This window comes from Laedolimicola ammoniilytica (genome assembly GCF_025567165.1).
GTDB lineage: Bacteria > Bacillota > Clostridia > Lachnospirales > Lachnospiraceae > Laedolimicola > Laedolimicola ammoniilytica.
In genome coordinates this window covers 1-46201 of the sequence record NZ_JAOQKC010000027.1, presented here as the reverse complement: position 1 = coordinate 46201, position 46201 = coordinate 1, and the positions used below count along the sequence as shown (strand labels likewise).

51 protein-coding genes and 1 pseudogene are annotated in these 46201 nt (G+C 47.4%); 47 read left to right on the top strand and 5 right to left on the bottom strand.

Annotated features, from left to right (window positions below; translation table 11 throughout):
• Positions 1 to 167: 167 nt before the first annotated feature.
• Positions 168 to 1059, bottom strand: a pseudogene (locus OCV63_RS15285) (transposase); the annotation flags it as partial.
• A 122-nt stretch (positions 1060 to 1181) separates the two neighbouring features.
• Here OCV63_RS15285 and OCV63_RS15280 point away from each other — a divergent pair.
• From OCV63_RS15280 to OCV63_RS15245, 8 genes are all read left to right on the top strand, one after another.
• A complete protein-coding gene (locus OCV63_RS15280; protein WP_117914316.1) occupies positions 1182 to 1391 on the top strand; it encodes a helix-turn-helix domain-containing protein in 210 nt (69 codons plus the stop codon).
• 33 nt (positions 1392 to 1424) lie between these two features.
• Entirely contained in the window at positions 1425 to 2435 is a 1011-nt protein-coding gene (locus OCV63_RS15275; protein WP_158365166.1) for a PDDEXK nuclease domain-containing protein, read from the top strand.
• A 37-nt stretch (positions 2436 to 2472) separates the two neighbouring features.
• Positions 2473 to 3078, top strand: coding sequence for a hypothetical protein (locus OCV63_RS15270; protein WP_158365165.1), 606 nt, complete (start codon positions 2473 to 2475; stop codon positions 3076 to 3078).
• Positions 3078 to 3263 (top strand): hypothetical protein, encoded by a 186-nt coding sequence (locus OCV63_RS15265; RefSeq protein ID WP_158365164.1) that lies wholly within the window; start codon positions 3078 to 3080, stop codon positions 3261 to 3263. The genes OCV63_RS15270 and OCV63_RS15265 overlap by 1 nt, the downstream gene beginning before the upstream one ends.
• A gap of 60 nt (positions 3264 to 3323) precedes the next feature.
• Positions 3324 to 3944 (top strand): GIY-YIG nuclease family protein, encoded by a 621-nt coding sequence (locus OCV63_RS15260; RefSeq protein WP_158365163.1) that lies wholly within the window; start codon positions 3324 to 3326, stop codon positions 3942 to 3944.
• A 17-nt stretch (positions 3945 to 3961) separates the two neighbouring features.
• Positions 3962 to 4333, top strand: coding sequence for a hypothetical protein (locus tag OCV63_RS15255; RefSeq protein ID WP_158365162.1), 372 nt, complete (start codon positions 3962 to 3964; stop codon positions 4331 to 4333).
• Between the two features lie 132 nt (positions 4334 to 4465).
• Positions 4466 to 4705: a hypothetical protein gene (locus OCV63_RS15250; RefSeq protein WP_262670906.1), complete on the top strand. Its 240-nt coding sequence runs from the start codon at positions 4466 to 4468 to the stop codon at positions 4703 to 4705.
• A gap of 63 nt (positions 4706 to 4768) precedes the next feature.
• The gene (locus OCV63_RS15245; protein WP_158365161.1) at positions 4769 to 5077 is read left to right on the top strand and encodes a helix-turn-helix domain-containing protein; all 309 of its coding nucleotides are present in this window, start codon (positions 4769 to 4771) and stop codon (positions 5075 to 5077) included.
• Position 5078: 1 nt separating this feature from the next.
• Here OCV63_RS15245 and OCV63_RS15240 read toward each other — a convergent pair whose 3' ends face one another.
• Positions 5079 to 5951, bottom strand: a complete 873-nt coding sequence (locus OCV63_RS15240; RefSeq protein WP_262670908.1) for a DMT family transporter — start codon at positions 5949 to 5951, stop codon at positions 5079 to 5081.
• A 166-nt stretch (positions 5952 to 6117) separates the two neighbouring features.
• Between OCV63_RS15240 and OCV63_RS15235 the strand changes: the two genes are divergently transcribed.
• From OCV63_RS15235 to OCV63_RS15220, 4 genes are read left to right on the top strand one after another with little or no spacing between them, the layout of a single operon-like run.
• A complete protein-coding gene (locus tag OCV63_RS15235; RefSeq protein WP_158365159.1) occupies positions 6118 to 7053 on the top strand; it encodes an AraC family transcriptional regulator in 936 nt (311 codons plus the stop codon).
• Positions 7022 to 7591, top strand: coding sequence for an LOG family protein (locus OCV63_RS15230; RefSeq protein WP_158365158.1), 570 nt, complete (start codon positions 7022 to 7024; stop codon positions 7589 to 7591). The genes OCV63_RS15235 and OCV63_RS15230 overlap by 32 nt, the downstream gene beginning before the upstream one ends.
• A gap of 38 nt (positions 7592 to 7629) precedes the next feature.
• Positions 7630 to 8412: an AAC(3) family N-acetyltransferase gene (locus OCV63_RS15225; RefSeq protein ID WP_158365157.1), complete on the top strand. Its 783-nt coding sequence runs from the start codon at positions 7630 to 7632 to the stop codon at positions 8410 to 8412.
• Between the two features lie 34 nt (positions 8413 to 8446).
• Positions 8447 to 8854, top strand: coding sequence for a hypothetical protein (locus OCV63_RS15220; protein ID WP_158365156.1), 408 nt, complete (start codon positions 8447 to 8449; stop codon positions 8852 to 8854).
• 66 nt (positions 8855 to 8920) lie between these two features.
• On the opposite strand, the gene OCV63_RS15215 is transcribed toward OCV63_RS15220, so the two are convergent.
• Positions 8921 to 10321 carry an MATE family efflux transporter gene (locus OCV63_RS15215; protein ID WP_158365155.1) on the bottom strand — a complete coding sequence of 467 codons (1401 nt, stop codon included), beginning with the start codon at positions 10319 to 10321 and terminating at the stop codon, positions 8921 to 8923.
• Between the two features lie 767 nt (positions 10322 to 11088).
• On the opposite strand from OCV63_RS15215, the gene OCV63_RS15210 reads away from it, so the two are divergent.
• The 25 genes from OCV63_RS15210 to OCV63_RS15090 all read left to right on the top strand — a co-directional run bounded on the left by OCV63_RS15210 (position 11089) and on the right by OCV63_RS15090 (position 33426).
• The gene (locus tag OCV63_RS15210) at positions 11089 to 12369 is read left to right on the top strand and encodes an O-acetylhomoserine aminocarboxypropyltransferase/cysteine synthase family protein (RefSeq protein WP_158365154.1); all 1281 of its coding nucleotides are present in this window, start codon (positions 11089 to 11091) and stop codon (positions 12367 to 12369) included.
• 153 nt (positions 12370 to 12522) lie between these two features.
• Positions 12523 to 12951: a MarR family winged helix-turn-helix transcriptional regulator gene (locus OCV63_RS15205; protein ID WP_331485574.1), complete on the top strand. Its 429-nt coding sequence runs from the start codon at positions 12523 to 12525 to the stop codon at positions 12949 to 12951.
• Position 12952: 1 nt separating this feature from the next.
• Complete coding sequence (locus tag OCV63_RS15200; RefSeq protein WP_158365152.1) at positions 12953 to 13729, top strand: sulfite exporter TauE/SafE family protein; 777 nt, start codon at positions 12953 to 12955, stop codon at positions 13727 to 13729.
• A gap of 79 nt (positions 13730 to 13808) precedes the next feature.
• Complete coding sequence (locus OCV63_RS15195; RefSeq protein WP_158365151.1) at positions 13809 to 14291, top strand: GNAT family N-acetyltransferase; 483 nt, start codon at positions 13809 to 13811, stop codon at positions 14289 to 14291.
• Between the two features lie 156 nt (positions 14292 to 14447).
• A complete protein-coding gene (locus tag OCV63_RS15190) occupies positions 14448 to 14654 on the top strand; it encodes an alpha/beta-type small acid-soluble spore protein (RefSeq protein ID WP_158365150.1) in 207 nt (68 codons plus the stop codon).
• A 313-nt stretch (positions 14655 to 14967) separates the two neighbouring features.
• Positions 14968 to 15609 (top strand): histidine phosphatase family protein, encoded by a 642-nt coding sequence (locus tag OCV63_RS15185; protein WP_158365149.1) that lies wholly within the window; start codon positions 14968 to 14970, stop codon positions 15607 to 15609.
• Entirely contained in the window at positions 15575 to 16312 is a 738-nt protein-coding gene (locus OCV63_RS15180; protein WP_158365148.1) for a DNA alkylation repair protein, read from the top strand. Before OCV63_RS15185 ends, OCV63_RS15180 begins: the two co-directional genes overlap by 35 nt.
• Before the next feature lie 221 nt (positions 16313 to 16533).
• Positions 16534 to 17316, top strand: coding sequence for a ZIP family metal transporter (locus OCV63_RS15175; RefSeq protein WP_158365147.1), 783 nt, complete (start codon positions 16534 to 16536; stop codon positions 17314 to 17316).
• 184 nt (positions 17317 to 17500) lie between these two features.
• A complete protein-coding gene (miaB, locus tag OCV63_RS15170) occupies positions 17501 to 18931 on the top strand; it encodes a tRNA (N6-isopentenyl adenosine(37)-C2)-methylthiotransferase MiaB (RefSeq protein ID WP_262670905.1) in 1431 nt (476 codons plus the stop codon).
• 18 nt (positions 18932 to 18949) lie between these two features.
• Complete coding sequence (locus OCV63_RS15165) at positions 18950 to 19654, top strand: cysteine peptidase family C39 domain-containing protein (RefSeq protein WP_158365145.1); 705 nt, start codon at positions 18950 to 18952, stop codon at positions 19652 to 19654.
• Entirely contained in the window at positions 19647 to 20237 is a 591-nt protein-coding gene (gene yfbR / locus OCV63_RS15160) for a 5'-deoxynucleotidase (protein WP_158365144.1), read from the top strand. The genes OCV63_RS15165 and yfbR overlap by 8 nt, the downstream gene beginning before the upstream one ends.
• Positions 20234 to 21214, top strand: a complete 981-nt coding sequence (locus tag OCV63_RS15155) for a hypothetical protein (RefSeq protein WP_158365143.1) — start codon at positions 20234 to 20236, stop codon at positions 21212 to 21214. Before yfbR ends, OCV63_RS15155 begins: the two co-directional genes overlap by 4 nt.
• Before the next feature lie 10 nt (positions 21215 to 21224).
• On the top strand, positions 21225 to 22055 hold the full coding sequence (locus tag OCV63_RS15150) for a deoxyribonuclease IV (protein WP_158365142.1): 831 nt from the start codon (positions 21225 to 21227) through the stop codon (positions 22053 to 22055).
• Positions 22056 to 22151: 96 nt separating this feature from the next.
• Positions 22152 to 23756, top strand: a complete 1605-nt coding sequence (locus tag OCV63_RS15145; RefSeq protein WP_158365141.1) for an MBL fold metallo-hydrolase RNA specificity domain-containing protein — start codon at positions 22152 to 22154, stop codon at positions 23754 to 23756.
• Positions 23757 to 23772: 16 nt separating this feature from the next.
• On the top strand, positions 23773 to 24531 hold the full coding sequence (locus OCV63_RS15140; protein ID WP_158365140.1) for an N-acetylmuramoyl-L-alanine amidase: 759 nt from the start codon (positions 23773 to 23775) through the stop codon (positions 24529 to 24531).
• Between the two features lie 179 nt (positions 24532 to 24710).
• The gene (locus tag OCV63_RS15135; protein ID WP_262670904.1) at positions 24711 to 25235 is read left to right on the top strand and encodes a shikimate kinase; all 525 of its coding nucleotides are present in this window, start codon (positions 24711 to 24713) and stop codon (positions 25233 to 25235) included.
• Complete coding sequence (locus OCV63_RS15130) at positions 25229 to 25813, top strand: nitroreductase family protein (RefSeq protein ID WP_158365139.1); 585 nt, start codon at positions 25229 to 25231, stop codon at positions 25811 to 25813. The genes OCV63_RS15135 and OCV63_RS15130 overlap by 7 nt, the downstream gene beginning before the upstream one ends.
• Complete coding sequence (locus OCV63_RS15125) at positions 25810 to 26409, top strand: TetR/AcrR family transcriptional regulator (protein ID WP_158365138.1); 600 nt, start codon at positions 25810 to 25812, stop codon at positions 26407 to 26409. Before OCV63_RS15130 ends, OCV63_RS15125 begins: the two co-directional genes overlap by 4 nt.
• Before the next feature lie 166 nt (positions 26410 to 26575).
• Entirely contained in the window at positions 26576 to 27748 is a 1173-nt protein-coding gene (locus tag OCV63_RS15120) for a hypothetical protein (protein ID WP_158365137.1), read from the top strand.
• A gap of 22 nt (positions 27749 to 27770) precedes the next feature.
• Entirely contained in the window at positions 27771 to 28943 is a 1173-nt protein-coding gene (locus OCV63_RS15115) for a M20 metallopeptidase family protein (RefSeq protein ID WP_158365136.1), read from the top strand.
• A gap of 124 nt (positions 28944 to 29067) precedes the next feature.
• Positions 29068 to 30453: an MATE family efflux transporter gene (locus OCV63_RS15110; protein WP_416862064.1), complete on the top strand. Its 1386-nt coding sequence runs from the start codon at positions 29068 to 29070 to the stop codon at positions 30451 to 30453.
• Position 30454: 1 nt separating this feature from the next.
• Positions 30455 to 30949, top strand: coding sequence for an HNH endonuclease family protein (locus OCV63_RS15105; protein WP_262670903.1), 495 nt, complete (start codon positions 30455 to 30457; stop codon positions 30947 to 30949).
• 23 nt (positions 30950 to 30972) lie between these two features.
• Complete coding sequence (locus OCV63_RS15100; protein WP_262670902.1) at positions 30973 to 31422, top strand: hypothetical protein; 450 nt, start codon at positions 30973 to 30975, stop codon at positions 31420 to 31422.
• A 63-nt stretch (positions 31423 to 31485) separates the two neighbouring features.
• Positions 31486 to 32322, top strand: coding sequence for a YecA family protein (locus tag OCV63_RS15095; protein WP_262670901.1), 837 nt, complete (start codon positions 31486 to 31488; stop codon positions 32320 to 32322).
• A gap of 57 nt (positions 32323 to 32379) precedes the next feature.
• Entirely contained in the window at positions 32380 to 33426 is a 1047-nt protein-coding gene (locus tag OCV63_RS15090) for a virulence RhuM family protein (protein ID WP_158365134.1), read from the top strand.
• Between the two features lie 130 nt (positions 33427 to 33556).
• On the opposite strand, the gene hcp is transcribed toward OCV63_RS15090, so the two are convergent.
• Entirely contained in the window at positions 33557 to 35161 is a 1605-nt protein-coding gene (gene hcp, locus OCV63_RS15085) for a hydroxylamine reductase (RefSeq protein WP_158365133.1), read from the bottom strand.
• 120 nt (positions 35162 to 35281) lie between these two features.
• On the opposite strand from hcp, the gene OCV63_RS15080 reads away from it, so the two are divergent.
• From OCV63_RS15080 to carB, 7 genes are all read left to right on the top strand, one after another.
• A complete protein-coding gene (locus tag OCV63_RS15080) occupies positions 35282 to 35974 on the top strand; it encodes a Crp/Fnr family transcriptional regulator (protein WP_158365132.1) in 693 nt (230 codons plus the stop codon).
• A gap of 69 nt (positions 35975 to 36043) precedes the next feature.
• Complete coding sequence (locus OCV63_RS15075; RefSeq protein ID WP_158365131.1) at positions 36044 to 36529, top strand: HD domain-containing protein; 486 nt, start codon at positions 36044 to 36046, stop codon at positions 36527 to 36529.
• Positions 36530 to 36717: 188 nt separating this feature from the next.
• Positions 36718 to 37179 (top strand): Hsp20/alpha crystallin family protein, encoded by a 462-nt coding sequence (locus tag OCV63_RS15070; protein WP_158365130.1) that lies wholly within the window; start codon positions 36718 to 36720, stop codon positions 37177 to 37179.
• Between the two features lie 144 nt (positions 37180 to 37323).
• A complete protein-coding gene (locus OCV63_RS15065; protein ID WP_158365129.1) occupies positions 37324 to 37845 on the top strand; it encodes a nitroreductase in 522 nt (173 codons plus the stop codon).
• A gap of 71 nt (positions 37846 to 37916) precedes the next feature.
• Positions 37917 to 38555, top strand: a complete 639-nt coding sequence (locus OCV63_RS15060; RefSeq protein WP_158365128.1) for a cytidylate kinase-like family protein — start codon at positions 37917 to 37919, stop codon at positions 38553 to 38555.
• Positions 38556 to 38570: 15 nt separating this feature from the next.
• Complete coding sequence (gene dtd, locus OCV63_RS15055; protein WP_158365127.1) at positions 38571 to 39008, top strand: D-aminoacyl-tRNA deacylase; 438 nt, start codon at positions 38571 to 38573, stop codon at positions 39006 to 39008.
• 38 nt (positions 39009 to 39046) lie between these two features.
• Positions 39047 to 42268 (top strand): carbamoyl-phosphate synthase large subunit, encoded by a 3222-nt coding sequence (carB, locus tag OCV63_RS15050; RefSeq protein WP_158365126.1) that lies wholly within the window; start codon positions 39047 to 39049, stop codon positions 42266 to 42268.
• A 60-nt stretch (positions 42269 to 42328) separates the two neighbouring features.
• On the opposite strand, the gene OCV63_RS15045 is transcribed toward carB, so the two are convergent.
• On the bottom strand, positions 42329 to 43075 hold the full coding sequence (locus OCV63_RS15045) for a tRNA lysidine(34) synthetase (protein ID WP_158365125.1): 747 nt from the start codon (positions 43073 to 43075) through the stop codon (positions 42329 to 42331).
• 176 nt (positions 43076 to 43251) lie between these two features.
• Here OCV63_RS15045 and cysK point away from each other — a divergent pair, with 176 nt between their 5' ends.
• The 3 genes from cysK to OCV63_RS15030 all read left to right on the top strand — a co-directional run bounded on the left by cysK (position 43252) and on the right by OCV63_RS15030 (position 46060).
• On the top strand, positions 43252 to 44184 hold the full coding sequence (gene cysK / locus OCV63_RS15040; RefSeq protein WP_158365124.1) for a cysteine synthase A: 933 nt from the start codon (positions 43252 to 43254) through the stop codon (positions 44182 to 44184).
• Positions 44185 to 44241: 57 nt separating this feature from the next.
• Positions 44242 to 45549 (top strand): O-acetylhomoserine aminocarboxypropyltransferase/cysteine synthase family protein, encoded by a 1308-nt coding sequence (locus OCV63_RS15035; RefSeq protein ID WP_158365123.1) that lies wholly within the window; start codon positions 44242 to 44244, stop codon positions 45547 to 45549.
• Between the two features lie 64 nt (positions 45550 to 45613).
• Positions 45614 to 46060 carry an RrF2 family transcriptional regulator gene (locus OCV63_RS15030; RefSeq protein WP_158365122.1) on the top strand — a complete coding sequence of 149 codons (447 nt, stop codon included), beginning with the start codon at positions 45614 to 45616 and terminating at the stop codon, positions 46058 to 46060.
• Positions 46061 to 46201: the final 141 nt, after the last annotated feature.

Here is a 46201-nt window from a genome sequence, read left to right as displayed (position 1 = left end):
CCCATGCGTCCGGTGGAATTTAGTCACGCACACTGAACTCCAGCGGTCTCTTTTTCATGCCCTGAAACTGAGTATTTTTTGAAAAGACAGATTCATTATAGCAGAAATCCTTTGTTTTATCACTATAAGTGGTTTTAAAAATTAGAATTTTAAATATGGGATGGAATTTACTGCTGCACTGGAATTTCGGATTTCAAGTCAGCTCTTTTCCTACGAGCTTTGGACATGGCTTTCTCGTACATTTCTTCGAGGGAGACGCGCTTATGGTTGTAGTAAAGTTCAAGGACGGACATAGTAGAGCCGCAGTCAGGACATTTTAAAGGGTCATATCCAAATGAAAGAGAGATAGCCTGACGCCAGCGGTTAAAACTACGATAAATGTGATGTTTTTCGCGAGAAATAGCACGATGAAGGTTTTTGTCAATCTTACGGTGTCTGGCATAAAGACCACCATAGCGGATCATTTTGAAATGCTTTTCCGGTATATGTTGAATTAACCGTTCAATAAAGGTAATGGCGGGAACGGTTTCGACGATATATTTATTATCTTCATGACGGTTGTAGTGAAAGGTAACCAAATCACCGTCATAAGAATCAATGCGGGAAGTAGCGATAACAGGTATGCCAAGGTAACGACCGATGTAATTAAGAACGGTTTTGGAATCGCAACTGTTGGGCTTGGCATAAACATAGAAACCATTGGGATGATCTTCATAACGTTTGGCCTTTATTTTTTTGAATGAATTTCCAAGCTTATGTTGCATCTCGTTGAGTAGGGCGGAAAGGAAAGAATTTCGGAGGAAAGAAGACAATGAAGCAAGGAACGATCGTCTAAGAAGAAAGGGCGAAGATTTTCATCAATGGTAAAAACACAATGACGGTGAGTAACGTGAATGAGTTTAAAAGCCATGGAAGTAGTACGTTCCATAGAGTACTTATTACCACAGGTAGGGCAAAGCGGCTGTGACAGCGGAAAGGGACAAACTTGAGATTGCCGCAATGCTTACAGCCATACATGGCACCGCCGAAGGCGGGGTCACCACAATGGATCATTTTGTCCTGCATAGAAAATTTACAGAGCAAAACCGTGCCGGGATTGTATTTTTGTGAATTGTGTGTTATAATAAATTATCTTATCTGTGTTAGAACTAACAAGGATTGTGAATGGGAGCGGCAAATATATGATTAAAAACAATATTGAAGTAGATGTAAAAGTAAAGTGCATAGAGAATGGAACAACCCAAGCACGGATTGCGGAAACAATCGGAACTACAGGTCAGTATGTTAATCGCATCATCAAAAAGCAGGACAGTGTTGTGAATAAGACCTTCGTGCAGATGTTGGAGGCTTTGGGTTATGATATTGAACTGACTTATGTGAAACGAGATTAAAATCAAAAATAACTATTTGGAAAGGAACACATTATGAGTGATTTGATACCTTATGGTGAACAATTTAAAAAAATTGTTGATATTATTGAGTCTGCTAAAGAACGTGCATACCGCAAAGTGAATGAGGAACTGATTTTAATGTACCGTGATATAGGCGAATATATTAGCGTGCAGTCGGAAAATGCTGAATATGGTGATGCATTTGTGCAGAAACTGGCTGATTTCTTTGCAACGAATTATCCTGAACTGAAAGGATTTAATCGTCGTGGACTTTACAGAATGAAGCAGTTTTATGAACTTTACAAAGACAATGAAAAAGTGTCACCACTGGTGACACAATTGAGCTGGACGAATCATCTCAAAATCATGTCTGCGTGTAAGAGTATGGACGAACGTATTTTTTACATGAATATGTGTATTAAAGAGCGTCTTTCAAAAAGAGAATTGGAACGTCAGATTGACAGTGGATACTATGAAAGATATATGTTGTCACAAAAACCACTGACCCCTGCCATTGAAGAATCCAGAAGAGCAACAGGCAATGTTTTTCTTGATAATTATGTGCTTGATTTTCTTGATGTGCCGGAAACAGTATCTGAACGGGATTTGCAGAAGTCTATTATTCGAAACCTAAAGGATTTCATTCTTGAGATTGGCAAGGACTTCACTTTCATCGGTGAGGAGTATCGTGTACAGGTCGGAAAACACGATTATTATATCGATTTGCTGTTCTACCACAGAGGTCTTTCATGCCTTGTGGCTTTTGAACTGAAAATTGGAGAATTCAAACCAGAGTATATTGGCAAGATAAATCTTTATCTTGAAGCTCTTGACCGTGAAGTCAAAAAAGACAATGAAAATCCGAGCGTTGGTGTTATTCTCTGTGCAAGCAAGGACGATGAGGTTGTAGAATTTGCTCTCAGTCGTAGTTTATCACCAACGATGGTTTCTGAATATAATCTGAAATTGATTGACAAGAAACTGTTGCAGAAAAAATTGAAGGAATACATCGAATTAGCCGGAACGGTTTCTGAAGAAGAATAAAGTGGCACTCACTAATTAAATCAAGGAGCATATGAGCATGGAATATACAAGTAATGAAAAACAAATTCTCTCACTCATGGAGAGAACAGATTTTAAGAATATATCAAAAAGTGATGTGATTAGTTTTGCATCAAAACTCGGAGAATTGCGTCCCGAAGTGGCAAAGGAAGTTCTCGCACAGTTTCCTGAATTTGTTGGGTTGATGAAAACAACATTAACAGAATACAAAGGAATGCTTGACTCAATTGTTGAAAGTGATGATGATAGCATCAAGGAGTACTATGGTGTTGCTAATAAGGAAATGGATAGTGCAGCAGATAGTAGAAAGCAGTTTTATGATTTTGTTAAGCAAGTACAAGCTGACTGTAGCAAACTCTTAGATAATCCTAACCTTTCACCAGAAATGATTATGGAAATTTTAAACAGAGAGTCTGAATTAGTAAAGATGGCTAATGAGAAAGATAGTGAAATCAGAGAACAAGAAAAAGAAATCGAAGATAAGGTAAACAAAAAAGATACCGAAAAAGGAGAATTTAACTGGAAACTTGTGGGTGGAATCAGCATGGCTGTTTTAACCGTGGCAGGAATCAGTGCAAGTGTTCTTGGAGGTAAATTTGATTTTAATTTACCAAAGAAGGGTTGATGGAAGGTGTTTTAATGGACTTGTTATTAAATGACATTCTTCATTTATCACAAGAAGAAATTAAGAATAGTAAAATAGAATTTAATATGCAAGTTGGAAGTGGAGGACAACCATTTCTCGATAGATGGTTGAAACACTCGGAAGGAGAAAAAGCAAACGGTACATGCAAGGATTGTTCATATTAGGGTTGGTATGGAAAGCAGAGAAACGTCTATCCTGGACAATGGGTTTTTAGTTTTGCAAGAATGCCGGAAGATGAATGGTTGCTTATTTCGGCTGCACAGATAATAGATACTCCAGCTGATGATTGGGCTGATATTCAAGTGCTTGATAGATTTGTTTCATTATTCGGAAGGCTCATCATCAAATGCAAGAAAGGCAATACCTTCTCAAGATATGTATTTAATTTGAGCAAATATCTTGATCAGGCAATTGTTCGAGAGGTTCTTCCATGTGTTTATAGTGGTGAGAAGTTTGAAGGATATGACCATGTACATCTACCGTATCATAGATTATCTGACATTTTCAATGGTCGAATTCTTCCAATTTATTATGAAGCCTTGAAAAAGATTACAGGGGTGTATTGTCTTACGGATACCCATACTGGAAAACTATATATTGGATCGGCCACAGGAGAAGAGGGCGTAGCTCAAAGATGGGGTAATTATTTGGATTCAAAGCATGGTAGTAATAAAAAACTTATTGCACTTTATGAACAGAAAGGTGCAGAGTATTTTGAAAAGTATTTTACATATACCCTACTTGAATATTTTGGACTCTCGTATGATCCGATAAAGATTTTAGAAAGAGAACAATATTGGAAACGGTGCTTTGATACCATCAAGAATGGATATAATGATAATTAGTGAAGGGATAGCACTGAATGGAAAGAAAAGATGTTTATAGTTTTGCCGTGAAGTGGAACGAGAAATTTCGTGATTCAGACATTGATTATATAGAGTTGGTTGATCGCTACTTGGCAGATGATTGTTCAGCACTTGGATTTGAGATGGATTGTGGCCATGCTTTTGAAGAAAAATTTGAAAAAGCTGTATATGATGCAAGAGCCTTAGATACCATCACTGAAAATGTAAATGATATTTCTTTACTTGGAGCGGCTATATATTCCAGATGGAGATATTTCAATCATTGGGCATACGATGCAGCAGAGATACTTTCTATGCCTAACAGGAGCTGGTTCATTATTGCTCTTAATAGACTGGCTGAATTATGTAAAGATGAACAAGAAAAATAAGAGAATCCGTATATTGTCATGTTCGATAAATATGGCAACATCAAGGTTTTAATCGGTTCAACATACCGATTTTCAAGGGAAAATGCCTGTTCCACGATTGCCCTATACAGTAGGGAGTGACTAGGTTACTCGTTGAACAACCGAGCCAGCACGTTCCTGGCCGGGCATTTTAAAAGCATTTTTGAAACAAAATATCTGGAACCAGTGCTGCAGAATAAAAAGCTGGATATTCTGGAATTACGGGGGACGAATGAAAATCAGCAGAAAATATTAGTAAAGCTGCGGGCGGCTGCCAGGCTCCAGAATGAGCTGGATACGGAATTTCAGACCAGAAATCTGTTTTCGGAAATCTGGCTTTTGTTGGGAAAGTAGATTGCGCTTTTCAATTATGGAGAAAGGTCGGTTCAGACCATCCGTCAGGAGCGTCTGGTGCAGATGCTGGCCTTTATACACCATCATTATCCGAAAAAGCTGAGCCTGGACGAAATTGCCGGCGCCGCGTCAGTGGGAAAACGGGAGGCGCTGCGCTGTTTTCAAGCCTGCATGCAGAAGACGCCCTTCGAGTATCTGATGGAATACCGGATTGAGATGAGTAAAAAGCTTCTGAAGGATTCAGAGGAGACGGTAATGGAGATTGCCATGGCGACCGGATTCTCCAGCGCAGCTTATTACGGAAAGGTTTTTCGGGAAGCCTGCAAAATGACGCCGGGGGCTTATCGGAAAGAAAGCAGAAGAGAACGGTAAATCATAACTGCTTTTCGGATCCCGTTACAGATAAAAATACCGTCAGAATAATAAAACAGAATCCGCTAAGCTCCGGCAGGGAAAAGCGAGTTCCCAGAAACAGGGCGGAAAGTGCCGTGGCGGAGGCAGGTTCCAGACAGCCGATGAGGGTTGCCTTTACGGGGCCGATGAGCTTGACGCCCTCCAGAAAAATGGAGAAGCCAAGGGCTGTTCCGATGAGGACAATGGATGCCACAAGGAGCCAGGCCGTAGCGTCCAGGCCGGAGGGAAGCTGCCAGGCTTTTATGGCCAGAAAAAGTGTCAGGCCGCCGATGAGCATTCCCCAGCCGGTAACCATGAGATTTCCCCAGACTGCCACAACAGGCCGTGATAAAAGGGTGTAGGTAATAACGCCTATTGCGGCCAGAAGGCCGAAGATCAAGCCCGCCCCTGAGAGATTCATGTTGGCAGGATTGCCCCCGGCAGCGATGAGAAAAGTGCCGACCAATGCCAGAAAAACGGCAAGCAGCTGGCGACTTCCCATTCTCTTCCGATTCCGGATTGCCATGATGACAGCCATCAGAATCACGTTAAGACTCTGAAGCACTGTGGCCGTGGCGGAGTTGGAATACCGGATAGCGCAGAGAAAGGTGTACTGGCACATCAGAAGTCCCAGCAGGGCAAAGGCCAGAAGCTGTATCACATCTTTGGGTCTCGTCCAGATACGGAAAACATGGGCTTTATCTTTTGGAAGGGTAATCAGAAGCAGAAGAATACCGGAGCAGACCATACGGACGGCAGTCAGCCAGGGAGCCTCCAGCTGATAATGCATAAAAAGTGACTGGCTGCAGACGCCGGAGATTCCCCAGCTTAAGCTTCCCAGGGCTGCGTACAGAACCCCTTTGTGTGGTTGGAATGATTCATTTGCAGTAACTCCTTTTTGGGTTGATAGTGATATTATATTGCGGCGAAGAAATTCTTTATAGACTTATATTCGCGTAAATTTATAAAAATATTGCGCTTATAAAGAGTGTGTGCTATGCTTGCAGCAGGAGGATGCCATGAGAGCGAAAGAGATCAACCTAGATTCCGGGAAGCAGGAAATTATGAAAAATATCCCCGGATTTCCCATATCCTGTCATTTCAGCCGCTTTAGCTCAGATACCTATGACTTGATTGACTGGCACTGGCATGTGGATTTCCAGCTGTGTCTGACTGTGCAGGGGACGGTTCTGTGGAGTACCGAATCCTGTCGGAGCACAGTCCCGGAAGGAGAAGCGGTTTTTATCAATTCCCAGAGGACGCACAGGGCAGGAGCGCAGGGAGAAGAAGCGGCTTTCTTCTGCGTAAATTTCCCGCCGGATTTGATCTGCCCGGTCCGGGAGGGAAGCCTGTATGAAAACAGCGTGCTTCCGGTGCTGCAAAGTCCGGCCCTGAACCGGAAAGTGATAGATCGCCATACAGTACAGGGAAAAGAGATTCTGGCTCTTCTTACGGAAATGGCCGGAAGCTTTGAGGCAAAGGAAGAAGGTTATGAGCTTGAACTCATGGGAAATGTTTTTAAAATCTGGAAGCGGATGCGGGCACTTTTAGAGGAGGAACTGATCTGTCAGCCACAGAGGGCGGATATCCGGTTTCAGAAAATGCTCGGTTATCTGCAGAAGCATTATGCAGCGGAAATCGGTCTCGATGATGTGGCGGATCAGATTGGTCTTAGCCGGAGTGAATGCTGCCGGTATTTTAAGAAGCAGTCGGGACAGACCATTTCCGATTATCTGCTACGGTACCGGATTCACAAAAGCATGTATCTACTGGAAGAAACGGACAGCACCATTGCCCGGGTAGCGCAAAGCTGCGGCTTTTCCAGCCAGAGCTATTATACCCGAAGGTTCCGGGAGCTGACGGGAATGACGCCGAAGGAATATCGGCAGAAAGAGAATAAGAAAAGACAGGAGACAAAAGACCATGAATGTTACCATATATCTGGGGGCAAATGAAGGAAATGATCCGGCTTTAAAAACGGCTGTACAGGAGCTGGGAAGCTGGATTGGGGAAAGCGGCAATACGCTGGTATATGGCGGATCCAGAACCGGCCTGATGGGCGAACTGGCAGACAGTACGCTCACAGCAGGTGGAAGAGTGATCGGAATTGAAGCCCAGTGCTTTGTGGACGAGGACGTGCAGCATGAAGGCCTGACGGAGCTTCATGTGACGCCCACCATGGCGGAGCGGAAGGCGAAAATGATAGAGCTTGGAGATGCCTTTCTCGCCTTTCCGGGCGGCACCGGAACACTGGAGGAGATTGCGGAGGTCATGTCAAAGGTGTCTCTGAAGCAGCTTGACGCGCCCTGTATTCTCTACAACCTGAACGGGTACTATGACAGCCTGAAGGCGCTGCTGGAACATATGATTGCGAAGGGGCTTTCTTCCGGGGAACGGCAGCAGGGCATTTATTTTGCGGGGAATCTGTCAGAGATTCAAGAGATTCTGGGAACCACGTTTAAGCTGACGGTGAACGGGCGGAAGGTTTTGTAGGGGATAGCGTTGATTTTAAGATATGGAGGGGGATTGGAATGCAGGTTATCCTGAAAGATGAAATAACCCAAAAATTAAAGGAAGTTGGTTTGAAAAACGGAGATACCGTAATGGTTCATACTTCCCTGGGAAAGATGGGGTATGTCTGCGGCGGCGCACAGGCTGTGATTGAGGCGCTAATGGAAGTGGTTGGTGATTCCGGAACAATCATGATGCCCACACAGTCATGGAAAAATCTGGATCCAGAGACGGGGGTTCATTGGGAGGCAGATCAAAAGGACTGGCAGCTCATTCGGGACAACTGGCCGGCTTATGATAAAAATCTGACCCCGACCAATACGATGGGTGCTGTTGCGGAAATGTTCCGGCAGGTACCCGGCAGTGTCCGGAGCGACCACCCGGCTCGGTCTGTGTGCGCGTGGGGCAGATATGCGGAGTATCTGACGAAGGATCACGATCTGTCTAATATCTTTGGAGATGGTTCTCCGATTGGAAGGCTTTATGAGCTGGACGGAAAGGTTCTGCTGATTGGTACGGGGTATGATAAGAATACGTCTCTTCATCTGGCAAACGTGCGCGCGGAATATCCGGGCAAGCATACCTGTGTGGAACACAGCGCAGTGTCAGAAGCGGGGAAAGGAGTCTGGAAAGCCTACGAAACCCTGTTTGTGGATGGCAACGATTTTGAAAAAATCGGAGAGGATTTTGAGAAAGCGTATGCGGTTCCTGGGGTCCGGATTGGAAATGCCCTTGTCAGGCTGATGTATCAGAGAGAGCTTGTGGATTTTGCGGTGAAATGGATGGAGACAAACAGGGCGTGAAAACGTGTATCAGTCAACTAAGGAGGAGTTATTCATGGAGGTATATAAGAAAAGCTACACCGGGTTTGTGGTCTGGCTCATTGGATTCTGCGTGGTTGTGGTGGGCGCGTGCTTCCTGCCAAATCTTGGCACACAGCTTACGCTGGCTGTCGTAGATAATGCATCGACCATCGGCATTTTTATCCTGACTCTTTTGATTTATCAGACAGAGTCTGTCTATTGGTACAATGGCACCAGTTATGAGGATGCCAAAGCCGTAGGAAGTGAGAGGAGAAAAGCGTTCGCTCTGGCACATATGAAGCGGTTCGGATACCTTGCGCTGATATTTCTGGCGTATAGCGTGGTGTCACTTATGGTTGGAATTCCCTATGGATTTGACGTGGCGATTGCCTGTGCAGGAATTCTGATTGTGGCGCTCAGCACGATAAAATTGAAATTATAAAACAGGCCAGGGCATAACAAAAAACGGGAGTGAAACTCAGAAAAACAGAGTTCACTCCCATTTTTGTTAGCTTCGTACTTCCTGCTTTAATTCCTGATAGGTTTTTACAATGATGACAGCCGAGATGAGAAAGGTCAGGATATCTGAAACCGGCATGGAATACAGCACACCGTCCAGACCGAAAAATACCGGCAGCAGCAGGGCGAAGCCTACGCCGAATACCACTTCCCGGAACATGGACAGCAGCGTGGACGCCAGCGCCTTGCCTATCGCCTGCAGGAAAATGAAGCAGGCTTTGTTGATACATGCCAGAATCATCATGCAGAGATAGGTACGGAAGGCTTTGATGGCAAAATCCGTGTAGTAGCTGCTTTCATTGGCTGCGCCGAAAATGTCGATAAGCTGCTGGGGAAATCCCTCGGCCAGTACAAGTGCCACCGCGCCCACCAGCGCCTCGGCAATCAGCAGTCTGGTAAACAGCTCCCGTACACGCAGCTTCTTTCCTGCGCCCATGTTGTAGCCGACGATGGGGATACAGCCTGCGGCCATACCGACTACAATGGAGATAACGATCTGGAAAAATTTCATGACAATGCCCACTACGGCCATGGGAATCTGGGCATACTGCTCCTGTCCGAACACAGCGTCCAGTGAGCCGTATTTTCGCAGCATATTGTTGATGGCAGCCATTGCTGCCACGAGACTGATCTGGGAAAGAAAACTGGTAATGCCAAGGGTCAGCATGCGTCTGCAAATATTGCCCTGCAGGGAATAGTCGCCGGATGCAGGACGGATAATTTTCATATGTAAGAGATACCAGACGGCGAGAACTGCGGTTGCTACCTGACCAATCACCGTTGCCACGGCTGCGCCCATCATACCCCATTTACAGCCAAAGATGAAAATAGGATCCAGTATGATATTGATAACGGCGCCCGCCAGGGTGGAGACCATGGCAAATTTCGGGCTTCCATCTGCGCGGATAACAGGATTCATGGCCTGACCGAACATATAGAACGGAACGCCCAGGCTGATATAAAAGAAATACTCCTGGGAGTGATGGAAGGTTTCCTTATTGACAGTACCGCCAAACATGGCGATAATGCTGTCCGCAAAAATGAGGTATATGGCCGTCAAAGCAAGACTGCTGACAAGGATCAATACTACTGCATTGCCAACGCTGCGCTTTGCCCTGGCAGTTTCATTTCTGCCCAGTGCCATACTGACGAAGGCGCAGCAGCCGTCTCCGATCATGACGGCGATGGCAAGGGCAACCACGGTCAGCGGGAAAACCACGGTGTTGGCTGCATTGCCGTAAGAGCCCAGATAGCTGGCATTGGCAATAAAGATCTGATCGACGATGTTGTAGAGCGCGCCAACCAGCAGTGAGATGATACAGGGAATGGCATACTGCCGCATGAGCCTGTCGATATGCTCTGTTCCTAAAAACTGATTTCCGGTATTCATAATAATCTCCTTCTTTTTGATAAAAATAGAATTCTGCGAAGCAGGATTCTCCGCCTGTGGCGGGTCGCATTGGCGACATGATTCCATTCCGCCGCAGTGCGATAACATTTTTATGTAACAGGGGATTCCATCGGAATTTTTCCTGTTACATAAAAAATGCGTAAGCCCTGAGAATCTGGACTTACGCATTTCTGCTACTCGATGCAGGTTTTTCCTGCCATTGGATTATTATAACAGAGGAAAATGAAAATTTCAAAGGTTTTTTTGCAGGGGAATGAAAACGCAAGATTAAAGATAAGTTTTTCTCCCGGAGGGAATTGGTTTTCTCCCAAAACAGATATATAATTGGGAGAAAGAAGGGAACCTATGAGAAACTTTGACTATCACAAACTGGCAGAGAGAACGTGGGATAATGAAATCCTCTCTTATGTTGCTCAAATACATGAACATAAAGGCCGGCAGGAATTACTTCTTATGATGTTGTACGAGAATATGCGATGAATCACATCGGTACCTTTACGAAACAGAATACTCTGGAAGGATGCCCCAGTTTAGGCAGTTCCTCTGTCGAAGCAGCATTGAAAAAATTAGTTCAGGATGGGACGATTACGCGTCTTGGCTCCGGGCGCAAAACACATTATGTTAGAAGTGATGCATTGGAATAGCATCTCTTTCCAATAAATGGCTTTTCTCCATCTTTACAGATAGAAAAAATAGGTGTAACATAAAAGCAGTTTTACATTTTTACGAAAAGGCGGAGAACATACATGGATTATTCATTCAACACAAAATGCGTACAGGCCGGTTATACACCGGGAAACGGAGAACCGAGACAGATTCCGATTATCCAGTCCACCACATTTAAGTATGATACCAGCGAGGATATGGGAAAGCTGTTTGATCTGGAGGCAGAGGGCTATTTTTATTCCCGTCTGCAGAACCCCACCAATGATTATGTGGCGGCAAAGATCACAGCACTGGAGGGAGGAGCCGCAGGTATGCTGACCTCCTCCGGACAGGCCGCGAATTTCTTTGCCCTGTTTAATATCTGCGAGGCAGGCAGCCACATTGTGGCTTCTTCCAGCATTTACGGCGGAACCTATAACCTGATTTCTGTAACCATGAAGAAAATGGGCGTAGATGTAACCTTCGTGGATCCGGACTGTGCCGAGGAGGAGCTGAACGCGGCATTTCAGGAGAACACGAAAGCCGTATTCGGGGAATCTATCGCCAATCCGGCGCTGACGGTGCTGGACATCGAGAAGTTCGCAAAGGCGGCCCATGCCCACGGCGTGCCTCTGATTGTGGATAATACCTTTCCTACCCCGGTAAATCTGCGGCCGATTGAATGGGGAGCAGATATTGTGACCCATTCCACCACCAAATATATGGACGGACACGGAGCGGCTCTGGGCGGAGCGATTATTGACGGCGGCAAGTTCGACTGGATGGCCCACAAGGACAAGTTTCCGGGACTCTGTACGCCGGACGAGTCTTATCACGGAATTACGTATGCGGAAAAATTTGGAAAAGAAGGCGCGTTTATTACAAAGTGTACCTCTCAGCTGATGCGGGATCTGGGCTGTATGCAGTCTCCCCAGAGCGCTTTTATCCTGAATCTGGGACTGGAATCTCTGCACGTGCGGATGCCCCGTCATGTGGAGAACGGACAGGCGGTCGCGGAATTCCTGGAGCAGCATGAAAAAGTTGCGTTTGTAAATTATCCGACCTTGCCCTCCAATCCGTATTATGGGCTGGCGCAGAAATATCTGCCGAAGGGCGGCTGCGGCGTAGTTTCCTTTGAACTGAAGGGCGGAAGGGAAGCAGCGGAAAAGTTCATGAAAAACCTGAAGCTGGCGGCCATTGAGACCCATGTGGCCGACGCGCGGACCTGCTGCCTGAATCCGGCCAGCTCCACCCACCGCCAGATGAACGACGAGCAGCTTGCCGCGGCAGGAATCCCGGCGGGACTGATTCGGATTTCCTGCGGCCTGGAGGATAAAGCGGATCTGATCGCGGATATCGCGCAGGCTCTGGACGCTATCTGAATGGAAGAAAGATGAAAATGAGAACCGATCCTCCGGGAAAAGGAGGATTGGTTCTTATTTTTTTCTTGCATTTTCATCGTTGTGTGTTATAATACTTCAAAAATGAATTATTCAAAAATGAACTACTAAAAAGAAAGGAAAGAAGCTATGGTTATGGAAATTGAATTTCCCAGAAAGCTTCAACTGGCTTATCATGCCGTGTGCAGGCCCTTATGTAAAAGGCTTGACCTGCCGCAGACCGCCTTTGATATTCTGATGTTTTTCGGCAATAATCCGAAATACAGGACGGCGCGGGACGTGGTGGAGATCCGGAACATCAAGGCAAACCTGGTATCGGTCAATGTAGAGCGGCTGGTGCGGGAGGGGTATCTGGAACGACATTCCGTAGCCGGGGATCGGCGGAAAATGGAGCTGCTCTGTACAGAAAAGGCAAAGCCTGTCATTCTGGAAGGCCGCGCGGTGCAGCAGGATTTCAGGGAAAAGCTGCTGGACGGAATGGAGGAAGAAACGCAGAGAATTTTCCAGAGGGCTCTGAAGGACATGGAACACAACATAGAAGAGATTTTGAAGGGAGCACAATAACATGAAACTCTTAATCACACTACTGGTTACATTTTTTGCCGGCATGGGAGCCGGCCTCGGAACCGGCTTTGCCGGTATGAGCGCAGCGGCTGTGATCAGTCCCATGCTGATCACCTTTCTGGGTATGGATCCCTACATGGCGGTAGGTATCGCCTTATCCTCGGACGTGCTGGCCAGCGCAGTTTCCGCTTACACCTACAAGAAGAACGGAAATCTGGACGTGAAAAACGGCCTGATTATGATGGCTACCGTGCTGACCTTTACGGTGGTGGGAAGTTATCTGTCCAGTCTGGTTCCCTCCACGACGATGGGAAGTTTTTCCGTATTCATGACTTTTTTACTGGGCATTAAATTCATTGTACGGCCTGTAATGACCACAAAAGAGGCCATGCAGGGAGTATCGCCAAGGAAGCGCGCGGTGCAGTCCGTGATTTGCGGAATTCTGATTGGGTTTATCTGCGGCTTTGTCGGAGCAGGCGGCGGTATGATGATGCTTCTGATTCTGACCTCTGTACTGGGCTACGAGCTGAAGACAGCTGTGGGAACCAGCGTGTTTATCATGGCTTTTACAGCTTTTACAGGGGCAGCCTCCCATTTCGTCATCGGCGGCACGCCGGACTGGACAGTCTTTACGCTCTGCGTGATCTTCACGCTGCTCTGGGCGCGGATTGCCGCGGTATTTGCCAACAGGGCTACGCCGAAGACCCTGAACCGGGCAACCGGCGTAATCCTGGTAATTCTGGGGATTGTGGTGATGGCGTTTTCTATGTTATCCTAAAAGCAGAATATGAGTTACCGGCGAGTAAGCCAAAATTATGGAAAAAGTCATCCGGACAAAGGAAAGAGGAGAAACGAGCATGCTCATAAGAACAGCGACGATGAAAGATCTGGAAGCGGTAGCCGCCGTGGAAGCCGAGTGCTTTCCGCCTGCGGAAGCAGCTACAAAGGAAGCCTTTGCAAAACGCCTGGAATATTATGGAAATCATTTCTGGCTGATGTATGACGGCGACAAACTGATTTCTTTTGTGGACGGTTTTGTAACAGACGAGGCCGATCTGACAGATGAAATGTATGAAAAAGCAGAGCTTCACAAGGAACACGGAGCCTGGCAGATGATTTTTGGCGTCAATACGGTTCCGTCCTACCGGAAGAGAGGCTGCGCGGGCGAGCTCATCAAACGGGCCATTGCGGACGCAAAAGCCCAGGGACGGAAAGGGCTGGTGCTGACCTGCAAGGATCGTCTGATTCCCTATTACGCGAAATTCGGTTTTGTGAATGAAGGCGTGTCGGAGTCCGTTCATGGAAACGCGGTCTGGAATCAGATGCGCCTGACCTTTTAAAATTGATATAAAACCAGATTTTATCAGGAAAGCAAACAACTCCCAGTGTAATGCAGCGAAGATTCCGCATAATAACTCCTGTAACAACCAATCACGAACCGCAGACAAATGGAATTTCGATAAAAGATTCCCGTCTGCAGTAAGGAGGAGTTTCTTATGGCAAACAAATCTTCAAATACCGCAGCAGTACCGGAAGCAAAAGGCGCTCTGGACAAGTTCAAGTATGAGGTAGCCAGCGAGCTGGGCGTACCCCTGACCGACGGATACAACGGCAACCTGACTTCCAAGCAGAACGGAAGCGTCGGCGGCTATATGGTGAAGAAGATGATCGAGGAACAGGAAAAGCAGATGGCAGCTAAATAAGGCCGTCCTGTTCGAAAGAGTTTTTCAAAAAGAAACCTGAGTTACAGGAGACTCCGCGGCTTCGGATGGGAATCTGAGGCTGCGGTTCTTTTTTGATCTATAGGAAATACCATGTTACATCAATGCGTGAAAGTTACGCTTCCTATAGAGCAAAAAGTCATCCGGGCAGGTGTTGCTTTATATAAAGAAAATTTATTTGAAAAGAAAATTTAGTGGGTGACAAGCTTTCAGCAAGATGATATAATAATCGAAAAACGAATATAAGTTCGAATTTTTGATTGTGGAATTGATTTAACAGCGGGAGGAAACATACATGGTTATCTATGTGATCCGTCACGGCGAGACGGACTGGAATACAAAGCACTGGTTACAGGGAACAACGGACATTCCTTTGAATCAAAACGGGATCGAGGTGGCGGAGATTACGGCAGAGGCGTTGAAAGAAGTTCCTTTTGACGTGATCTTTTCCAGTCCGCTACAGCGTGCCTATCAGACGGCGGAAATCCTGCGGCGGGATCGAAAGATTCCTCTGATTGTGGACGAGCGCCTGCGGGAAGTCAGCTTTGGCAGCTTCGAGGGGCTGTGCTGCATGGGCGACGGGTACAATATTCCTGATCCAGATTTTCGGAATTTCTTCGAGGACCCGGCTCATTACACCCCACCGGAGGATGGAGAATCTATTGCGGAGCTCTGTGTCCGGGGAACCGATTTTCTGACCTGGCTTATCGACCAGCTGGAGTATCAGGACAAGACGGTGCTGATATCCGGTCACGGTGCGTTGGTAAAGGCGCTTTTATCCAGCCTTCTGATCACCGATTTAAAAGATTTTTGGAAGGGCGGCGTTCATAAGAACTGCGCAGTGTCCATCATTGATGTAGCAGATGGAAAGGCTTCTGTACGGCAGGAGAACGTGATTTATTATGACAAAGCAAGAAGTGTCAACTATACGGACTGACGGACTCGCGGCTGCGGAGGTAAAGGAACGTCTGCGGGAACTTGCAGAGCCGGGGTATCAGGCCTTTCAGGCAAAGCTGCTGCCCGGTACGGAAAATGTCCTGGGCGTGCGGACGCCGAAGCTCCGCACCCTGGCAAAGGAAATTTTAAAGGGCGACTGGAGAACCTTTCTTCTGGAAAATGACCGGGAATGGTATGAAAATGATCTTCTGCAGGCTCTGGTGATTGCAGGGGCGAAGATGGAGACGGAGGAGCGCCTGACCTATATCCGGGAATTTCTTCTCCGCATTGAGAACTGGGCGGTCTGCGATCTGTTCTGCAGTTCTCTTAAGGATGCGGATCGGTATCCTGAAGTCTACTGGGAGTTGGTGAAACCTTATCTGGATTCAAAGGAACCCTATGAGATCCGTTTTGCGGTTGTCATGCTGTTGAGTCATTTTGTGAGCGCAGAATATCTGGAGGCGGCTTTCACAGCTTTTGACCGGATTCAATGTGACCACTATTATGTGCGGATGGGCGTGGCTTGGGCGGTATCGATCTATTATGTGTATTTCCCGGAGGAGACGGAAAAGTATCTGAACCGCTGTAAGCTGGATGAGTGGACTTATAATAAGTCCTTGCAGAAAATTATCGAATCTTACCGGGTGTCGGAGGAGACGAAGGCCCGGATTCGAAGTATGAAGCGGAAAAAGAAAAATAAATAGCATTTTACGAAGGACAAACCAGCCAATGAAGTTTGGCATATGATTACAATTCATTTTTACAATAACACTTTTTATGAAATTGTGTCTGTACATAGAATTGCAACGGTTTGTCCTTCATTTATTCTCAACAACCCATCCTTCTATAGACATGGAAGAACCCTGCTGCATATAATAATCATAAAATAGTTAGCTCAGGCTAATCCGAGAAAGGGGATCATTTTATGACAACAGAAACAATCCGTGGAATCCTGATTCCATTTGCAGGCACCTCCCTTGGAGCGGCCATGGTCTTTTTTATGAAAACAAGCTTGAATGAACAGGTCAGCCGGGCGCTGACCGGCTTTGCGGCGGGCGTCATGGTGGCGGCTTCCATCTGGAGCCTGCTGATTCCGTCCATGGAGCAGTCAGCCCATATGGGAACCTGGGCCTTTGTACCGGCTGTAGTGGGTTTTTGGGTTGGGATTCTGTTTTTGCTGCTTCTCGATCACATCATCCCTCATCTGCACCGAAACAGTGAGGAGGCGGAGGGCCCCAGAAGCCGTCTGAAGCGAACCACAATGCTGGTGCTGGCTGTAACCCTGCACAATATTCCCGAGGGTATGGCCGTAGGTGTCGTCTACGCGGGCTGGCTTTCCGGCAACACCTATATTACTGTGACCGGCGCGCTGGCATTGTCCATCGGTATCGCCATCCAGAACTTTCCCGAGGGCGCGATTATCTCCCTGCCCCTGCGGGCGGAGGGCGCAGGAAAAGGAAAATCCTTCCTGTACGGGGTTCTGTCCGGTATCGTGGAGCCCATCGGAGCCTTCCTGACGATTCTGGCCGCCACCCTGATTCTTCCGGCGCTGCCATATCTCTTAAGCTTCGCGGCAGGAGCCATGATGTACGTGGTCATCGAGGAACTGATTCCGGAGATGTCCGTGGGAAAACATTCCGATATCGGAACCGTGTTTTTCGCCGTGGGCTTTACGCTTATGATGGCACTGGACGTGGCTCTGGGATAAGCTTTGCGCCTCTTTTCACTTTAAGCAGCGTAAAAACTGATGAAAACCGGAAATACGATACAAATATGATACAAACAAAAACAAACAGTTGCAGGAATCCTGTAAAAAAGGTAATATTATAGAGAATGGGACGTCGAATCATGGCAACCCGTACAGAATGATGGGATATTACAGGAGAATGAACATGAATTTAAACAGTGAAATCTGGGCGGCAGCTCCGGAGACCGAGCCGGAGCGCCAGTATTATTTTATAGAGGTCTGTAAAAAACAGGTGGCAGAGGAGAGAGAAAAACTTGGCCGTCCCCTGACCTTCTGCGTCACAACCTTCGGCTGTCAGATGAACGCCAGAGACTCTGAAAAGCTCACCGGTATTCTGGAGCAGATCGGATATCAGCCCACCGAGGAGGATACTGCCGATTTCGTCATTTACAATACCTGTACCGTTCGAGAAAATGCCAACCTGAAGGTATACGGCCATCTTGGCCTCTTAAAGCACCGGAAAAAAGAGAATCCTCATATGAAGATCGCCCTCTGCGGTTGCATGATGCAGGAGCCGGAGGTGGTGGCTAAACTGAAACAGAGCTACCGCTTCGTGGATCTGGTCTTCGGTACCCACAACATCTTCAAATTCGCGGAGCTGCTGGCGGAAAGCATGGAGAACGGCAGCATGATCGTCGATATCTGGAAGGATACCCAGGAGATCGTGGAAGAGCTTCCCATTGAGCGGAAATACTCCTTCAAGTCTGGGGTCAACATTATGTTCGGTTGCAACAATTTCTGCAGCTACTGCATTGTGCCCTATGTGCGGGGCCGGGAACGGAGCCGGAAGCCCGAGGATATTATCAAGGAAATCGAGAAGCTGGCGGCGGACGGTGTCACAGAGGTCATGCTGTTGGGCCAGAACGTCAATTCCTACGGAAAGAATCTGGAAACCCCGATGACCTTTGCGGAGTTACTTCGTGAAGTAGAAAAGATCGACGGCATCCGCAGAATCCGTTTCATGACATCCCACCCGAAGGATTTGTCCGACGAACTGATTCAGGTAATGAAGGAATCCAGGAAGATTTGCCGTCACCTACATCTGCCCTTACAGTCCGGCAGCAGCCGCATCTTAAAAGCCATGAACCGCAGGTACACGAAGGAACAGTATCTGGAACTGGCGGAAAAGATCCGCCGGGAAATCCCGGACATTTCCCTGACCACGGATATTATTGTGGGCTTTCCGGGGGAGACCGACGAGGACTTTGAGGAGACCCTGGATGTGGTGCGGAAGGTTCATTATGACAACGCCTACACCTTCATCTATTCCAGGCGTACCGGAACTCCTGCCGCTTCTATGGAAAATCAGGTATCAGAAGCCGACAATAAAGTCCGCTTTGACAAGCTTCTGAAACTGGTACAGGATTGCGCCAGAGAGCAGACAGCCCGTTATACCGGAACCGTCCAAGAGGTTCTGATTGAAGAGGTCAACGACCACAGACCCGGCTACGTGACAGGCCGCATGAGCAATAACCTGCTGGTTCATTTTCCGGGTGAAGCGTCCCAGATCGGCCAGTATGTAAACGTCAGCCTGGACGAGTGCAAGGGCTTTTATTTCATGGGAACCATTGTTTAAGAGACTAGGAGAACTTCTATGGAGAACAGACGCTGTTGTCTAAGGCATACCTATCTTGCGGTTAAGACGCAGGATGGGAAATCCTTCGGAGGAAATCAGAACTGGGCTGCAGGCTGCATGATGCGCAGATATGGCTGCGGTGTGGTGGCCCTTGGCGATGTGCTGGCTTATCTGGGCATTCACCAGTTGTCCTGCAATACGGATCTGCTGTACGGAATCCTCCGGGAGGACGGCTGCCTTTCCTATCCCCGCTATGAGCGTTATCTTAGAAAAATCAACAAGCGTTATCTGGGCGTGATTCCGGGTTTTGGCGTGCCGAATTTTCAGATTCCGCGGGCCATGAACCGATATTTTCGTCATTACCGGATCGATCTGCGGGCCAGATGGTGCTTAAGCTCCGGAAAAATGCTGGAGCGGATTCAGGACAGTCTGTCCCGGGACTACCCGGTGATTTTGGCAGTGGGCCAGAATATTCCCTTCTGGAAGAAGAAAAAGCTGACCTTTTACCGCCAGGAGAACGGCGTGTATCTGCCAAATACAGAGACGAAAGCGCACTACGTGGTGGTCACCGGTATGGAGAACGGCTACCTGCAGATTTCCTCCTGGGGAAAAGAGTACTTTATCTCCTGGCAGGAATATCTGGATTATGCGAAGCGGTACAGCAGCTTCTGGGTCAGCAATATCTGCCTGATTCAGGAGAAAAAGAGGAAGAATCATGAATAATTATTTTGCCATGATGTCCCGGATGAAATATATCGACCGTTGGGCGCTGATGCGCAATACCCGGGCGGAGAACTTAAGTGAGCACAGTCTGGAGGTTTCTATGATTGCCCATGCGCTGGCCATCCTTGGCAATACGTATCTGGGAAAGGAGCTGAACGCAGAACGAGCGGCGGTACTTGGCCTTTATCACGATGCGACGGAGATCATCACCGGAGATATGCCGACGCCTATCAAGTATTATAATCCGGAGATTCGGCATACCTACCAGGATATAGAGGAAAAGGCGGGACAGACCCTGCTTTCCATGCTCCCGGAGGAAATGCGCGTCTCCTATGAACGCCTTTTTACCAGGCAGGATGAGGACGCCTATCTCTGGAAGCTTGTAAAGGCGGCGGACAAGCTGTCAGCCTATATTAAGTGCATTGAGGAAGAGGGAACAGGTAACCGGGAATTTGTCCGTGCCAGGGAGACCACATTAAAGCAGCTTCATGCACTGGATGTGGAAGAGGCGGAATTATTTTTTACTTATTTTATTGATGCTTACGGTAAAAATCTGGATGAACTGACAGGAGAAGAACAATGAGTGAAAACAGAGATTTTGATTTTTGCCCGCGCTGCGGAGCTCTGATGCAGGACGGCGTCTGTAGAAGCTGCGGTTACAGTGGATGCTTTGGCGGCGGACAGGCATCCTATTCCGGCAATGGAATGGGATATGGAACCAGAAACACGCCCAGAAAAAAGAAGACCAGGGGCTGGGTAATTGCGTTAAGTATTCTCGGCGCGGTATTGCTGCTTGCGGCACTGCTCATTGTGACGCTCAATGTGAATCGGCTTATTCTGAATACAGCCCAGGATACCCTGGGTAATTCAGGCAGTTCAGATTACAGTGATGACTACGGCGATTATTACGATGATTCCGATGACTATGAACCGTCGGCAGATGATCCTTACTATAAGGAGATCGTGGATACCATCGATCCGGATGTGTCTTATACCATCGACTGGCTGACTGAATCCCGGTTTGCCACTGCAACTGAGGATAATACCAGTTATAATGTGACTTATCCAGAGCTGCGGGATAAAGAGGACGGCAGAAGCTACGATGTCATCAATGCGGCGATTAAGCGGGCAGCGGAGCAGTATAAGGATTCTTACCGGAGTTATCCGGATGGTGTGACCTCCAGTGGCTATGTGACCTACATGGATGAGGAGAAAATCAGCGTGGTATTTCAGCACCGCCTGTCTGAGGAAAACGGTACCCTGCCCAGAATGACAGCTGTGAATTTCCGGATTGAGACCGGCGAGCAACTGGCACCGTCAGAAATGGCAGAGATCGATGAGGAACTGGTGATGCGGTTCCGGGCGCAGGATCAGACCCAGAACGGCGGCGTAGATTTCGTGACCAACAGCAGCGATGAGGAGCTGTTAAAGCTTTTGTCCGATCCGGAGGAAGCTGCATACTTTTATTCTCCAGTGGGGTTGGAAGCAGGCTTCAATTATGAGAGCGAAGACTATGGAAAGGGCTGGGTCAGTGTAACATTGAAAGACTATACCCTGTAAAGGAGAGCATATGCTGCAGATAGGAAGTCATATCTCATCGGCCAAGGGCTATGAGGCCATGGGAAAGCAGGCCCTGAAGCTGGGAGCTAATACTTTTGCGTTTTTCACCCGCAATCCACGGGGCGGCAGCGCCAAGGCCATCGTGCCGGAGGACGTGGAGCGGTTTCGGATACTTTGGCAGGAGCGGGGCTATGGAAAAATCGTAGCCCATGCGCCCTATACTTTGAATGCCTGCTCGAATAAAGCAGATACCCGCCGCTTCGCCGGAGAAGCCTTTCGGGACGATTTGAAGCGTATGGAATATACGCCCGGCAATGATTACAATTTTCATCCCGGTAGTCATGTGGGACAGGGCGCGGAAGAGGGCATCCGGCTCATTTCTGAGATGCTGAACGCATCTCTTTATCCGGACATGACCACGACGGTGCTTCTGGAGACCATGGCGGGAAAAGGCAGCGAGGTGGGCCGAAGCTTTGAGGAGCTGCGGGAGATTCTGGACCGAACAGAGCTTTCACAGAAAATGGGCGTCTGCCTGGATACCTGCCATGTATGGGACGCAGGCTACGATATCGTCGGAAATCTGGACGGAGTTCTTACAGAATTTGACAAATCCATCGGCCTTGGCCGCCTGAAAGCCATCCATCTGAACGACAGTCTGAACGATCGCGGTAGTCACAAGGACCGCCATGCCCGCATCGGCGAGGGATACATCGGCTGGGAGGCCTTCACCCGGATTATCAATCATCCAGTCCTGAAGAATCTGCCCTTTATCCTGGAGACGCCCAATGACGACGCAGGCTGGGCGAAAGAGATCGCAGAGCTTCAAAACCTGGCTGTTTAATCCTTAAAATTTTCGAAAGAGCATTGTTTTTTTATATACCAAACGGTATAATGAAGATAACAAAAAACGGTATCTATATTTTAGGGAGATGAGACTATGAAGCTTACATTTCTTGGCGCGGATCACGAGGTGACGGGAAGCTGTCATATGCTTGAGGCCTGTAAAAAGGTGATACTTGTAGACTGCGGTATGGAACAGGGACCGGATATCTACGAAAATCAGGAAATTCCGGTGAATCCTGCGGATATCGACTATGTGTTGCTGACCCATGCGCACATTGATCATTCGGGACTGCTGCCGTTGCTTTATAAGCGTGGCTTTAAGGGAACGATCTTTTCCACCTATGCCACCAGTGATCTCTGCGAGATCATGCTTCGGGACAGTGCCCACATCCAGGAGTTTGAGGCCGAATGGCGGAATCGGAAGGCAAAGCGCGCCGGAAAGCCCGAATATGTACCGCTATATACCATTGCGGATGCGGACGGCGCTTCAAAACTCTTCTGTGGCTGCCCCTATGGAGAACGGATTCATCTGACAGACGGTATCGATATCCGTTTTACGGATGTGGGACATCTGCTGGGATCAGCCTGTATCGAGGTTTGGCTCCAGGAAAACGGTGTCGAGAAGAAGCTGGTATTCTCCGGAGATGTGGGCAACCTGCATCAGCCAATTTTAAAGGATCCGGCTCATGTGAATACGGCAGATTATGTGCTGATTGAATCCACCTATGGAGATCGCAGCCATGGGCCCAAGCCGGATTATGTAAAAGAGCTGACCCGGATTATTCAGGAGACCTTTGACCGGGGCGGCAATGTGGTGATTCCGTCCTTTGCAGTGGGGCGAACCCAGGAAATGCTGTATTTTCTGAGGGAAATCAAGGCAAAGAAGCTGATTCACGGTCATGACGGTTTCAAGGTCTACGTGGACAGCCCGCTGGCAGTGCAGGCGACCACCATTTTCAATAAAAATATGTACGAGTGCTTCGACGAGGAAACACTGGCGCTGGTGAAAACGGGCGTCAATCCCATCAGCTTTCCGGGCTTAAGCCTGTCGATTACCAGTGACGAGTCGAAGATGATCAATTTCGACGATGAACCGAAAGTTATCCTCTCTGCGTCTGGTATGTGCGAGGCGGGACGTATCCGCCACCATCTGAAGCACAACCTGTGGCGGCCGGAGAGCACGGTGCTCTTCGTGGGCTATCAGGCCATCGGCACCCTGGGACGTTCTCTGGTGGAGGGCGCTTCGGAGGTGAAGCTTTTTGGCGAACCTGTGGAGGTCAGGGCCCATATTGAGGTGCTGGCCGGTATTAGCGGCCATGCGGACAAGGAAGGTCTGATTGCCTGGATGCAGGGCTTCCGAACCAAGCCCCAGCGGGTTTTCGTGGTACACGGCGAGGATCAGGTCTGCGATACCTTTGCGGCCTGCCTGCATGACGACTACGGCTTTACGACCACTGCACCCTATACCGGAGAGGTCTGGGATCTGGCCACCAACAGCCGGATCGCCGAGGGCAATCGTGAACGCATTGTGAAAGAGCAGCGCAAGAGCGCCAAGGCCGGTACGACCGTCTACGATCGTCTGGTGGAGGCAGGCAGGCGCCTGACGCGTCTCATCGACCAGTGTAAGGGCTGGACAAATAAGGATATTGCGAAGCTGGCGGATCAGATCCAGGCTCTTTGCGATAAATGGGAAAAATAACAGGGGGACTAATCGGATGGACACAAACGACAAGCACGAAATGAGCCCGGCGGAGCGTCGGCACAGAGCGGCAGCCAGGCGACGGCGGCAGGAAGAACTGAAACGCAGAAAGCGTCGCCGGGCACTTCTTATCGTGGCAATGATATTGGTGGCTGTGGCTATCGTGGGCGGCATTCTATTTGCGGTTTCGAAGCTGATGGGTGGTAAAAGCAGCGCCACGATCCCGGCGCAGGGAAGTAACTATGTAATCGTGTTGGATCCTGGCCACGGCGGCGAGGATACCGGTATGAGCAGCGCGGCCATCGAAGAGAAAGAGGTGGATTTGAACATCTGCGCGAAGTTGAAAGTGATGCTGGAGAGCCAGGGTTATCAGGTGGTGATGACCCGGGAGGATGATTCCCATGTATCCAAGGAGGAGCGTGTGGCGATTGCCAATGGTTCCGGCGCGGATCTGCTGGTCAGCGTACACTGCAATTACGCGGAGGATGACAGCACCGTAAGCGGCGTGCGGGTCAATTACGCGGACGGCGACAAAGAAAGTAAATCTCTGGCGGAGAATATCGACGCGGCTCTGGTAAAGGAGACCGGCGCGAAGGATCAGGGAAGCCGTTCCTGTGATTTCTCCATCGTAAATGATACGGATATGCCGGCCGTTCTGGTGGAAGCCGGTTATCTGAGCAACGAGAGCGAGGGTAGCAGCCTGGCGGACGACGTCTATGAGAACAGTGTAGCCAAGGGCATTGCCAAGGGCGTGCTTGCCACTTTGAACCGTTAATTTTATGATGAGCATGTTAAAGATAGAGAGTATCTATGAAACCATAGATACTCTCTATCTGATTTCCCGGATAGAAATGTCCATCTTGGATTCTCGATGAAAGCCCAAATAGAAATTCAGTTTGACGGAAAAGTACAGATGTACTAAAATAAAACAGAGTTTACAGGGAGGATAAAACATTGAATATATTTCTGATAGGATTTATGGGAACCGGAAAGAGCACCATTTCCGCGGCTCTGGGCAGGCGGCTGTCCCGGGAAGTAGTGGAGATGGACGAGCTGATTGTAAAGCGGGAGGGCATGCCCATATCGGAGATTTTCGAGAAAAAAGGCGAGCCTTATTTCCGAGAGCTGGAGACGGGCCTTTTGGTGGAGCTGCAGCAGAAAAATGATGTCATCGTCTCCTGCGGCGGAGGCACCCCCATGCGGGAGTGCAACGTGGAGGAAATGAAGAAAAGCGGCGTCATCGTTCTGTTGACCGCGGAACCGGAAACCATTTTAGAGCGGGTAAAACACAGCCATGACCGTCCACTTCTGGAGAATCACAAGACTGCAGCGTATATCGCGGAGCTTCTGGACAAACGCCGGGACAAGTACGAAGCGGCGGCTGATTTGACCATTGCAACCGACGGCAAGAACACGGCAGCCATCTGCAGTGAACTGATAGAAAACGTACAGAGATGGGAGGAGCATACAGCATGTTAAAAGAGTTAGTTATAAAAAACCGCAGTTACCGCGGCTATGATCCCAAGGTGCGTCTTACCAGAGATGATCTTCTGGATCTGGTTGACCTGACACGTTACACAGCATCCAGCGTCAACGAACAGCCTCTGCGATACTATATTGCCTGGGAAAAGGAAGAGGTGGAGCAGATTCTGCTCCTGACCATGTGGGCCAAGGCGCTGAAGGACATGCAGCTACCTCATCCGGGCAAGGAGCCTGCTGCCTTCATTATCATTTGTCAGGATATGAACATCAGCTCTAACACTACTCGGTTCCAACGGGATGTGGGCGTGGTGGCCCAGACTATGCTGTTGGCCGCAGTAGAAAAAGGCTTTGGCGGCTGTATGATTGGAAGCTTCTATAAGCCTCAGCTGAAGGAACTGCTGAATCTGCCGGAGGGCGTGGAGCCGAACCTGATTGTGGCGCTTGGTAAGCCTGCGGAAAAAGTAGTATTGATTGATGTGGGAGAAGATGGAAGTACAGAATATTACCGGGACGCGGAGGACACCCATTATGTTCCTAAGCGGAGTCTGAAAGACCTGGTATTGGAGGCAAAATGAACCGAATGATAGAAAAAGAACTGTCACCGCGTCAGAAGAAAAGTCTGGAGACACGAAAACGGATTTTTGATGCCACTTATCAGCTGGTTAACCAGTATGGGGATGCCTATACGGTACAGGATGTCTGTCATCTGGCTTCGGTGTCTGTGGGATCCTTTTACCATTTTTATAAAAGTAAAGAGGAAGTAACCTCCGATCTGTATCTTTTTTTTGATACACATATGGAAAAAGAATTATTAATAATGCCGGAAGAACCAGTTGCGCGTCTGAAATCTATTACAAGGGAAATGATGCGCTACAGTCTGGAATGGGGACTCCCATTTCTGCGGCTCTCCTGCGCTCAGACTAGCGGTGAAAAAGAAATCAATCTGGTGCACGAGCGGAGCGTTAGCTTTCAGGAGCTTGTGCTGACACTGAAGTCCGGGATAGAACAGGGAGTGTTTGACTGTCCCAGAGGAGAAGAATATTATGCGCGGTTTCTGATTACCATCTTCCGTGGCACTCTGCACTGGTGGACAGTGCAGCATGGCAATTTCGATGGTATGAAACGCATGGAGCAATACACAGAAGATTTTATGAAAATTATAACAAAATAAGCAAAGAGCACGACAGAGTAAAAAGCTTTGTACGTGCTTTTTTTGAACATTTATATTTTTAAAATTACTCTTGCACATTACTATGATAAAGTGTATAATACAGAATAAAAATAGAATATATTCTAGTTATTATTCTAGAATATGACATGCGAAGGAGATGGATGTTATGACACAAATGTTATCACTATTGTTCATTCTTGCAATCATGGGATTTGCCGAAATTGTATCTAAGCTGACAAAGGGTAAGATTCCGTCGGCTTTGATTCTGGCGCTGGGTTATATTGTCGGATTTTGGACAATTCTGCCCAAGGACATTGTACAGAACAGCGGTATTGCTACCATGTATACGATCTGTACTTTCTATTGCATCACCAATATGGCAACCAGTATTCCGGTGGCAGAGATGAAGCGTCAATGGAAAACAATTCTGATCGCCTGTATTGGTGTTATCGGAATTTGTCTGACCAGCTTTACCATTGGTATGTTGTTATTTGGAAAAGAATTGGTACTTTCCACGGTATCCAGCTTTGCAGGTGGTTCCGGAGCGTTAATTGTGATTCAGCAGGCGGCTGAGGAACTGAATCTTCCAAATGTGGCGGTGGCAGCGCTGATTGCCGGAACGACACAGATCCTGATTGGCTATCCGCTTACAGGCGTGGTACTCCGGCGAGAAGCAAAAAGACTGGGCGTACAGTATAAGTCCGGCAATCTGACTGCGCATACCATGGCAGAGGACGGCGATAAATTTAAATTTAAGCCTTTCGTAAAACTGCAGAAATTTTCAAGCCCGACGGTGATTCTTCTGAAACTGACGGCCATTGCCGTAGTTTCCATCTGGATTCAGAATATAACAGGATTGAATCGTCTGGTTGCCTGCCTGATCTTAGGTTTTCTGGCTTCTGCGACTGGATTTCTGGAGGCAGACGCGCTTGGCAAGGCCAAAGCTAACGGTATCTGCATGACTTTTATGTTGGCGTATCTCTTTGGCTGCTTTTCTGCGGCAACCCCAGATGTATTTTTCTCTCTGTTCTTTAAAATCCTGGGACTGGCAGTAATTTCTACCATTGGTATGTTTATCATGGCATTTGTGGCAAGTAAGGTTTTCAAAGATATTACTTTTGACATGTGTATGGGTATTATTCTAACCTGTTATCACGGATTCCCGGTAAATGTCATGTTGACAGAAGAAGCTATCGATAATGTTATAGAGGATAAGGAGGAGCGTAAGGTTATTGCAAGCCGAATGGTTCCGATGATGCTGGTGGGCGGCTTTACCAGCGTTACCTTTGTATCTGTGTTGCTGGCAAGTATTTGCGCAGGTATGTTAGCAGCTATGTAATCAAGAAAAAAGGAGAAGAAGAATGGATATAAAAAAAGATGCGCTGGAGTTGCAGCCCTTTCTGACAGAATTCCGGCATGACTTACATATGCATCCGGAGCTCAGTATGCAGGAATTCCGCACTACAGAGCAGTTTGCGAGGAAACTGGAGGAATGGGGGATTGCCTTTCAGAGATTTGAGCCCACGGGTTTGATGACAGAGCTTGTGGGAAAGGAGGACGGTCCTCTGATACTGCTTCGTGCGGATATTGATGCCCTGCCGATTCAGGAGACGACGGGACTTTCTTATGCGTCACAGACCGAAGGCATCATGCACGCCTGCGGACATGATACACATGGAACGATGCTGTTGGGAGCACTGAAAATTTTGAATAAATATAAAGAAGAACTCCCCGGTCGTGTTCGTTTTGTGTTCCAGCCTGGAGAAGAAAATGGCAAGGGCGCGCAGACAGTGATTTCCCAAGGCGCCGCGAAAGATGCGGATATGTGCTTTGGCATTCACAGTGCCCCAGATTATCAGGTAGGCAGTATCGGCTGCTGTCCGGGGCCGGCTCTGGCAGCAACGACATGGTTTGGTATTACCGTGCATGGAAAGGCTGCTCATGGCGCAACCCCGCAGGAATCATGCGATGCATTGACTGCCATGTGCCAGGTGGTTTCTAACTTGCAGAGTATCGTATCCCGCCGTATTCCGGCTCAGTGGCCGCTGGTGGTTTCTGTTGGAAAGATAAGCGGTGGTACTGCCTTCAATATCATCCCAGATACCTGCTGCATTGAAGGCACCTGCCGTTATTTTGAGAGGAAACTGAATGAGAAGATACCGGTGCTTTTAAAGGAAGTGGCAGAAAATGTAGCTGCGGCTTACGGCTGTACCGCAGAGGTACAGTTTAAGATTCACACACAGCCGGTTATCAACGATGCGAAAGTCATGGAAATTGTAGCGGAAAGCGCCGCGAAGATTCTGGATTCGCCGGATTTGCTGTTTGATTATCCACAAATCATGGCCGGAGACGATTTTGGTGATTTCGGAAATGTGGCTCCTAGCGCTTATTATTTTTTAGGCGGCGGCGGACATGGTCCCGGACATAATGGTAATTTCCAGGTAGAGGATGAGATGCTTCACAGCGGAGCAGCTATTTATGCGCAGGTTGCTATAGACGCATTGACAAAATGGAATAAAATCCGAGAGAAATAACATGAAAAAAGGATTCCAATGTATATTGACGGAATCCTTTTTTCATGTCATTTCTTTACAGAGAGGATAAAGAACGCTATAATAGAATGAACTGACTATTTTAAAATGAAAAGGGATACGGAAGATGAATGAAATGACACAGACAAATACAACACAGATCAATCCTCTGGGCACAGAACCGGTGGGCCGACTTCTTCGAAGGTTCGCGGTTCCCAGCATTGTAGCCATGCTGGTCAATGCCCTTTACAATATGGTTGACCAGATTTTTATCGGCCACAGTATCGGGGAGCTGGGAAACGCAGCGACCAATGTGGCTTTTCCCCTGACCACCAGCTGTACCGCCCTGGCCCTGTTGTTCGGTATCGGAGCGGCCTCCGCCTTTAACCTGTCCATGGGACGGGGCGAGAAGGATAAGGCCCTTTATTACATTGGAAACGCGGCGGTCATGATGTTTGGAAGCGGCATTGTGCTGTTTCTGATTGCGGAGCTTTTCCTGGATCCCATGCTGATCTTTTTCGGTTCGCCGGATAATGTCCTGGGACTGGCCCGGGAATACGTACGTATTGTAGCCGTTGGATTTCCGTTTCTGATTCTGACCTCCGGCGGAGCTCATCTGGTCCGGGCAGACGGAAGCCCCAATTATTCCATGGCCTGTAACCTGACCGGAGCTCTCATCAATACCATTCTGGATCCGATTCTGATTTTCGGCTTCAAGATGGGAATGACCGGAGCGGCCCTTGCTACGATCACCGGCCAGATAATCTCTGCCTTTCTGGTGTTCCGGTATCTCCGTCACTATAAGGCAGGACCCTTTACCAGAGAGCATCTCCGGCCCAGAATGATTTATCTGGGCTACGCCATGACGCTGGGTATGGCTCAGTGCTTTAACCAGCTTGCTATGATGCTGGTGCAGATTGTTATGAACAATTCCCTGCGCCATTACGGCGCCCTGTCTGTATACGGAGAGGCCATTCCGCTGGCCTGCTCCGGCATTATCAATAAGGTCAGCTTTATGTTTTTTGCTTTCTGTATCGGAATTGCCCAGGGAATGCAGCCCATTGCCAGCTTCAATTACGGCGCGAAAAATTATGACCGGGTAAAGAAGGTCATTTTCCTGAGCCTGTCGGCAGGACAGATCATTTGTATTACCGCCTTCTGTTTGTTCCAGATTTTCCCATTACAGATCACGGCTCTGTTCGGAAATGGGTCAGATCTGTACTTTTCCTTTGCGGAGCGGTATTTCCGGATTTACCTGTTCTTTACCTTTATCAATAACCTGCAGCCCATGTCCTCCACCTTCTTTTCCTCCATCGGAAAGCCGAAGAAGGGAACCTTCCTGTCTCTGACCCGGCAGATTATTTTCCTGCTGCCCTTATTGGTTATCCTGCCCCTGTTCCTGGGGATTGACGGTATCATGTACGCGGGCCCCATCGCAGACTGCCTGGCCGCTGTGATTTCCGGAATTTTCCTGGCCGGGGAGCTGAAAAAAATGGGTACGGAAGCTCTGTAATTTGCGAGATATTACTAAGAAATATATCAAGAATATCCTTGCGCGTATTACTGGATATATTGAAGAACAGACTGGTGTTGCCTCAAATTATTGTAATTACGTGAATACTCAAACAAAGAATCCGTTTGAGATTGAGCATATTATTACAGACCATTATGAATGGTTTACGGCAGAGTATTCTGACCAAGATGATTTTAGATGTTGGAGAAATAGCATCGGTGCTTTATTACTTCTTCACAAGAGCATCAATGCAAGCTTAAATGATGCAAAATATGATTATAAGCTTAAGAAGTATTGCTCTAACGAAGGCAATATCTACACGGAATCACTTGGTGAATTAGCGTACCAGAATAACCCTAAATTCAAGAAATTTATTGCTGATAATTCTCTTGGATTTAAAGCTTATGCACCATTTGGTAAGAATGAGATTACTGAGAGAATTGCTGTTCTCGTTGATTTGGTAAAACTTGTTTGGAATGATGACATGTTTATATAATCCGGAGAAAGGAGAAAGTTTTCATGGTGTTTAATACTTTTATAAAATGCCAAGTTTGTGGATGTATTACTAGAGTGCGTTTACAAGTTGGCTGGCAAGAGGAACACCCGATAGAAGTAACATGCGGTAAATGTGGAACTTCTTTGTCTGGTAAAGTGAAAATAGGGCAAGACTGTCCGGGTTTAAATTTCTCCTTTGATAATGCTGATGATGCTCAGGACGAGAACGCGGATTATGTTGTTGAATGCTCCGGTGAGTTTCCAACAGCAAAACAAGCAGAAGCAGCCGACTTAGAGGGCTTGGTAGTAACACCGTTTATTCGATATATGAATTGTATGAAGACAGATGACTCTTATGAAGAATTTGTACAAGCTGTATCCCAATTAAATGCAACCGCTAAAAAGTGGAAGAACTACAAAAGAATTCTTACCTTAGCGAAAAATAATAGCGAGCATCTAATCCAAGAGATTTAAAAGGAATTTTCCGGTCAGTTTTTTCAATGTCGAGATGAATCGGAAACATTGAGAGCTGTTCACATGATTGAGGTACATGGTCTTTATTCGGCACTAAGAAAAGATATCCTTAATGATCTTTCATTTAGTGCAGGAATATTGAAAATGGATTCAGCACAAATGAAGAACTTAATTGAGTTTCTTAATTCTCATGATGGGTTCCACCTTGAAGAATTACAGGAGCTTGTCTATAAGGTCTACGATGAGTTTATGACAGTATATCAAAGACTTATACCTGCACTAGCTATACAATACTGCAAAGAGAACTCTTTTGATTTTGAACATGAAGGTTCTACAACAAGTAGTTTTGATAGCGTAAAACAGTTCTATTTGGATGCTTATGAGGCATTGGGCAATTTGTTGGTTATACCTGTAGCGCTCAATAATATTAAATACAGGTCTGATATAAATGCTATGAATCCGATTGAGAAGAATGTAAATTCTTTGGAGGACTATATTAAACTCACAAAAGCATCAAGATATCATTTCTGTTTGGATTCTGAAGTTTACACAGGCTTTTTGAAAACATTCGTGAATGCGAAATTGAGAAATGCTATCGGTCATAATGATGTTGAATACAATTCAGTAGACCAGCTGATAACGTATATTCCTAATCCGAAAGACAAAACAAAAAAGAAAACAGAACACCTTCTTCAGTTTGAAAATGAAGCTATGCATATGTTTCAAGCTATATTGGGTATCTCTGAATATTTGTATCGTCTGAGGGAACTTGAACTTATGTATGATGGAAAAATTCCTATTATGGTTCAGAAAAGAGTAAAATGGCCGAAGAAGATAGGCCGCAATGAATTGTGTCCGTGCGGAAGCGGAAAGAAGTATAAGCGTTGTCACGGACGATGAGAGTATGTAGAAATTAGTTTATTATAGAGTAATTTGTTGGGGAAGGAGGCCTCCTATTTGAAAAAGAAAAAAGATGAGATAACCATCCGTTCCAGCGCAGCAGAATACCTGATTTATGTTGCATCTATCGGTGATCAGCAGGACAGCATTGAGATGCGCTATGAGGATGAGAATATATGGCTGACACAGAAGATGATGGCCACACTGTATGATGTGGATGTTCGTACAATCAATGAGCATATTAAGAAGATTTATTCCGACTCAGAACTTGAGGAAGAAGCAACTATCCGGAAATTCCGGATAGTTCAAACCGAAGGTTCACGCCAGGTCACTCGTGATACGAAACATTATAATCTTCAAATGATTATTGCGGTCGGTTTCAAGGTTAATAATGAGCGAGCAGTACAGTTTCGCAAGTGGGCCAATGGCATCGTGAAGGACTACACCATCAAAGGTTGGGTCATGGATGATGAACGCCTGAAAAATGGTGGATCTATGCTTACAGTAGAATACTTTGACCGTTTGCTTGAGCAGATTCGTGAAATCCGCCTCTCTGAGCGTAGATTTTATCAGAAGATAACGGACATCTATGCTACAGCTCTGGATTATGACCGAACAGCTAAAACAACCAAGCAGTTCTTTGCAAAAGTGCAGAACAAGATGCATTATGCAGTTCATGGACATACAGCAGCGGAGTTGATTTACGAGCGAGCAGATGCGGATAAGCCACACATGGGATTAACTACATGGGCGTCAGCACCGGAAGGAAAGATTGTAAAAAGTGATGTGAGCATTGCTAAGAATTATCTTTCAGAGCAGGAAATGCGTTCATTAGAGCGTATCGTATCTGCTTATCTGGATTTGGCAGAGGACCGTGCAGAACGTCACATTCCAATGACGATGGAGGATTGGTCAAAGCGACTGGATTTGTTCCTGATGGCTGATGACAGAGAGGTTCTTCAGGATGCAGGCAAAATTACTGCTGAGATTGCCAAGGCAAAAGCTGAAACTGAATTTGAAAAATATCGCGTTATACAGGATAGGTTGTTCATGTCTGATTTTGATAAGTATATGCTGGAACTGGAAGAGAACGCGAAGAAGTAAATGATTACAAATGTGAAAGATAATTAAAATCAATAAAGTCGATGCGAACGTTGAATCCTGCATCGGCTTTATTGATTCTATAGATAATTTGAAAGCCTTGTAACCGTGAAGGAACGGAACAGTTAAAACTTTATTTGTTAGGGTTCAGCAGTGTTTTGATGTCTTCCTCCGGTGTAGTAATCGGTGCAATTCCATAATTTTCCACCAGAAAATTCAGAATATTGGGAGACAAAAACGCCGGAAGAGAAGGACCAAGACGGATGTTTTTGATACCCAGGTGCAGAAGCGTTAACAGGATGCAGACGGCCTTCTGTTCGTACCAAGAGAGAACGAAGGAAAGCGGAAGCTCATTTACGGAACATCCAAAAGCGTCCGCAAGTGCCACGGCAACCTGGATTGCGCCATAAGCGTCATTACACTGTCCCATATCCATCAGTCGCGGCAGCCCGCCGATTTCGCCCAGATCGAGATCATTGAAACGGAATTTTCCGCACGCCAGGGTGAGGATCATACTGTCAGAAGGCGTCTGTTTTACAAATTCTGTATAATAGTTCCGACCTGGCTTAGCACCATCACAGCCTGCAACCAGGAAGAAATGGCGGATTGCGCCTGATTTTACGGCGTCTACTACAGTTCCTGCGTGGGACAGGATAGCTGCATGGCCAAAACCGGTGGTCACTTTTGTACCGCCGTTGATACCTGTGAGTATCGGATCTTCTTTGTAACCACCCAGCTCCAGTGCTTTTTCAATGACCGGTGTGAAATCTTTCTTCTCGTCGATATGGACAGCGCCTGGGAAGGCAACCACTTCGGTTGTAAATACTCTGTCAGCGTAGCTGCTTTTGGGCGGCATCAGACAGTTGGTAGTGTAAAGAATCGGAGCTGGAAGATGATCAAACTCTTTCTGCTGATTCTGCCATGCGGTTCCAAAATTCCCCTTTAAGTGTGAAAATTTCTTTAAGAACGGATAAGCATGGGCGGGGAGCATTTCACCATGCGTATAGATGTTGATTCCTTTCCCTTCCGTCTGTTCAAGCAGAAGCTGCAGGTCTTTCAGATCATGTCCGGTCACGACAATAAAAGGTCCTTTTTCTATGGTGAGCGTAACATCGGTTGGTTCTGGCGTTCCATAGGTTTCGGTATTTGCCTTATCAAGAAGTGCCATACACTTCAGGTTGATTTCTCCTACTTTCAGTACAGTAGGAAGCAGAGCGTCCGCACTTTCTTCATAACCAATCTGAGATAATGCTTCGCAGAAGAAGCGATTCACTTCGGCATCTTCGTAATTCAGAACATTTGCGTGATAGGCATAGGCTGCCATTCCGCGAATCCCGAAAAGAATAAGAGACTTCAGGGAACGGATATCTTCATTGGCATTCCACAGCTGCTGCATATCGTATTCGTCGGTTTTTCCGCAGGTTGACTGACATTTGCTGCAATCAGAAACCAGTCTTTCCTTCTCAGCTCTGATTTTTTGTATCATAGTTTCAATTGCTGTATCATCAAAGCTTACATTCGTAACGGTGGTAAACAGTCCTTCCATTATAATTTGTGAAGTTCTTTTGGAAATGGTTTCTGCGCCGTCGACCACTCTTGCAAGACCAATCAATGCCCCGGTCAGTTCGTCCTGTAATCTGGCAGTATCTGCTTTTTTCCCACAGACACCAGCATTTCCTGTGCAGCCGGTGCATCCCACTGTCTGTTCACACTGATAACAAAACATTTTTGTATTCATTTTCGTATTCTCCTTTCACTCCATTTTGAAGCGGTTTTTAACATTTGACTTTCGTTTCTGTTAGAACTATAATACAATAAATACAACTTGTATGTTTGATTCCCAACAGAAGGAGCGATTTTGAAAAAATATTTACCCATCCTGAGAAACAGTCCTTTCTTTAAAGGCCTTACGGATAACGAAATAGTATCCATATTGCATTGCGTAAAGGCAACAACCATTTCCAAAGAACGAGACGCTTATATTTTCAGAGCGGGGGATTCTACTGAGGTAATGGGACTTGTAGCGTCAGGCTGTGTTCTTGTGATACAGGAAGACCTTTGGGGACATCGGAATATTCTGTCAAAATGTCACGTCGGTGATTTCTTTGGGGAGCCCTATGCAGCAAGTCCGGGTGCTGTTCTGAATATCAGTGTGATAGCAGATGAGGATTGTGAGATTATCCTGTTAAATGTCCAGAGGCTTCTGGTTACCTGCCCGACTGCATGCGGACATCATCAGAAGCTGATTCGTAACCTGGTCAGTGTGCTGGCAAATAAGATACTGCTCCTGAACGATAAGATCACGCATGTTGGCAAGCGAACGACCAGGGATAAACTACTGTCATATCTGTCAGCAGAATCCATCAGACATTCGTCTTTGTCCTTTGACATTCCTTTTGACCGGCAGCAGCTGGCGGATTATCTTTGTATTGATCGGGCGGCAATGTCTACAGAAATATCAAAATTACAAAAAGAAGGCTTTATAAAAACAAATCGAAATCATTTTGAATTAGCTGTTTCCGGTGATGTAGATACAAGAATAAAAATGTGATATCTTATATCATGGAAAACACAGGATTAATTTTAAGGCTGTTATATGTGAAAAAGGAGGAAGCTTTCAATGATAAATAAATTACATTTGGCAATGATTGAATTATATCGAGGAGATGCAAAGAGAATTCAACATTTTTGCAAAGTGCATAGTTATGCAAAATTGATAGCGGAAATGGAAAATGTGGATAAAAAATGCCTGTTTACCATTGAAGCGGCGGCTTTGACACATGATATTGGAATTCATTTCTGCGAAGAAAAATATGGAAATTGCAATGGAAAATTACAGGAAAAAGAAGGCCCTGCAATTGCAGAAAAGCTACTTGGAGAATTAGGCTTTGATCAGGATGTATCTGATCGGGTTCAGTATTTGATTGCACATCATCATACCTATAATAATATTGATGAAATGGATTATCAGATCTTGGTAGAGGCTGATTTTCTGGTAAACATCATGGAGGATGGCTTATCGAAAGAAGCAGCTTTAAAAGTCTATCATAATATTTTTAAAACAGCATGTGGAAAAATGATTTGCAGGGAGATGTTTCATATTTGACATGACAATAGCTTTAGGGATACGCCATGCACAGCTTATAGCGTTCACAAATTTTTCACAAAAAAATTAGCACTCACCTCTTGACAGTGCTAACAAAAAGGACTATAACATAATTGTCAAGAGGGAAAAGGAAATGGAACCTCAAGACAGTGACCTATTGTATGAGACATAAAAAAGGAGCGTTTACTATGTTAACACCGAGTGTATTTGGAAAAGATTTCTTTGATGATTTGTTTGAGTTTCCGTTCTATGATGACAGAGACATGCAGAAGCTGGAAAAGAAGCTGTATGGCCGCAGAGGTAAGAACCTGATGAAGACGGATATCAAGGATACCGATAAAGCATATGAGCTGGAGATGGATCTCCCGGGATTCAAGAAGGACGAAATCAAGGTTTCTCTGGAAAATGGTTATCTGACCATCAGCGCAGCAAGAGGCCTGGACGTAGATGAGCAGGAGAAGGAAACTGCAAAGTACATCCGCAAGGAGCGTTACGCAGGATCCTGCCAGAGAAGCTTCTATGTAGGTGAAGGCGTAAAGCAGGAGGATATCAAGGGCGAGTTTAAGCATGGTATCCTGAAGCTGGTCATCCCGAAGAAGGAAGAAAAACCGGAAGTCGAGACGTCAAAATACATCTCCATCGAAGGATAATGGAGCGAGGAGCCTCGCCGCGGAAGCGGCGGGGCTCCTTTTTATGGATTGATTTCGCTAAAAAGGGTGCGAAAAAATGTGAAAATGGGGTGCAAAAGCAATACCGTCATGCTATAATTGGGAAAACGAAAGGAGTGATACATCATGGCTGAGACATTAAAAACCATCAAAGAAAGAAGAAGCTGCCGGAATTTTAAGCCGGATATGGTTTCGAAGGAGCTGCTTGATAAAGTACTGGAGGCCGGCACCTGGGCGCCGACCGGAATGGGAATGCAGTCCCCGATTATCATTGCCGTGACGAATAAGGAGCTGCGGGATAAGCTTTCAAAGATGAATGCAGAAATTATGGGTTCAAAAGCGGATCCGTTCTATGGCGCTCCGGTGGTACTGGTGGTGCTGGCAGACAAGAACAAACCGACGCATGTATACGACGGCAGCCTCGTGATGGGCAATCTGATGCTGGCCGCTGCGGATCTGGGACTTGGAAGCTGCTGGATTCACCGGGCGAAAGAGGAATTCGAGAGTGAGGAAGGCAAGGGAATCCTGAAAGCTCTCGGGGTTGAAGGAGATTATGAGGGCATCGGCCACTGTGTGCTGGGTTATGCGGCAGAACCGGCGAAGGAGCCTAAGGAACGGAAGGCTTCCTATGTTTATTACGCGGAATAATTTTCAGGTTCCATTTCCCTGCAAAATGTTGTATAATATAGACAAGAACAACTGGAAGGGAGAATGATTTTATGGCAAATAACACAATTATTACCATCGGACGCCAGTATGGAAGCGGCGGACACGACATCGGAAAACAGCTTGCGGAAGAGTTAAACGTTCCCTTTTATGACAAAGCATTGCTGGAGAGAGCGGCCAAGGACAGCGGCCTCTGCCAGGAGATTTTCGAAAATCACGACGAGAAGCCGACCAACAGCTTCCTCTATTCGCTGGTGATGGATACTTATTCTCTGGGATATACCACGTCTTCTTTCTCAGAGATGCCCCTGAACCACAAGATTTTCCTGGCGCAGTTTGACGCCATTAAGAATATCGCCAAGGAAGGCCCCTGTGTCATCGTAGGGCGCTGCGCTGACTATGCATTGGCAGATTTCCCGAATGTGGTCAATGTATTCCTGCATGCGGATATGCAGGATCGCGTCGTGCGGATCGCGAGACGTCATGATCTGACCGACGCCAAGGCTAAGGATCTGATTGTCAAGACGGATAAGCGCCGTGCCAGCTACTATAATTACTATACCAGTAAGAAATGGGGCGACGCGGCAGGATACGATCTGTCTCTGAATACAGCGACGCTGGGTATCGATGGCACGATTCATATGATTCGCGAGTTCATGGCCTATAAGGAGCGGGAGCACGAAAAAATCTAGGAGTATATATTTAAAATGAAATTTGTGATACAGCGGGTTTCCCATGCATCGGTGACGGTGCATGAGGAAACCATCGGCCGTATCAATCAGGGTTATCTGGTGCTGATTGGTGTGGGGAAAGAGGATACAAAAGAGGACGCAGACCGTCTGGTGAAGAAAATGATTGGCCTGCGTATTTTTGCGGATGAAAACGGGAAGATCAACAAGTCCCTGAAGGATGTGAACGGGGGGCTTCTGTTGGTTTCCCAGTTTACACTGTATGCGGACTGCAGACATGGAAACCGGCCGGGATTTACAGAGGCGGCGGGTCCGGATATGGCAAATGAGCTCTACGAATACATCATTGAAAGCTGCAAAAAAGAAGTGGCTGTGGTTGAACAGGGAGAGTTTGGCGCAGATATGAAAGTAGAGCTTTTAAATGACGGACCATTTACCATTTTATTAGAATCATAGAAACAAAAATTTACAATATAAATACAGGGAGAGAAAACATGGGTAAAAGACAGGATATCCACAAAGTAATGATTATCGGTTCCGGCCCGATTATTATCGGTCAGGCCTGCGAATTCGATTATTCCGGCACACAGGCCTGCAAGGCGCTGAAGAAGCTGGGCTACGAGATCGTTCTCGTAAACTCCAATCCGGCGACCATTATGACAGATCCGGGAACCGCAGACGTTACGTATATTGAGCCGTTGAATGTGGAGCGGCTGACTCAGATTATTGAAAAAGAAAGACCAGATGCCTTATTGCCGAACCTCGGCGGACAGTCCGGTCTTAATCTTTGCTCCGAGCTGGCGAAGGCAGGCGTCCTGGATAAATATGACGTTAAGGTTATCGGCGTGCAGGTAGACGCCATCGAGCGCGGCGAGGACCGGATTGAGTTCAAGCACACCATGGACAGCCTGGGAATTGAGATGGCACGCAGCGAAGTTGCCTATACCGTAGACGAGGCAGTAGCTATTGCGGATAAACTGGGCTACCCGGTTGTTCTCCGTCCGGCTTACACGATGGGCGGCGCAGGCGGCGGCCTTGTATACAATGTAGAAGAGCTGAAAACGGTAGTAGCCAGAGGTCTGCAGGCCAGTCTGGTAGGCCAGGTTCTGGTGGAAGAGTCCATTCTCGGTTGGGAAGAGCTGGAGCTGGAGGTAGTCCGGGACAGCAAAAATAACATCATCACCGTATGCTTTATTGAAAATATCGACCCGCTTGGCGTGCATACCGGAGATTCCTTCTGTTCCGCACCCATGCTGACCATTCCGGAGCATGTACAGAAGCGTCTTCAGGAGAAGTCCTATAAGATTGTAGAGGCTATTCAGGTTATTGGAGGCACCAATGTGCAGTGGGCTCATGACCCGAAGACAGACCGGGATATTGTCATCGAGATCAATCCCCGTACCTCACGCTCCTCCGCACTGGCTTCCAAGGCAACCGGCTTCCCCATTGCGCTGGTTTCCGCTATGCTGGCGTCCGGCCTGACACTGGACGAGATTCCCTGCGGAAAATACGGCACACTGGATCGCTATGTTCCGGACGGAGATTATATCGTAATTAAGTTCGCGCGCTGGGCTTTTGAAAAGTTCAAGGGCGTGGAGGATAAGCTGGGTACGCAGATGCGCGCCGTTGGCGAGGTTATGAGTATCGGTAAAAATTATAAGGAAGCCTTTCAGAAAGCCATCCGTAGTCTGGAGATTGGCCGTTACGGTCTTGGATTCGCGAAGGATTTCCATGAAAAATCCAAGGAAGAGTTGCTGCACATGCTGCATACAGCTACCAGCGAACGCCAGTTCATTATGTATGAGGCTATCCGGAAGGGCGCAACCAATGCAGAGCTCTTTGAGCTGACGAAAATCAAAGATTATTTCCTGAATCAGATGCGGGAACTGGTTGAGGAGGAAGAGAAGCTCTTAACTTATAAGGGACAGGTACCGCCCGCAGAGATCCTGACACAGGCTAAAAAAGACGGCTTCGCAGATCGTTATTTAAGCCAGCTTCTGGAGGTTCCGGAAGCAGATATCCGCAACGCGCGAACAGCCATCGGCGTAACAGAAAGCTGGGAGGGCGTTCATGTAAGCGGAACCAAGGACAGCGCTTACTATTATTCCACCTACAATGCGCCGGATAAAAACCCGGTCAGCACAGATAAGCAGAAAATTATGATTCTGGGCGGCGGTCCCAACCGAATCGGTCAGGGTATCGAATTTGACTATTGCTGTGTACACGCGGCAATTGCCCTGAAGAAGCTTGGTTTCGAGACCATCATTGTAAACTGTAATCCGGAAACCGTATCTACCGATTACGATACCTCCGATAAGCTGTATTTTGAGCCGCTGACTCTGGAGGACGTCTTAAGTATCCACGAGAAGGAGAAGCCGGTAGGTGTTATTGCCCAGTTTGGCGGACAGACGCCGCTGAATCTGGCAGCAGATCTGGAAAAAAATGGAGTCCGGATTCTGGGAACCAGCCCGGAGATCATCGACCTGGCAGAGGATCGGGATCAGTTCCGCGCTATCATGGAGAAGCTGAATATCCCCATGCCGGAGGCAGGTATGGCCGTTGATGTGGAGGAAGCTCTGAAAATTGCCGAGCGCATCGGTTATCCGGTTATGGTGCGTCCTTCCTATGTACTGGGCGGACGCGGTATGGAGGTTGTCCATGAACCGGAGAGCCTGAAGGAATATATGCGTGCAGCGGTAGGCGTGACTCCGGATCGTCCGATTCTGATTGACCGTTTCCTGCATCACGCGATGGAGTGCGAGGCAGATGCCATCTGTGACGGAACCCACGCCTTTGTACCGGCTGTCATGGAGCATATTGAGCTGGCCGGCGTTCATTCCGGAGATTCCGCCTGCATCCTGCCTTCTCTGAATATCTCAGAGGAGAATGTAAAGACGATTAAGGAATATACAAAGAAGATTGCGGAAGAGATGCATGTCTGCGGCCTGATGAATATGCAGTATGCCATCGAGGACGGTAAGGTATTTGTACTGGAGGCCAATCCGAGAGCGTCCAGAACGGTGCCGCTGGTATCCAAGGTCTGCAACATTCAGATGGTACAGCTGGCTACCCAGGTTATTACAGAGGAGCTGACCGGTATTCCTTCCCCGGTACCCGGCCTTAAGGAGAGCAAATTCCATCATTACGGCGTGAAGGAGGCGGTATTCCCCTTCAATATGTTCCAGGAGGTAGACCCGATTCTGGGACCGGAGATGCGTTCTACCGGTGAGGTACTGGGACTGGCGGCCAACTTCGGAGAAGCCTTCTACAAGGCGCAGGAAGCGACACAGACGCCGCTTCCCCTGTCCGGAACGGTTCTAATCAGTGTCAGCGACCGTGATAAGGAAGAGCTTCTTCAGGTAGCAAGAGGCTTCCATCAGGATGGTTTCCATATTATGGCAACCGGAAAAACCTACGATATGATTACAGAAGATGGTATTCCGGCTGAGAAAATCAAGAAGCTGAGCGAGGGCCGTCCGAATATCCTGGACGCTATTGCCAATAAGAAGATTGATTTGATTGTGAATACGCCCTCCGGAAATGAGAGCCGCTTTGATGACAGCTATGTCCGCAAGGCAGCTATCAAGGGCAAGATTCCTTATATGACCACAATGGCGGCAGCTATCGCTACTGCGGAGGGTATCCGTCAGGTAAATGCCAAGGGTGGTAAGCTTGATGTGAAGTCCCTGCAGGAGCTTCACGCAGAGATTGAGTAAAAGAGTATAAACCCTTTAACAGAAAATCGCCCGAGCCGACAGGCCGGGCGATTTTTGGTGTCAGGAATGGATTAAATTCCGCACATACTCCGCATCCTCAAAGGGCTTATAAAGCCCATCCAGCACCGCCCGGAACATCCGTTCCTTGGCCCCCGGATTCTCATGGCAGATCTGCCGGACCAGGTTCTTGGCATACTCACGCCTCGTAAATCCATCCGCCGGACAGGGACTCTTACAGACCGGCAGGTGATATTTATTTTTAAAGCCGATCACATCCGCTTCGTCCACCAGCATCAGTGGCCGAATCACCGTCAGATCCATCCGGTCCAGATAAGTTACCGGATCAAATGAATGAAACCGCCCTTCATATAGAAGGGAGAGCATCATCGTCTCTACCACATCATCCTTGTGATGGGCATAGGCAATCTTATTGCACTCAAGGCCTTTAATCGCTTCATTGAGCGCACCTTTGCGCATTTTGGCGCAGAGCGCGCAGGGACTGCTTTCCTTCCGGATGTTGAACACCACGTCGTAGATCTCCGTCTTCACAATCGTATATCGCACGCCCAGCTCATCGCAGAGCGCCTGAATCGGGCTTAAATCAAAATCCGGGAATCCCAGATCGACTGTGATTGCTTCAATTTCAAATTTTTTTTGATAAAAGCGCTGAAGTCCATGCAATGCATAGAGCAGGGTCAGGCTGTCCTTTCCGCCGGAGATGCCGATGGCAATGCGATCTCCGTCCTCAATCATATGGTAGGTATCCACGGCCTTGCGGACATGGCTTAAAAGCTGCTGTAACTTCATTTTAAAGAATCCTTTCTTATTTAAATTATTTTCTAAAATAATTCCCTACTTAGTTTATCAGAAAAAGATGAAAAAAGCTATTGACAATTTCAAAAACCAAGTATATACTACTAAACAGATAGGAAATATAAGAAAATTCAAACCGAACTTGAGGAGACTGAAAGGAGAACAACACTATGGCAAACATTTATAAGGGAACATTAGGACTCATCGGCAACACACCTCTGGTAGAGGTTACAAATGTAGAAAAAGAGCTGGGATTGGAAGCAACCGTACTGGTAAAGCTTGAGTACTTCAATCCGGCCGGAAGCGTAAAAGACCGTATCGCAAAAGCAATGATTGAGGACGCAGAGGCAAAGGGAGCACTGAAAGAGGGCTCCGTAATCATTGAGCCGACCTCCGGAAATACCGGCATCGGCCTGGCAGCCATCGCGGCAGCCAAAGGATACCGCATCATCCTGACCATGCCGGAGACCATGAGTGTAGAACGTAGAAATATCCTGAAAGCATATGGCGCAGAGCTGGTTCTGACCGAGGGCGCCAAGGGTATGAAGGGAGCCATCGCCAAGGCAGAAGAGCTGGCAAAGGAAATCCCGAACAGCTTTATCCCGGGACAGTTCGTAAATCCGGCAAACCCGGCAGCACATAAAGCAACTACAGGTCCGGAGATTTGGAAGGATACAGACGGAGCAGTAGACATCTTTGTGGCAGGCGTCGGCACCGGCGGAACCCTGACCGGAACAGGAGAGTACCTGAAGTCCCAGAAGCCGGATGTAAAGGTTGTAGCCGTAGAGCCCGCAGGCAGCCCGGTTCTTTCTGAAGGCAAGAGCGGTCCCCATAAGATTCAGGGAATCGGCGCAGGCTTTGTACCGGATGTACTGAATACCAAGATTTACGATGAAATCCTTCCCATTGAAAATGATGATGCCTTTGCTACTGCAAAGCTTCTGGCAAAAAAGGAAGGCGTTCTGGTAGGAATCTCCTCCGGCGCGGCTCTGTACGCAGCTATCCAGCTTGCAAAGCGCCCGGAGAACAAGGGCAAAACCATCGTGGCACTGCTCCCGGATACCGGAGACAGATATTACTCCACACCGCTTTTCACAGAGTAAAAGATATTCTACCATAAAAGAATATGACCAAAAATCCATAAAGAGAGGGCAAAACCAATGAGTAAAATTACAAGAGATCAGAGAAAATTCAAATTTGAAACCCTTCAGCTTCATGTAGGACAGGAACAGCCGGATCCGGTAACAGACGCAAGAGCCGTTCCGATTTACCAGACCTCTTCCTATGTATTCCGTAACTGCGACCACGCGGCTGCACGTTTCGGACTGGCAGACGCCGGCAATATCTACGGACGTCTGACCAACCCTACAGAGGACGTGTTTGAGAAGAGAATCGCAGCTCTGGAAGGCGGCGTAGCGGCCCTGGCTGTAGCGTCCGGCGCAGCAGCTATCACCTACACCATTGAGAACCTGGCTCAGAGCGGAGATCATATCGTATCCGCAAAGAACATTTACGGCGGAAGCTTCAACCTTCTGGAGCATACGCTTCCGGCATACGGCGTGACAACTACCTTCGTAGATATCTTCAACTACGACGAGGTGGAAGCAGCAATTCAGGACAACACAAAGGCTCTTTACATTGAAACTCTGGGCAACCCGAATTCCGACGTGGTAGATATTGAGAGACTGGCAAAGATCGCCCACGCGCATAAAATCCCGCTGGTAGTAGATAATACCTTTGCAACCCCGTATCTGGTTCGCCCGATCGAGTACGGCGCAGATATCGTAGTACATTCCGCTACCAAGTTCATCGGCGGCCATGGAACCACCATCGGCGGCGTCATCGTAGATAGCGGCAAGTTCGACTGGGAGGCATCCGGAAAGTTCCCGTCACTGACGGAGCCGAACCCCAGCTACCATGGCATCAGCTTTACCAAGGCCGTAGGACCTGCAGCATTTGTAACCAAGATTCGTGCCATCCTTCTGCGTGACACCGGAGCAACCATTTCCCCGTTCCATGCATTCTTCTTCCTGCAGGGACTGGAGACACTGTCTCTCCGTGTAGAGCGCCATGTAGAGAATGCTCTGAAGGTCGTAGAGTATCTGAACAATCATCCGCAGGTAGAGAAGGTTCATCATCCGTCTGTATCCGATGATCCGGAGCAGAAGGAACTGTACGCGAAGTACTTCCCCAACGGCGGCGGCTCTATCTTCACCTTCGAAATCAAGGGCGATGCTCAGAAGGCAAAGGACTTCATCGACAACCTGGAGCTGTTCTCCCTGCTTGCAAATGTAGCTGACGTGAAGTCTCTGGTTATTCATCCGGCGACCACCACACACAGCCAGTGCACAGAGGAAGAGCTTCTGGATCAGGGCATTAAGCCGAACACCATCCGTCTTTCCATCGGAACTGAGAATATCGATGATATCATTCAGGACCTGGACGAGGCATTCAAGGCAGTACAGTAAAAGACTGAGTACAGGGGCGGATCATGTATCTGCCCCTTATCTTTTTCATGAGGAGGACTTACTTATGCAGCTTTCGAAAAAGAGCCGCTACGGACTGCGGGCGTTGATTGATCTGGCTTCCGCGCCGCAGAATCAGTATGTTTCCCTGAGCAACATTGCAGAACGCGGAGAAATTCCGGCGCAGTTTTTGGAGCAGGTATTTGCCTCCTTCCGCCGTGCCGGGCTTGTAAAGGCCTTAAAAGGCCCCCAGGGCGGCTATCAGCTTGCCCGGAATCCAAAATACATCACAGTAGCTGAGGTACTGGAGATTCTGGAAGGTTCTTATCGGATAGCGGACGAAGACGTGTCCCCGGAGAGCCGATGTTACGCTGTCTCAGAGACCATGCAGGAGCGCCTGATTAACCCCATTAACCAGGCCATGGAGCGTTTTCTGACAGAGCTTACGCTGGAAGAGATGAAGGCTGATTACCAGCAGCGTCTGACCAACGGGCAGGATATGTATTATATTTAAAAAAGAATAGGAAATTTGAAAATGAACTGTTATAATAATGACAGTTCATTTCAGACTGTAGACAAAACGCTTTTGGTCAGCACTCCAGAAGCGTTTTTCTTGTTTTGGGTTCAAAAAGTGTGTACTTGATCAATAATAAAC

What these genes read in the sequence shown, in the direction of transcription:
- OCV63_RS15125 (WP_158365138.1), top strand. Translation starts at nt 25,810, where the DNA reads ATGAACCGAATGATAGAAAAAGAACTGTCACCGCGTCAGAAGAAAAGT.
- OCV63_RS15035 (WP_158365123.1), top strand. Translation starts at nt 44,242, where the DNA reads ATGAGTAAAATTACAAGAGATCAGAGAAAATTCAAATTTGAAACCCTT.
- OCV63_RS15150 (WP_158365142.1), top strand. Translation starts at nt 21,225, where the DNA reads ATGCTGCAGATAGGAAGTCATATCTCATCGGCCAAGGGCTATGAGGCC.
- OCV63_RS15140 (WP_158365140.1), top strand. Translation starts at nt 23,773, where the DNA reads ATGGACACAAACGACAAGCACGAAATGAGCCCGGCGGAGCGTCGGCAC.
- OCV63_RS15060 (WP_158365128.1), top strand. Translation starts at nt 37,917, where the DNA reads ATGGCAAATAACACAATTATTACCATCGGACGCCAGTATGGAAGCGGC.
- OCV63_RS15145 (WP_158365141.1), top strand. Translation starts at nt 22,152, where the DNA reads ATGAAGCTTACATTTCTTGGCGCGGATCACGAGGTGACGGGAAGCTGT.
- OCV63_RS15065 (WP_158365129.1), top strand. Translation starts at nt 37,324, where the DNA reads ATGGCTGAGACATTAAAAACCATCAAAGAAAGAAGAAGCTGCCGGAAT.
- OCV63_RS15180 (WP_158365148.1), top strand. Translation starts at nt 15,575, where the DNA reads ATGACAAAGCAAGAAGTGTCAACTATACGGACTGACGGACTCGCGGCT.
- OCV63_RS15185 (WP_158365149.1), top strand. Translation starts at nt 14,968, where the DNA reads ATGGTTATCTATGTGATCCGTCACGGCGAGACGGACTGGAATACAAAG.
- OCV63_RS15175 (WP_158365147.1), top strand. Translation starts at nt 16,534, where the DNA reads ATGACAACAGAAACAATCCGTGGAATCCTGATTCCATTTGCAGGCACC.
- OCV63_RS15155 (WP_158365143.1), top strand. Translation starts at nt 20,234, where the DNA reads ATGAGTGAAAACAGAGATTTTGATTTTTGCCCGCGCTGCGGAGCTCTG.
- OCV63_RS15245 (WP_158365161.1), top strand. Translation starts at nt 4,769, where the DNA reads ATGCTGGCCTTTATACACCATCATTATCCGAAAAAGCTGAGCCTGGAC.
- OCV63_RS15110 (WP_416862064.1), top strand. Translation starts at nt 29,068, where the DNA reads ATGAATGAAATGACACAGACAAATACAACACAGATCAATCCTCTGGGC.
- OCV63_RS15075 (WP_158365131.1), top strand. Translation starts at nt 36,044, where the DNA reads ATGATAAATAAATTACATTTGGCAATGATTGAATTATATCGAGGAGAT.
- OCV63_RS15230 (WP_158365158.1), top strand. Translation starts at nt 7,022, where the DNA reads ATGAATGTTACCATATATCTGGGGGCAAATGAAGGAAATGATCCGGCT.
- OCV63_RS15225 (WP_158365157.1), top strand. Translation starts at nt 7,630, where the DNA reads ATGCAGGTTATCCTGAAAGATGAAATAACCCAAAAATTAAAGGAAGTT.
- OCV63_RS15215 (WP_158365155.1), bottom strand. Translation starts at nt 10,321, where the DNA reads ATGAATACCGGAAATCAGTTTTTAGGAACAGAGCATATCGACAGGCTC.
- OCV63_RS15270 (WP_158365165.1), top strand. Translation starts at nt 2,473, where the DNA reads ATGGAATATACAAGTAATGAAAAACAAATTCTCTCACTCATGGAGAGA.
- dtd (WP_158365127.1), top strand. Translation starts at nt 38,571, where the DNA reads ATGAAATTTGTGATACAGCGGGTTTCCCATGCATCGGTGACGGTGCAT.
- OCV63_RS15200 (WP_158365152.1), top strand. Translation starts at nt 12,953, where the DNA reads ATGAAACTCTTAATCACACTACTGGTTACATTTTTTGCCGGCATGGGA.
- OCV63_RS15265 (WP_158365164.1), top strand. Translation starts at nt 3,078, where the DNA reads ATGGAAGGTGTTTTAATGGACTTGTTATTAAATGACATTCTTCATTTA.
- OCV63_RS15220 (WP_158365156.1), top strand. Translation starts at nt 8,447, where the DNA reads ATGGAGGTATATAAGAAAAGCTACACCGGGTTTGTGGTCTGGCTCATT.
- OCV63_RS15030 (WP_158365122.1), top strand. Translation starts at nt 45,614, where the DNA reads ATGCAGCTTTCGAAAAAGAGCCGCTACGGACTGCGGGCGTTGATTGAT.
- OCV63_RS15130 (WP_158365139.1), top strand. Translation starts at nt 25,229, where the DNA reads ATGTTAAAAGAGTTAGTTATAAAAAACCGCAGTTACCGCGGCTATGAT.
- OCV63_RS15210 (WP_158365154.1), top strand. Translation starts at nt 11,089, where the DNA reads ATGGATTATTCATTCAACACAAAATGCGTACAGGCCGGTTATACACCG.
- hcp (WP_158365133.1), bottom strand. Translation starts at nt 35,161, where the DNA reads ATGAATACAAAAATGTTTTGTTATCAGTGTGAACAGACAGTGGGATGC.
- yfbR (WP_158365144.1), top strand. Translation starts at nt 19,647, where the DNA reads ATGAATAATTATTTTGCCATGATGTCCCGGATGAAATATATCGACCGT.
- OCV63_RS15120 (WP_158365137.1), top strand. Translation starts at nt 26,576, where the DNA reads ATGACACAAATGTTATCACTATTGTTCATTCTTGCAATCATGGGATTT.
- OCV63_RS15205 (WP_331485574.1), top strand. Translation starts at nt 12,523, where the DNA reads ATGGAAATTGAATTTCCCAGAAAGCTTCAACTGGCTTATCATGCCGTG.
- OCV63_RS15195 (WP_158365151.1), top strand. Translation starts at nt 13,809, where the DNA reads ATGCTCATAAGAACAGCGACGATGAAAGATCTGGAAGCGGTAGCCGCC.
- OCV63_RS15070 (WP_158365130.1), top strand. Translation starts at nt 36,718, where the DNA reads ATGTTAACACCGAGTGTATTTGGAAAAGATTTCTTTGATGATTTGTTT.
- OCV63_RS15165 (WP_158365145.1), top strand. Translation starts at nt 18,950, where the DNA reads ATGGAGAACAGACGCTGTTGTCTAAGGCATACCTATCTTGCGGTTAAG.
- OCV63_RS15100 (WP_262670902.1), top strand. Translation starts at nt 30,973, where the DNA reads ATGGTGTTTAATACTTTTATAAAATGCCAAGTTTGTGGATGTATTACT.
- OCV63_RS15280 (WP_117914316.1), top strand. Translation starts at nt 1,182, where the DNA reads ATGATTAAAAACAATATTGAAGTAGATGTAAAAGTAAAGTGCATAGAG.
- OCV63_RS15255 (WP_158365162.1), top strand. Translation starts at nt 3,962, where the DNA reads ATGGAAAGAAAAGATGTTTATAGTTTTGCCGTGAAGTGGAACGAGAAA.
- OCV63_RS15275 (WP_158365166.1), top strand. Translation starts at nt 1,425, where the DNA reads ATGAGTGATTTGATACCTTATGGTGAACAATTTAAAAAAATTGTTGAT.
- OCV63_RS15235 (WP_158365159.1), top strand. Translation starts at nt 6,118, where the DNA reads ATGAGAGCGAAAGAGATCAACCTAGATTCCGGGAAGCAGGAAATTATG.
- cysK (WP_158365124.1), top strand. Translation starts at nt 43,252, where the DNA reads ATGGCAAACATTTATAAGGGAACATTAGGACTCATCGGCAACACACCT.
- OCV63_RS15045 (WP_158365125.1), bottom strand. Translation starts at nt 43,075, where the DNA reads ATGAAGTTACAGCAGCTTTTAAGCCATGTCCGCAAGGCCGTGGATACC.
- OCV63_RS15260 (WP_158365163.1), top strand. Translation starts at nt 3,324, where the DNA reads ATGCCGGAAGATGAATGGTTGCTTATTTCGGCTGCACAGATAATAGAT.
- OCV63_RS15190 (WP_158365150.1), top strand. Translation starts at nt 14,448, where the DNA reads ATGGCAAACAAATCTTCAAATACCGCAGCAGTACCGGAAGCAAAAGGC.
- carB (WP_158365126.1), top strand. Translation starts at nt 39,047, where the DNA reads ATGGGTAAAAGACAGGATATCCACAAAGTAATGATTATCGGTTCCGGC.
- OCV63_RS15095 (WP_262670901.1), top strand. Translation starts at nt 31,486, where the DNA reads ATGATTGAGGTACATGGTCTTTATTCGGCACTAAGAAAAGATATCCTT.
- OCV63_RS15115 (WP_158365136.1), top strand. Translation starts at nt 27,771, where the DNA reads ATGGATATAAAAAAAGATGCGCTGGAGTTGCAGCCCTTTCTGACAGAA.
- miaB (WP_262670905.1), top strand. Translation starts at nt 17,501, where the DNA reads ATGAATTTAAACAGTGAAATCTGGGCGGCAGCTCCGGAGACCGAGCCG.